46 protein-coding genes, 1 tRNA gene and 2 rRNA genes are annotated in these 46,640 nt (G+C 65.7%); 25 read left to right on the top strand and 24 right to left on the bottom strand.

Features of this window, described 5'->3' with window-relative positions; translation table 11 throughout:
• Window positions 1–153 precede the first annotated feature (153 nt).
• The 3 genes from BLW38_RS12605 (at window position 154) to rrf (ending at window position 3,615) form a co-directional block, all read left to right on the top strand.
• Window positions 154–225, top strand: a tRNA-Ala gene (locus BLW38_RS12605).
• 210 nt (window positions 226–435) lie between these two features.
• Window positions 436–3,351, top strand: a 23S ribosomal RNA gene (locus tag BLW38_RS12600).
• Between the two features lie 142 nt (window positions 3,352–3,493).
• Window positions 3,494–3,615: ribosomal RNA gene (rrf, locus tag BLW38_RS12595) — 5S ribosomal RNA — on the top strand.
• Between the two features lie 215 nt (window positions 3,616–3,830).
• On the opposite strand, the gene BLW38_RS12590 is transcribed toward rrf, so the two are convergent.
• The 3 genes from BLW38_RS12590 to BLW38_RS12580 all read right to left on the bottom strand — a co-directional run bounded on the left by BLW38_RS12590 (window position 3,831) and on the right by BLW38_RS12580 (window position 5,223).
• Window positions 3,831–4,109, bottom strand: coding sequence for a hypothetical protein (locus BLW38_RS12590; RefSeq protein ID WP_092817567.1), 279 nt, complete (start codon window positions 4,107–4,109; stop codon window positions 3,831–3,833).
• An 86-nt stretch (window positions 4,110–4,195) separates the two neighbouring features.
• Window positions 4,196–4,600 carry a VOC family protein gene (locus BLW38_RS12585; protein WP_092817566.1) on the bottom strand — a complete coding sequence of 135 codons (405 nt, stop codon included), beginning with the start codon at window positions 4,598–4,600 and terminating at the stop codon, window positions 4,196–4,198.
• Window positions 4,597–5,223, bottom strand: a complete 627-nt coding sequence (locus tag BLW38_RS12580; RefSeq protein ID WP_245710218.1) for an SRPBCC family protein — start codon at window positions 5,221–5,223, stop codon at window positions 4,597–4,599. Before BLW38_RS12580 ends, BLW38_RS12585 begins: the two co-directional genes overlap by 4 nt.
• A gap of 165 nt (window positions 5,224–5,388) precedes the next feature.
• On the opposite strand from BLW38_RS12580, the gene BLW38_RS12575 reads away from it, so the two are divergent.
• Together BLW38_RS12575 and BLW38_RS12570 are read left to right on the top strand one after the other, a co-directional pair.
• The gene (locus BLW38_RS12575) at window positions 5,389–6,315 is read left to right on the top strand and encodes a DNA-3-methyladenine glycosylase family protein (protein WP_092817572.1); all 927 of its coding nucleotides are present in this window, start codon (window positions 5,389–5,391) and stop codon (window positions 6,313–6,315) included.
• A gap of 80 nt (window positions 6,316–6,395) precedes the next feature.
• The gene (locus BLW38_RS12570) at window positions 6,396–6,851 is read left to right on the top strand and encodes a DUF555 domain-containing protein (protein WP_092817565.1); all 456 of its coding nucleotides are present in this window, start codon (window positions 6,396–6,398) and stop codon (window positions 6,849–6,851) included.
• Window positions 6,852–7,118: 267 nt separating this feature from the next.
• Here BLW38_RS12570 and BLW38_RS12565 read toward each other — a convergent pair whose 3' ends face one another.
• Window positions 7,119–7,352, bottom strand: coding sequence for a UPF0058 family protein (locus tag BLW38_RS12565; protein WP_092817564.1), 234 nt, complete (start codon window positions 7,350–7,352; stop codon window positions 7,119–7,121).
• Window positions 7,353–7,504: 152 nt separating this feature from the next.
• On the opposite strand from BLW38_RS12565, the gene BLW38_RS12560 reads away from it, so the two are divergent.
• A complete protein-coding gene (locus tag BLW38_RS12560; protein WP_092817563.1) occupies window positions 7,505–7,909 on the top strand; it encodes a translation initiation factor IF-2 subunit beta in 405 nt (134 codons plus the stop codon).
• 54 nt (window positions 7,910–7,963) lie between these two features.
• Here BLW38_RS12560 and BLW38_RS12555 read toward each other — a convergent pair whose 3' ends face one another.
• A complete protein-coding gene (locus tag BLW38_RS12555) occupies window positions 7,964–8,143 on the bottom strand; it encodes a DUF7836 family putative zinc-binding protein (RefSeq protein ID WP_092817562.1) in 180 nt (59 codons plus the stop codon).
• 109 nt (window positions 8,144–8,252) lie between these two features.
• Between BLW38_RS12555 and BLW38_RS12550 the strand changes: the two genes are divergently transcribed.
• Window positions 8,253–9,074, top strand: coding sequence for a nucleoside phosphorylase (locus BLW38_RS12550; RefSeq protein ID WP_092817561.1), 822 nt, complete (start codon window positions 8,253–8,255; stop codon window positions 9,072–9,074).
• 93 nt (window positions 9,075–9,167) lie between these two features.
• Window positions 9,168–10,349 carry an NAD(P)/FAD-dependent oxidoreductase gene (locus BLW38_RS12545; protein WP_092817560.1) on the top strand — a complete coding sequence of 394 codons (1,182 nt, stop codon included), beginning with the start codon at window positions 9,168–9,170 and terminating at the stop codon, window positions 10,347–10,349.
• Between the two features lie 17 nt (window positions 10,350–10,366).
• Here the strand turns inward: BLW38_RS12545 and BLW38_RS12540 are convergent, their stop codons facing one another.
• The gene (locus BLW38_RS12540) at window positions 10,367–10,900 is read right to left on the bottom strand and encodes an Rrf2 family transcriptional regulator (RefSeq protein ID WP_092817559.1); all 534 of its coding nucleotides are present in this window, start codon (window positions 10,898–10,900) and stop codon (window positions 10,367–10,369) included.
• Window positions 10,901–11,026: 126 nt separating this feature from the next.
• Here BLW38_RS12540 and rocF point away from each other — a divergent pair, with 126 nt between their 5' ends.
• Window positions 11,027–11,929: an arginase gene (rocF, locus tag BLW38_RS12535; protein WP_092817558.1), complete on the top strand. Its 903-nt coding sequence runs from the start codon at window positions 11,027–11,029 to the stop codon at window positions 11,927–11,929.
• A 7-nt stretch (window positions 11,930–11,936) separates the two neighbouring features.
• On the opposite strand, the gene gyrA is transcribed toward rocF, so the two are convergent.
• A complete protein-coding gene (gene gyrA / locus BLW38_RS12530) occupies window positions 11,937–14,525 on the bottom strand; it encodes a DNA gyrase subunit A (protein WP_092817557.1) in 2,589 nt (862 codons plus the stop codon).
• Window positions 14,525–16,447 carry a DNA topoisomerase (ATP-hydrolyzing) subunit B gene (gene gyrB / locus BLW38_RS12525; RefSeq protein WP_092817556.1) on the bottom strand — a complete coding sequence of 641 codons (1,923 nt, stop codon included), beginning with the start codon at window positions 16,445–16,447 and terminating at the stop codon, window positions 14,525–14,527. Before gyrB ends, gyrA begins: the two co-directional genes overlap by 1 nt.
• Before the next feature lie 132 nt (window positions 16,448–16,579).
• Between gyrB and BLW38_RS12520 the strand changes: the two genes are divergently transcribed.
• From BLW38_RS12520 to BLW38_RS12510, 3 genes are all read left to right on the top strand, one after another.
• Window positions 16,580–17,419, top strand: coding sequence for a ZIP family metal transporter (locus BLW38_RS12520; RefSeq protein WP_092817555.1), 840 nt, complete (start codon window positions 16,580–16,582; stop codon window positions 17,417–17,419).
• A 144-nt stretch (window positions 17,420–17,563) separates the two neighbouring features.
• Window positions 17,564–20,008, top strand: a complete 2,445-nt coding sequence (locus BLW38_RS12515; protein WP_092817554.1) for a DNA topoisomerase VI subunit B — start codon at window positions 17,564–17,566, stop codon at window positions 20,006–20,008.
• Window positions 20,008–21,096 (top strand): DNA topoisomerase IV subunit A, encoded by a 1,089-nt coding sequence (locus BLW38_RS12510; RefSeq protein WP_092817553.1) that lies wholly within the window; start codon window positions 20,008–20,010, stop codon window positions 21,094–21,096. The genes BLW38_RS12515 and BLW38_RS12510 overlap by 1 nt, the downstream gene beginning before the upstream one ends.
• A gap of 65 nt (window positions 21,097–21,161) precedes the next feature.
• On the opposite strand, the gene BLW38_RS12505 is transcribed toward BLW38_RS12510, so the two are convergent.
• The 8 genes from BLW38_RS12505 to BLW38_RS12470 form a co-directional block, all read right to left on the bottom strand.
• Window positions 21,162–22,322, bottom strand: coding sequence for an acyl-CoA dehydrogenase family protein (locus BLW38_RS12505; protein ID WP_092817552.1), 1,161 nt, complete (start codon window positions 22,320–22,322; stop codon window positions 21,162–21,164).
• 142 nt (window positions 22,323–22,464) lie between these two features.
• Window positions 22,465–23,616: a pyridoxal phosphate-dependent aminotransferase gene (locus BLW38_RS12500; protein WP_092817551.1), complete on the bottom strand. Its 1,152-nt coding sequence runs from the start codon at window positions 23,614–23,616 to the stop codon at window positions 22,465–22,467.
• A complete protein-coding gene (locus BLW38_RS12495) occupies window positions 23,613–24,101 on the bottom strand; it encodes an Lrp/AsnC family transcriptional regulator (RefSeq protein ID WP_092817550.1) in 489 nt (162 codons plus the stop codon). Before BLW38_RS12495 ends, BLW38_RS12500 begins: the two co-directional genes overlap by 4 nt.
• A gap of 87 nt (window positions 24,102–24,188) precedes the next feature.
• Entirely contained in the window at window positions 24,189–25,337 is a 1,149-nt protein-coding gene (locus BLW38_RS12490) for a pyridoxal phosphate-dependent aminotransferase (RefSeq protein WP_092817549.1), read from the bottom strand.
• Between the two features lie 169 nt (window positions 25,338–25,506).
• A complete protein-coding gene (ribH, locus tag BLW38_RS12485) occupies window positions 25,507–25,923 on the bottom strand; it encodes a 6,7-dimethyl-8-ribityllumazine synthase (RefSeq protein ID WP_092817548.1) in 417 nt (138 codons plus the stop codon).
• A gap of 105 nt (window positions 25,924–26,028) precedes the next feature.
• Window positions 26,029–26,451 carry a GtrA family protein gene (locus BLW38_RS12480; protein WP_092817547.1) on the bottom strand — a complete coding sequence of 141 codons (423 nt, stop codon included), beginning with the start codon at window positions 26,449–26,451 and terminating at the stop codon, window positions 26,029–26,031.
• On the bottom strand, window positions 26,452–27,912 hold the full coding sequence (locus BLW38_RS12475) for a sulfatase (RefSeq protein ID WP_092817546.1): 1,461 nt from the start codon (window positions 27,910–27,912) through the stop codon (window positions 26,452–26,454).
• Window positions 27,913–28,131: 219 nt separating this feature from the next.
• Window positions 28,132–28,725, bottom strand: a complete 594-nt coding sequence (locus tag BLW38_RS12470; RefSeq protein WP_092817545.1) for a TetR/AcrR family transcriptional regulator — start codon at window positions 28,723–28,725, stop codon at window positions 28,132–28,134.
• Between the two features lie 459 nt (window positions 28,726–29,184).
• Between BLW38_RS12470 and BLW38_RS12465 the strand changes: the two genes are divergently transcribed.
• From BLW38_RS12465 to BLW38_RS12450, 4 genes are all read left to right on the top strand, one after another.
• Window positions 29,185–30,732, top strand: a complete 1,548-nt coding sequence (locus BLW38_RS12465; RefSeq protein WP_092817571.1) for an MATE family efflux transporter — start codon at window positions 29,185–29,187, stop codon at window positions 30,730–30,732.
• A gap of 84 nt (window positions 30,733–30,816) precedes the next feature.
• Window positions 30,817–31,398, top strand: a complete 582-nt coding sequence (locus BLW38_RS12460) for an NAD(P)/FAD-dependent oxidoreductase (RefSeq protein ID WP_092817570.1) — start codon at window positions 30,817–30,819, stop codon at window positions 31,396–31,398.
• 142 nt (window positions 31,399–31,540) lie between these two features.
• Window positions 31,541–31,861, top strand: a complete 321-nt coding sequence (locus tag BLW38_RS15945; RefSeq protein WP_143040879.1) for a hypothetical protein — start codon at window positions 31,541–31,543, stop codon at window positions 31,859–31,861.
• A 194-nt stretch (window positions 31,862–32,055) separates the two neighbouring features.
• The gene (locus BLW38_RS12450; protein ID WP_092817543.1) at window positions 32,056–32,553 is read left to right on the top strand and encodes a type IV pilin; all 498 of its coding nucleotides are present in this window, start codon (window positions 32,056–32,058) and stop codon (window positions 32,551–32,553) included.
• A 110-nt stretch (window positions 32,554–32,663) separates the two neighbouring features.
• Here the strand turns inward: BLW38_RS12450 and BLW38_RS12445 are convergent, their stop codons facing one another.
• Window positions 32,664–32,897 carry a hypothetical protein gene (locus BLW38_RS12445; protein WP_092817542.1) on the bottom strand — a complete coding sequence of 78 codons (234 nt, stop codon included), beginning with the start codon at window positions 32,895–32,897 and terminating at the stop codon, window positions 32,664–32,666.
• Between the two features lie 243 nt (window positions 32,898–33,140).
• Between BLW38_RS12445 and BLW38_RS12440 the strand changes: the two genes are divergently transcribed.
• The 3 genes from BLW38_RS12440 to surE all read left to right on the top strand — a co-directional run bounded on the left by BLW38_RS12440 (window position 33,141) and on the right by surE (window position 35,270).
• The gene (locus BLW38_RS12440; protein WP_092817541.1) at window positions 33,141–33,638 is read left to right on the top strand and encodes a type IV pilin; all 498 of its coding nucleotides are present in this window, start codon (window positions 33,141–33,143) and stop codon (window positions 33,636–33,638) included.
• Between the two features lie 241 nt (window positions 33,639–33,879).
• Window positions 33,880–34,326 carry a type IV pilin gene (locus BLW38_RS12435; protein WP_092817540.1) on the top strand — a complete coding sequence of 149 codons (447 nt, stop codon included), beginning with the start codon at window positions 33,880–33,882 and terminating at the stop codon, window positions 34,324–34,326.
• 86 nt (window positions 34,327–34,412) lie between these two features.
• Window positions 34,413–35,270, top strand: a complete 858-nt coding sequence (gene surE / locus BLW38_RS12430) for a 5'/3'-nucleotidase SurE (RefSeq protein WP_092817539.1) — start codon at window positions 34,413–34,415, stop codon at window positions 35,268–35,270.
• A gap of 63 nt (window positions 35,271–35,333) precedes the next feature.
• Here the strand turns inward: surE and BLW38_RS12425 are convergent, their stop codons facing one another.
• Window positions 35,334–36,011 carry a nucleotide exchange factor GrpE gene (locus BLW38_RS12425; protein ID WP_092817569.1) on the bottom strand — a complete coding sequence of 226 codons (678 nt, stop codon included), beginning with the start codon at window positions 36,009–36,011 and terminating at the stop codon, window positions 35,334–35,336.
• Between the two features lie 130 nt (window positions 36,012–36,141).
• Between BLW38_RS12425 and menD the strand changes: the two genes are divergently transcribed.
• A complete protein-coding gene (gene menD, locus BLW38_RS12420) occupies window positions 36,142–37,995 on the top strand; it encodes a 2-succinyl-5-enolpyruvyl-6-hydroxy-3-cyclohexene-1-carboxylic-acid synthase (protein ID WP_092817538.1) in 1,854 nt (617 codons plus the stop codon).
• Between the two features lie 12 nt (window positions 37,996–38,007).
• Here the strand turns inward: menD and BLW38_RS12415 are convergent, their stop codons facing one another.
• Together BLW38_RS12415 and BLW38_RS12410 are read right to left on the bottom strand one after the other, a co-directional pair.
• Window positions 38,008–39,090: an NAD(P)/FAD-dependent oxidoreductase gene (locus BLW38_RS12415; RefSeq protein ID WP_092817537.1), complete on the bottom strand. Its 1,083-nt coding sequence runs from the start codon at window positions 39,088–39,090 to the stop codon at window positions 38,008–38,010.
• A gap of 91 nt (window positions 39,091–39,181) precedes the next feature.
• Window positions 39,182–40,024 (bottom strand): sulfurtransferase, encoded by an 843-nt coding sequence (locus BLW38_RS12410; protein WP_245710213.1) that lies wholly within the window; start codon window positions 40,022–40,024, stop codon window positions 39,182–39,184.
• Window positions 40,025–40,255: 231 nt separating this feature from the next.
• Between BLW38_RS12410 and BLW38_RS12405 the strand changes: the two genes are divergently transcribed.
• The 5 genes from BLW38_RS12405 (at window position 40,256) to BLW38_RS12385 (ending at window position 44,713) form a co-directional block, all read left to right on the top strand.
• Window positions 40,256–41,122 carry a sulfurtransferase gene (locus BLW38_RS12405; RefSeq protein ID WP_092817536.1) on the top strand — a complete coding sequence of 289 codons (867 nt, stop codon included), beginning with the start codon at window positions 40,256–40,258 and terminating at the stop codon, window positions 41,120–41,122.
• A gap of 78 nt (window positions 41,123–41,200) precedes the next feature.
• Window positions 41,201–41,848 carry a rubrerythrin family protein gene (locus BLW38_RS12400; RefSeq protein WP_092817535.1) on the top strand — a complete coding sequence of 216 codons (648 nt, stop codon included), beginning with the start codon at window positions 41,201–41,203 and terminating at the stop codon, window positions 41,846–41,848.
• Window positions 41,849–41,934: 86 nt separating this feature from the next.
• On the top strand, window positions 41,935–43,566 hold the full coding sequence (locus tag BLW38_RS12395) for a hypothetical protein (protein WP_092817534.1): 1,632 nt from the start codon (window positions 41,935–41,937) through the stop codon (window positions 43,564–43,566).
• Between the two features lie 13 nt (window positions 43,567–43,579).
• The gene (locus BLW38_RS12390) at window positions 43,580–44,338 is read left to right on the top strand and encodes a hypothetical protein (protein WP_092817533.1); all 759 of its coding nucleotides are present in this window, start codon (window positions 43,580–43,582) and stop codon (window positions 44,336–44,338) included.
• Window positions 44,339–44,428: 90 nt separating this feature from the next.
• On the top strand, window positions 44,429–44,713 hold the full coding sequence (locus BLW38_RS12385; RefSeq protein WP_092817532.1) for a DUF357 domain-containing protein: 285 nt from the start codon (window positions 44,429–44,431) through the stop codon (window positions 44,711–44,713).
• 6 nt (window positions 44,714–44,719) lie between these two features.
• On the opposite strand, the gene BLW38_RS12380 is transcribed toward BLW38_RS12385, so the two are convergent.
• From BLW38_RS12380 to BLW38_RS12365, 4 genes are all read right to left on the bottom strand, one after another.
• The gene (locus BLW38_RS12380; protein WP_092817531.1) at window positions 44,720–45,568 is read right to left on the bottom strand and encodes a VOC family protein; all 849 of its coding nucleotides are present in this window, start codon (window positions 45,566–45,568) and stop codon (window positions 44,720–44,722) included.
• Window positions 45,565–46,041, bottom strand: coding sequence for a DoxX family protein (locus BLW38_RS12375; RefSeq protein WP_092817530.1), 477 nt, complete (start codon window positions 46,039–46,041; stop codon window positions 45,565–45,567). The genes BLW38_RS12380 and BLW38_RS12375 overlap by 4 nt, the downstream gene beginning before the upstream one ends.
• Window positions 46,041–46,232 carry a hypothetical protein gene (locus BLW38_RS12370; protein ID WP_092817529.1) on the bottom strand — a complete coding sequence of 64 codons (192 nt, stop codon included), beginning with the start codon at window positions 46,230–46,232 and terminating at the stop codon, window positions 46,041–46,043. Before BLW38_RS12370 ends, BLW38_RS12375 begins: the two co-directional genes overlap by 1 nt.
• 60 nt (window positions 46,233–46,292) lie before the next feature.
• The coding region (locus tag BLW38_RS12365) for a zinc ribbon domain-containing protein (protein ID WP_143040878.1) at window positions 46,293–46,640 on the bottom strand (348 nt) is incomplete at its 5' end.

The following is a 46,640-nucleotide window of genomic DNA, read 5'->3' as shown; positions in this document are numbered from 1 at the left end:
GATCACCTCCTACAGACCGAGACTCGCCCACACGGGCGAGCTCACCACTCATTGCAGCGTATTGCAGATCCCGCGCCCGCCTCGCCGCCAGGCCGGACACCGATGGACCATCGAGCTCACACAGACACACACCACGCCCACCGCACGGTGGGCGGGCCCGTAGCTCAGTGGGAGAGTGCCTCCCTTGCAAGGAGGATGCCCTGGGTTCGAATCCCAGCGGGTCCATGTACCACGCCCGGCTTGAAACCGTCCCCTTAAGTGGGGTCGGTCGCAACCGGGAGTGAAGCAACGACCGATGCACTACCCCGGGAAACCGTGGGTAGGAAGGGTTCGACGAACACGCCCGTTCACACCCGGGGTGATTCGATGACGACCGTGTATACGTGCGATCCAGACGCCCACTGAACTCGGCGAACGAGTTCGTGGACGTATAGTAACAACTGGCTACTGTGCCAGCTGGTGAATGGCTCGGCTCGAGAGCCGACGACGGACGTGCCAAGCTGCGAAAAGCCTGAGGGAGCCGCACGGAGGCAAAGAACTCAGGATCTCCGAATGGGAATCCCTACAACAATTGCTTCGCGCAATGGGGAACCCCCCGAATTGAAACATCTCAGTAGGGGGCGGAAAAGAACGCAATAGCGATGTCGTCAGTAACCGCGAGTGACCGCGACACAGTCCAAACCGAAGCCCGTCAGGGCAATGTGGTGTTTCGGACTGACACTCAGCGTCAGATCCCACTTCAGAAGTCTCCTGGAACGGAGCGTGAGACAGGGTGATAACCCCGTATGAAGTGGCAGTATGACGTGCGTCAGCTCCAGAGTAGCAGGGGTCGGATATCCTCTGTGAAGATCCCAGGCATCCCCTGGGAAGACTAAACACTCCTCGAGACCGATAGCGAACAAGTAGCGTGAGCGAACGCTGAAAAGCACCCCACGAAGGGCGGTGCAATAGGGCCTGAAATCAGTTGGCGAAAGAGCGACAGGGCGTAGAAGGCTCTGTGGGTAACGAGCGACGCGCGAGCGTCCAGTAGAAGCCACAGAGAGCCGACGTCGTGTCGTACGTTTTGAAAAACGACCCAGGGAGTGTATCCGATTTGGCGAGTCTAACTCGAGTATCGAGGGAGGCGCAGGGAAACCGATACGGCCGCAGCATTGCGAGGGCCACCGTGTGCAAGCGCGGGGAGCCAACCGGATACGACCCGAAACCAGGCGATCTATGCGCGAACAGGGTGAAGCGTGGCGAAAGCCACGTGGAGGCCCGTTAGAGTTGGTGTCCTACAATACCCTCTCGTGATTCGCGTATAGGGGTGAAAGGCCCATCGAGCCTGGCAACAGCTGGTTCCGACCGAAACATGTCGAAGCATGACCTTCAGCGAGGTAGTATGCGGGGTAGAGCGACCGATTGGATGACCCGCCTCCGAGAGGAGTCGGCCATCCTGTCGAACTCCGAACCTGCATACGCTGTGGACCTGGAGAGTCCGGTGTGCGGGGTAAGCCTGTGCACCGTGAGGGGAACAACCCAGAGCGGGGTTAAGGTCCCAAAGTGTAGACTAAGTGCGATTGGAAGGTGGTCTCAAGCCCTAAACAGCCGGGAGGTGAGCTTAGAAGCAGCTACCCGCTAAGAAAAGCGTAACAGCTTACCGGCCGAGGTTTGAGGCGCCCAAAATGATCGGGGCTCAAGTCTACCACCGAGACCCTGCCGCACCCGTAAGAGGGTGACCGCGTAGGTCGGCGTCCCGTTCGGATGGAAGCACGGGTGAGAACTCGCGTGGACCGTTCGGGAACGAAAATCCTGGTCACAGTAGCAGCGATAGTCGGGTGAGAACCTCGACGGCCTGATGAGCAAGGGTTCCTCGGCACTGTCAATCAGCCGAGGGTTAGCCGATCCTAAGTCCCCCCGTAAGTCGACGGGGACAACGGGAAACTGGTTAATATTCCAGTGCCATCACGCAGTAAAAGTCGACACCGCGGAAAACATCGAGCCGGGCCTTCGCCCGGTCAAATCGGAGAAGCTCGTGGATGCCGTCACGGCACGAAGCGAGCGAAGCCCGAGATAGGGAAACTCGATGGTATCCGGGGTCCGTGAAAAGACGAGCGTGATGTTCGTACCGAGATCCGACACAGGTGCTCTGGCAGCGAAAGCCACGGCCTGTCGGGAGAACCGACGTTAGGGAATTCGGCAAGTTAGTCCCGTACCTTCGGAAGAAGGGATGCCTGCTTTGGAGAAAGCAGGTCGCAGTGACTCGGGCGCTCCGACTGTCTAGTAACAACACAGGTGACCGCAAATCCGCAAGGACTCGTACGGTCACTGAATCCTGCCCAGTGCGGGTATCTGAACACCTCGTACAAGAGGACGAAGGACCCGTCAACGGCGGGGGTAACTATGACCCTCTTAAGGTAGCGTAGTACCTTGCCGCTTCAGTAGCGGCTTGCATGAATGGATAAACGAGAGCGCCACTGTCCCAACGTTGGACCCGGTGAACTGTACGTTCCAGTGCGGAGTCTGGAGACCCCCAAGGGGAAGCGAAGACCCTATAGAGCTTTACTGCAGGCTGTCGCTGAGACGTGGTCGCTACTGTGCAGCATAGGTAGGAGGCGTTACAGAGGTACCCGCGCTAGCGGGCCACCCAGCCATCATTGAAATACTACCCGGTAGTGACTGCGACTCTCACTCCTGGCGGAGGACACCGGTAGCCGGGCAGTTTGACTGGGGCGGTACGCGCTCGAAAAGATATCGAGCGCGCCCGAAGATCTCCTCACCCGGGTCGGGAATCCGGGGAAGAGCGCAAGAGCACACGGAGGTCTGACAGTGTCATTCCCAACGAGTGACGCTGACGCGAAAGCGTGGTCTAGCGAACCTACGAGGCTCCGGAATGGGGCCCGTAGATGACAGAAAAGCTACCTTAGGGATAACAGAGTCGTCACCCGCAAGAGCACATATCGACCGGGTGGCTTGCTACCTCGATGTCGGTTCCCTCCATCCTGCCCGTGCAGAAGCGGGCAAGGGTGAGGTTGTTCGCCTATTAAAGGAGGTCGTGAGCTGGGTTTAGACCGTCGTGAGACAGGTCGGCTGCTATCTATTGGGGGTGTGAGGTACCTGACGTGAACGGTCGTATAGTACGAGAGGAACTACGACTGGTCGCCACTGGTGTACCGGTTGTTCGAGAGAGCAGATGCCGGGTAGCCACGCGACACGGGGTAAGAGCTGAACGCATCTAAGCTCGAAACCCACATGGAAACGAGGTACCGTAGAGGTCCCTCCTAGAAGAGGAGGTAGATAGACTCGGGGTGTACGCACCAAGGCAACGAGGTGTTAAGCCCACGAGCACTAACAGACCGAGCCACAGTCATACGCGTCCACGGTCGGGCGCTGAGTTCAGGCGGTACTTGGATCGCACGTATATTCGGTCGGCGCGTTCGCGAGAGCGCGGCGGACCACTGACACGGGAGTCGACGCGTCGGCGTCGTTCCGGTTCGAGTCCGGGAGTCAGCATGAAGGCGGCCAGAGCGGCAGTGAAAGACCCGTACCCATTCCGAACACGGAAGTGAAGCCTGCCCGCGTATCACCGAGTACTGGAGTGGGAGACCCTCTGGGAGTGGTGGTTCGCCGCCTGCCCATTCATATTCATATTCAGTCATTCATATTGAGGGCGGTATTCGGATGGAGGGTGCGGGTCGGTTTTTTTTAGCGGTCGGTAAGGGGTGTTGGGAGGAGTCGTGTGGTTGTTGGGGAGTTACGACTGTGTGATCAGTCGGGAGGCGGGAGAATCGGGGAGGGTGTGGTTAGTGAGCCGACGGTCTCGATCCGGCTTCAGTCCCGGCGTCAGCGAGTTAGTCCGACGTGGGATCGCGCAGCGACGCGTCGACGACGGTGCCATCGGGGTCGAGCGTGATCGTGCCCAAGGAGACGGTCTCTCCGACATCGGCGGTTCGATCGATCGTCTCCAGGACGGCGGTCCGGTCGAGTCGGTCCCAGACGTGCCGTTCGACGAGCGACTGGAAGGCATTGGGGTCCGACCAGCCGGAATCGATCGACGACGGGACGCGGACGACGAACTGAAACTCGGCGTCGGTCACGTGGATGCCGACGGCGAAGGTGTCACCGCTCATAACGGGACCACGCCGGATGGTGACAAAGGGATACCGACTGCGGTCGGACACGGGGTGGTGTGAGGCTCCGCCGGCAGTCGGGATCGTTAGTGGAGTTTGAGTTCGACACGACGGCCATCCGGATCACGGACGTATGCGGCCCAGTCGCGCCCGTAGGCGCCGTAGCGTTTCCGCGGTTCGTCGGGTTCGACCGTGTAGCCGGCGTCGGCGATCCGATCGAGCAGCGCCTCGAGTTCGGATCTCGTGTCGACGCCGCTCGAACGCACCAACAGACAGACGTGGTCGCCGCCGACGTCGATCGGCCCCTCGCTCGGAACCAGATGGAGGTGACGGCCGCCGGCCACGAGGGCGACGTATGGCACCTCGCCGGCCGCGTATCGGTCGCGGTCCCGAACGTCAAGCCCGAGTAGATCACGGTAGAACGCCAGGGCGGCATCAAGGTCGCTGACGCGCAGTGCGACGTGGTCGAGGTCGACGACGTCGATGGTCATATCGGTTCTTCACCGGCCGTGGGCTTCAGTCGTTGGGTCGTCGGGAGTGGACCGGGACGGGACCGATATGGTACAGTACGGATTCCCCGCAGACCACCACTGACACGGCAGTCACTCCAGTGCCGCTTGGTTCGCCGGTGGCGATCACGAAACGCCATCTCGAGGCCACACCCACTTATCGGTGCGAACCGCGCAGCCACCGCGCCGCCCGGCAGTCGGTAGTGGACGTCGTCGACGAGGATCGTGTCGTCACCGTCCGCGAAGAACAGGTGTGTATGTACCCATTCGGGAAGCGGTCCGGCGGACATATCGTCCACGAAGTACGCGCGTCCGTCCCCGGCGTGGCGGTCCCGGATCCGCGAGACGAAACGCTGTCGCGGACCGATTCCGAACGGGTTGACCGAGAGCCGAAGCTCGGTACCCGCGACGAGCTCGGTCGCCGTGTCGTCGTCGATCGGTCGTGGTTCGGTGGCGGCTGCGGCGTCATCGGGGCGATCGATGCCCTCGACACGGAGGTGTATCCAGTCGGGAGTGAGCCGTTGCAGACCGTCGGCCCGTGAGTGGAACGCCCACACGTCCGCAAGCGGTGCGGCAACGCGAGTCCGGCGGCGGTAGGTCGGCATACGGTCGGTTCGGACCGGACGACCAAAAGGGCTGGCCGGCACAGACGGGTCGTATCGAAACGCGAATACGGTGCCGCCCCCACCCCGAACGTGATGGGATCGGAACCCCCCGAGTCGGGCGCGCATACTGGATCGACGGCGGCGAGCTCGGTCGGCGAGCGGTCGCTGGAGCGTGGCGCGATCGATCTTGCGGACGTGGCCGGCCCCTTTGACCTTCAGTCGACGCTCGAAAGCGGGCAGAGTTACCTCTGGGACCGGGCGGACGGATCGATGTATGACCAACTCGGGGCACACGGCGGCAACCACTGGTACCGGACGGTCGTCCCGCCCATCGACGGCGTGTCGGATGAGCGGATCGCCGTTCGCGTCCGACAGGTGGGCGGCGTCGACGACGGGGCCCTGGAGTGGGCGGCCACCGCCGATGCGGTCCCGGTTCTGACGCATCTCCTGCGGCTCGATGACGACCTCGACGCGATACTGGCGGCCATTCCCGATCTCTCGATCGTGGACCGATCGGTCGACGCGTATCCGGGGATGCGTCTGGTTCGCGATCCGCCGTTTTCCTGTCTAATCTCGTTCATCTGTTCCGCACAGATGCGCGTCTCGCGAATCCACGGGATGCAGCGCCGGCTTGCGGAGACATACGGTGAGACGGTCACGTTTGGGGAGGAGACGATCGACGCGTTCCCGACGCCGACCCAGCTCGCGGCGGCGTCCGAGGAGGGGCTTCGGGACCTCGCGTTGGGATATCGAGCCCCGTACGTCGAACGGACTGCACGAATGGTTGCCGACGGGGACGCACACCCGTCCGAGGCGGCCGCGCTCGCGTACGAACCCGCGCGCGAGTTCCTGACCCAGTTCGTCGGCGTCGGCGAAAAGGTCGCCGATTGCGTGTGTTTGTTCGCGTTGGACCACCTCGAGGCGGTGCCGCTTGATACGTGGATCCGGTCGGTCATCGCCGATCGGTTTCCCGAGTGTGACCGTGGGTCCTACGCTGAGACCTCGCGGGCGATCCGCGGCCGGTTCGGCGGGGAGTTCGCCGGATACGCTCAAACCTACGTGTTTCATTACCTCCGGTCGGACGGTGAGTGATCTTGCCGGGTGGACTCCGTGAATTCGGTCGGTGACCCGGCCGAACCTTCATACCCCTTGGTGCGTTAGGTGATCTCACGATGGACTGTCGAGTCGTCGTTGAGGCCGCGGTTCCCGTATACGACGTCGAAACGGTCGACGAAGCGGTACGGATCGCCATCTCGAAGACCGGGGAGATGTTGAATCCCGACCTCAACTACGTCGAGATCGAGATGGGGACCTGGACCACACCCGGCGGCGAGGAACTCCCGCCGGCCTTTATCGCGGCCGACGAAGCGCTCGTGGCGCTCGAGCTCGAGATGACCGTGTTCAACGTCGATCGTGAGGAACACGCCTCGCGGATCGCCCGCAAGGAGATCGGACAGCGGTTGCGGAACATTCCGCTGAAGGTGTTAACCGTTGCGGAGATCCCTGATTCGGACACGACGGAAGACTCCGGGACCGCCACCGACGGGAACGATGAGGGATCAGGCACCGTCGAGAACGACTCGGATCTCCTCCCCGAGTTCGAAGAGATGGTTGAGGATCCAGAGTAGCGATTCACCGTCGGCTGCGACTCGCCGATCAACGGACGTCTCTGACTGGGTGGCTGTCGTTCAGCGATCGCGTTGGGTGACCCATCGAGAGGTGGTGATCCCCAACGTCGATCGAGACGGGGCGATCGGTGTTCGGCGATCGAGGCAGGACGATCGATGTTCGACGATCGATAGGGGAGTTCCGCGACGCCGGGACGACACGTGCGGACCCGGACCCGCCGAGCGTTGCCACTGTGTGGCGTTGGGTATGGAGGCGAGAGGTGACGTTCAGTCAGCAGTCGGGGCCAGCGCTTCGGATTCGGATTCGCCCATCGGCGCCGTGATGCCCGTCGCGAGTTTGAAAACAGCCGCTTTGTGATCGGTCTTCGATTTGTGGATCGATGTCGGTTTGACACCCATCGTTTCGTACTCCTCGAGTTCGAGGTCCTCGTCCCAGTGCTCGCACTGTTTTCGTACTTCCGAAAGAAGGCCGTGCAGGTGAATGAGTTCCTGTTTCTTCATAGGCACCCGTTTCTAGCGACCGAGGGCATATAGTATTATCTTGATCACCGTTAACACACGAACCCGAATAGACGGCTCCTACCTGCGGGATTCTCACGAATAGTCGCTTGCGGGCCACGGAATTTAACCCGATCCGATCGTAACGGTTCGATATGGGGTACGACGACCAACTCGACCGAGCCATCGAGGAGACGTCCGACATCCAAGGTGAGGACGGGCGGTTCGAGGTCCCAGATCCGGAGGTGCGGTCGGAGGGGCACGCGACCGTGGTGGAAAACTTCCAGGACATCGCCGACCGAGTTGACCGCGATCCGGACCACGTGCTCCAGTTCCTTCAGGGAGAGCTCGGCACCAGTGCGGGGATCGACGATCGTGGGCGGGCCCGCCTCACCGGCGGTTTCCGAACCGATCGGATCGCGGCGGCGCTCGACGACTATGCCGAGGCGTTCGTCGTCTGTCCGGAGTGTGGACTTCCGGACACGCGACTCGTTACCGAGGAGGGAACGACCTGCATCGCCTGTGACGCCTGCGGTGCGCGGTCGCCGACCGGCGAGTGACGGCAGCCAGGAGGCGATGCGGCATCTCGTTTGGACGGGTCCGTCCGCTGGAAGTCACTGGAACTGCTTGACGGCCTCGAGGTCGCGTTCAGTCCGCATAAATTCCGTGAGCCGTCGCGTCGCGTGACAATCCCCACAGCTGTAGTTCGTGCGCAGGTCGGGGAGATCGCTTGGCGAGGCTTCCCAATCCTTCGCGCACTCGGGACAGTGGAGCCGAACGAATGCTTCGACCATACCTGACGTTTTCGTCCCCGCCTAAAGAAGGTACGGGCGGCGATCGCGATCAGTCACGGCCACGGTGCCGCACGCGAACCACTATGGGGTTGCTCCCCGAATCGCGACTATGACGGGCGATAGCGAGGACCCGAACGACGAGACGCAGTACCACCTCGAGGTCGGCCCCGATGACGTCGCCGACGCGACGTTGTTGCCCGGTGACCCCGACCGCCTCGGGACGATCACGGACCAGTGGGACGCCTCGACCGAGGTCGCGCGACACCGCGAGTACCGGACCGTGACTGGTCGTGTCGACGACGTCCCGATCTCGGCGTGTTCGACTGGGATCGGCTCGCCGTCGGCGGCGATCGCGGTTGAGGAGCTTGCGCGGGTCGGGGTCGGGACGGTCATCCGCGTCGGATCCTGTGGCGGCATCCAGCCCGAGACCGACGTCGGCGATCTCGTGATCACCTCTGGAGCCGTTCGCCAGGAGGGGACCAGCGACGAGTACGTTCGCTCGGATTATCCCGCGACGGCGAGCCACGAGGTCGTCACTGCGCTGATCGCGGCCGCCGAACGGCTCGATTACGAGTATCACGTCGGCGTGACGATGAGTGCCGATTCGTTTTATGCCGGCCAGGGGCGGCCGGGATTCGGTGGGTTCGAGGCTGCGGGCTCCGAAACCCTCCTCGAGGAGTTGCGCGAGGTAAACGTGTTGAACGTCGAGATGGAGGCGAGCGCGATCCTCACGCTCGCGAACGTCTACGGGCTTCGTGCGGGCGCGGTCTGTTCGGTGTACGCCGACCGGACGTCGGGGGAGTTTCGGACGACCGGCGACGATCGCGCCGCCGAGACCGCGACGCTCGCCGTCAAACTGCTGGCGGCGATGGACGATCGCGTCGCGGCATCGGACGCCGACCGCTGGCATCCGGGCCTCTCGATCGAGTGAGACGGATCCGTCCGTGCCTCGACCCTTGCACCACGATTTCACCGACAGGAACGTTCCAAAGCGACTTTATCCGCTGACTGAGGATGCTCCGGTATGAGTACGCAAGTTGTCGTCGTCGGCTCCGGGTACGCCGGCGCCGGCGCGGTGAAGGCGTTCGAGGACGAGATCGATGCCGGTGAGGCCGAACTCACCTGGGTCTCCGAGCACGATTACCATCTCGTGTTACACGAGGTCCACCGCGTGATCCGTGACCCGTCGATCGAATCGAAGGTCACGGTTCCCGTCGAAGAGATCAAATCCCCCGCCACGGAGTTCGTGCAGGGGCGCGTGACCGACGTCGACGTCGACGACCGGACGATCGAAACCGACGACGGGACCAGCCTGGAGTACGACTATCTACTGCTTGCGATCGGCTCGACGACCGCGTTCTTCGGCATCGACGGCCTGAAGGAACACGCCCACCAGCTCAAGGGCCTCGAGGACGCCCACGAGATCCACCGAGAGGTTCGGGAGGCCGCCGCGGAGGCGACCCAGTCCGATCCCGCACAGGTGCTCGTCGGCGGTGCCGGGCTCTCGGGCATCCAGACTGCCGGCGAGATCGCCGAGTATCGTGAGAAACACCGCGCGCCGATCGACGTGTCGCTCATCGAGGGGCTCGACGAGGTCTTCCCCGGAAACGATCCGGAAGTACAGGGTGCCCTCCGAAAGCGGCTCGAGAACGCGGACGTGGAGATCCTCACCGGTGACTTCATCTCGAAGGCCGACGACGAGTCGGTGTATCTGGGCGGCGGCGAGGACGAGGACCCCGAGGAGCTGTCCTACGACGTTCTCATCTGGACCGGCGGCATCACTGGCCAGCCGGAACTGGAGGGCGTCGACGTCGAGACGGACGACCGCTCGAACCGTGTCGTCGCCGAATCCGACTTCACCACGAGCGACGACCGCGTGTTCGCCATCGGCGACACCGCGCTCGTCAGCCAGGGTGGCGACGACGTCGCGCCCCCGACCGCACAGGCGGCCTGGCAGGCCGCGGAGGTCGCCGGTGAGAACCTCGCGCGTGCCGCCCGCGGTGCGCCGCTGAAGACCTGGCGACACGAGGACAAGGGGACCGTCATCTCCGTCGGCGACTCGGCCGTCGCCCACGACGTCACAGGAATTCCGATCAACACCTTCGGCGGGCCGGCAGCGAAGATGCTCAAGAAGGCGATCGCGAGCCGCTGGATCGGGAAGATCTCCTCGCCGGGACGCGCCGTGAGCGCCTTCGGCGACATGTAGACCGGGGAATCGAACCGTTAGTGATCTGGCTCCTCGATCGGCGCGCGCATGTCGTCGATCCGGAGGATGAGTACGTTCGAGGTGTCGTCCTTGCCGTCGACGGTTCCCTCGATCACGAGCTTCGACAGCGGGGTCGGCCCGACGGTGACCGAATCGCCCTCCGAGAACCTGCGTACCGATCCCTGGATGTGGATCTCGGCGCGACACAGCTCTGGATGGTGGACGCTCGAGAGGTCGATCTCGTCGACGTTCGCGTCCTCAACGATCTCTCCCTCGTAGCGAAGCGTGACGTTCGCCGGCTCGTCCATCTGCTGGACGTCGAGTGCCTCGTAGGCGTTGGCGGTCGGCTTGTACCCGCCCTTCGGACCGGGGACGCCCTCGACGAGCTGGAGGGCTTTGAGGCTCTGCATCTGATTGCGGATCGTGCCCGGATTCCGGTCGACTTCCGCCGCGATCGTTTCGCCCTTGACCGCGCCCTCCTCCTCCCGGTAGAGATTGATAAGCGCCGTCAGGATGGTTTTCTGACTGGACGTCAGTTCGATCGATGACATACGGATCCGTACTCACGGAGCCCGCTTAAAGGCGGTGGAAGCCGGGATCCGTCCCGATCGAGAGCGGGCTGGGGTTGTCACATCCGTGATCCCCAGCTTCAAGCCGTCCGCCGTCGATCGCCACGTATGACCACCGTTCGAATCATCGGCGCACCGACCGACTACGGCGCCAACCGTCGTGGCGTCGATATGGGCCCCTCGGCGATCCGGTATGCGGGGCTTTCCGACCAGCTCTCACGCGCCGGCGTCGAACCGGTCGATGGGGGCGATCTCGCCGTTCCCCGTGCTGAGGAACGGGATCCCGATCACGAGACGCTGCCGTCGGGAACGGCCAAGTTCCTTCGGGAAACCGCCGAGGTCTGCACCCGACTCGGCGACGACGTCGCCGACTCGCTTGCCGCCGGGGAAACGCCGCTCGTACTCGGGGGAGACCACTCCGTCGCGATCGGAACGCTGTCGGGTGCGGCCCGCGAGGCCGACCTCGGCGCCATTTGGTTCGACGCCCACGCCGATCTCAACACCCCGGAAACGTCACCGTCGGGGAACGTCCACGGAATGCCGCTTGCGGCCGCGTTGGGATATGGTCCCTTCGCCGAGATGGACTGGGCGCACGCGCCGCGGTTTCGTGCGGAGAACCTCGTCTTGGTCGGGCTTCGCAGCGTCGATCCCGCCGAACGTGAGCTGATCGCTGGCCGGGGAATCAGCGCCTACACGATGTCGGACATCGACGACCGGGGGATCACGACCGTCGTCGAGGAGGCGATCGAAACGGCGACGGACGGCGTCGACGGACTGCACGTCAGCCTCGACCTCGACTGGCTCGACCCGACCGAGGCGCCCGGCGTCGGGACGCCCGTCCGCGGCGGGGTTACGTATCGGGAAGCCCACTCCGCGATGGAACAGGTCGCCGACGCCGGCGTTCGCTCGATGGAGCTCGTCGAGGTGAATCCGACGCTCGACAGCCACAACGAGACCGCCGAACTCGCGACCGAGCTGGCGGCCAGTGCGTTCGGCAAAACGGTGTTGTAACCGCTCGCTACTCGTCTTCGGTGTCGGGACCGGCCACGCCGGCTTCGGTCACGTCGGCCGCCGTCGCGTCCGTCTCGGGCGTCTCCGACTCCGTCTCGTTCGGATCGCTCGTCCCGTTCGTACCGTCATCCGTGGCGATCGCTGCCGGAACGATGTCGAGACACGACACCTCGTCGGTCGTCTCGAGATCCATCACGATCACGCCCATCGTGTTCCGTCCGACCGTCGAGACGTCCTCGACGCGGGTTCGCATTATCTGGCCGTCGGCGCTCATCGCGAGGAGGTGGTCGCCGTGGGTCACGGCCTCGATCGCGACGACGGATCCGTTTCGGCTTCCGGTCTTGATGTCGATGAGTCCCTTGCCGTTTCGCGACTGGACGCGGTATTCGGAGACGTCCGACCGCTTTCCGTATCCGTTCTCGGTGACGGTCAGGACCCAGTTGTGCCGGTCGGGATCGACCGCGGCGAGTCCGGCGACCCGGTCGCCCGCCTCGAGGTCGATCCCACGGACGCCGCGAGCGCTGCGACCCATCGCCCGCACCTCGTCCTCGTCGAACCGGATGGCCATCCCGTCGGCGGTTCCGATCACGAGGTCGGCGTCACCGTCGGTTTCCTCGACGTCGACGAGCTCGTCGCCGTCCTCGAGCCGGATCGCACGGATCCCCGTCGACCGGATGTTCTCGAAGGCCTCGACGGACGTCCGCTTGATGTAGCCGTCACGCGTGACCATCGTCAGGTATCGCTCCTCGTCGACGTCCTCGCCGACGCGGTCGCAGTCGACGACCGCCTGGATCTCCTCGCCGTCGTCGAGATCGAGGAGGTTGACGGCCGACTTCCCGCGGGCCGTCCGGGACATCTCGGGGATCTCGTAGGTCTTCAGCTGGTAGATCTGTCCCCGGTTGGTGATCGCAAGCAGGTAATCGTGGGAGTTCGCGATGAACACCGAGGAGACGCTGTCACCCTCCTTGAGGTCCGTCCCGATGATCCCCTTCCCGCCGCGGTTTTGCGCCCGGAACGCCTCAAGCGACATCCGCTTGATGTAGTCGTCCTCGGACATCACGACCACGCACTCCTCCTCGGGGATGAGGTCCTCGTGGGTGACCGATCCGGAGTCCTCGATGAAGCTGGTTCGGCGCTCGTCGTCGTACTCGTCTTTGATCGCCTCCAGCTCGTCGACGATGACCTGATCCAGCTCGTCGGGGTCACCGAGGATGGTCTCCAGCCGCTCGATCCGGGCGGTGACGTCCGCGTACTCGGATTCGATCTCCTGGGTCTCCATCGAGGTAAGCGACCCGAGCTGCATCCGGACGATGTGTTCTGCCTGCGCCTCCGAGAACTCGTAGTCGGCCTCCAGTGCCGCCTTCGCGGCGTCGCGATCCGCGGAGTCCTGAATGGTCTCGACGACGCTGTCGACGTTTTCGAGCGCCTTCAGCCGGCCTTCGAGAATGTGTGCGCGGTCCTCGCGCTCTTCGAGTTCGTGTTCCGAGCGTCGTCGAACGACGTCGCGCCGGTGTTCGACGTAGTGTTCGAGCGTCTCCTTGAGATCGAGCACCCGCGGCGCGCCGTCGACGAGGGCGAGGTTGATGACGCCGAACGTCCGTTCGAGGTGGCTCTCCAACAGCTGGTTCTTCACGACCTCCGCCATCGCGTCGCGTTTGAGATCGATCACGACGCGGATCCCGTCGCGGTCGGATTCGTCGCGGAGGTCGCGAATCCCCTCGATCGCGCCCTCGGTGACGTCCTCGGCGATCCGCTCGACGAGCCGGGACTTGTTCTGCTGGAAGGGAAGCTCGGTGATAACGATCCGTCCCTCCTCCTCGTCGACCTCGAACTCCGCACGGACGCGGACGCGGCCGCGTCCCGTCTTGTACGCCTTGTGGACCGCGTTTCGCCCGACGATGTTTGCGCCGGTGGGGAAGTCGGGGCCTTTGACGTGGTCCATTAGGTCCTCGACCGTCGCGTCCGGCGTCTCGATCAACTCGACCGTCGCGTCGATCACCTCGCCGAGGTTGTGCGGCGGGATGTTCGTGGACATCCCGACGGCGATCCCCGACGAGCCGTTGACGAGCAGGTTCGGGATCGCCGACGGCAACACCGCGGGCTCCTCGAGGCGGTCGTCGTAGTTGGGCTGGAAGTCGACCGTGTCGCGCTCGATGTCCGCGAGCAGCTCCTCGGCGATGGGGGCCATCCGGGCCTCGGTGTACCGCATCGCGGCCGGCGGATCGCCGTCGATGGATCCGAAGTTCCCCTGCCCGTCGATGAGGGGATATCGCATCGAGAAGTCCTGGGCCATCCGGGCGAGCGTGTCGTAGATGGCGCTGTCGCCGTGTGGGTGGTAGTCACCCATCGTCTCGCCGACCACGGACGATGACTTCCGGTGTGGGGATCTGCTGGTGACGCCGGCCTCGTGCATCGCGTAGAGGATGCGCCGGTGGACGGGCTTGAGCCCGTCCCGAACGTCCGGGAGCGCGCGCCCCGCGATGACCGACATCGCGTAGTCGATGTACGACTGCTCCATCTCGTCCTCGATGCGGGCGTTCGTCACCTGCGCTGCGCGGACGTCCTCGGGGTCGACGTCGGGTACGTCGGAGCTCATCAGATGTCCACCCACTCCGCCTCGGTCGCGTGTTCCTTGATGAACTGCTTGCGCGGTTCGACTGCGTCACCCATCAGGACGTTGAACATCCGATCGGCGGCGGCCGCGTCGTCGATGGTTATCCGTTTCAGTATTCGGTTTTCGGGATCCATAGTCGTGTTCCACAGCTGATCAGGGTTCATCTCACCGAGCCCCTTGAACCGCTGGGTCTGGTCGGGGTCGCCGTCGCACTCCTCCTCGATGATGCGGTCGCGCTCCGCCTCGGTCATCGCGTCGTACGTTTCCGATCCCTTTCGGATCCGGTACAGCGGCGGCTGCGCCGCGTACACGTAGCCGGCCTCGATCAGCGGCTTCATGTGCCGGTACAAAAGCGTCAACAGGAGGGTCCGAATGTGTGCGCCGTCGACGTCGGCGTCGACGAGCAGGATGATCTTGTTGTACCGGACGTCGTCGATATCGAACTCCTCGCCGATCCCCGCGCCGATCGCCGTGATCAGCGCGCGGATCTCGTCGTTCTCAAGGATGCGGTCGAGCCGGTGTTTCTCGACGTTGAGGATCTTTCCCTTCAGGGGGAGGATCGCCTGGTTCTCGCGGTTGCGGCCCTGTTTGGCGCTTCCCCCGGCGCTGTCGCCTTCTACCACGAACAGCTCGGCCTCCGCCGGATCGCGGGTCTGACAGTCGGCGAGCTTGCCGGGGAGGGTCGACGACTCAAGCGCCGACTTCCGGCGCGTCAGCTCCTCGGCCTTCTTCGCCGCCTTTCGCGCTCGGGCGGCCTCGGCGGCCTTGTGGACGACCTTCCGGGCGGTGTCCGGGTGCTCCTCGAAGTAGGTGCCGAGACGCTCGTGGACCGCCGACTCGACGATCCCGCGGACCTCCGAGTTGCCGAGTTTGGTCTTCGTCTGACCCTCGAACTGCGGATCGGGATGTTTCACCGAGATGACCGCGGTGAGGCCCTCACGGACGTCCTCTCCCTTGAGGTTCCCCTCCAGGTCGCCGATCAGGTCGTGTTCGTTGGCGTAGTCGTTGACGGTCCTGGTCAGGGCGGTTTTGAATCCGGTGAGGTGGGTGCCGCCCTCGCGAGTGTTGATGTTGTTCGCGAACGCGTGGACCGATCCCTGTAGCTCCTCGGTGGCCTGCATCGCGATCTCGACGTGGATGTCGTCCGCCTCGTCGGTGAGATAGATGACGTCCGAGTGGATCGGCGATCGGGTCTCGTTGAGGTACTCGACGAACTCGCGGATGCCGCCCTCGTACTGGAACGTCTCCCGTTCCGTCTCCGCGGGTCGATCGTCGGTCAGCGTGATCGCGACCCCGGAGTTGAGGAAGGCGAGCTCGCGCAGTCGGTTCGCGAGCGTGCCGTACTCGAAGTCGGTCGTCTCGAAGATCTCCTCGTCGGGCCAGAACCGAATGGTCGTCCCCGTCTCCTCGTCGGGATCCATCCCGCGAACGCGTTCGAAGGCGCCCTCGACGGGCTCGCCATGATCGAACCGGTGGCGGTAGACGCCGCCGTCGCGTTTGACCTCGACCTCGAGGCGCTCCGAGAGCGCGTTGACGACGCTCACGCCGACGCCGTGGAGCCCGCCCGAGACCTGGTAGGATTTCGAGTCGAACTTCCCGCCCGCGTGGAGGACCGTCATGATGACCTCGAGGGCCGGCCGGTCGTACTGTTCGTGGGTGTCGACCGGAATGCCGCGGCCGTCGTCGTGGACGCCCACCGACCCGTCGTCGTGGATCGTGACCTCGATCTCCGAACAGTGGCCGGCGAGGGCCTCGTCGATCGAGTTGTCGACCACCTCGTAGACGAGGTGGTGTAACCCTCGACCGTCGGTCGACCCGATGTACATCGCCGGACGCTTCCGGACGGCCTGGAGCCCTTCGAGGACCTGGATCTGCCCGGCGCCGTACTCGTTTTCCTCTGACATTGGAGTTGTGGTGGCTAGTGCACCACCACTCATAAAGCCTCTCACGCGCGGGCGCGTGAACGAGCCCGTTGGTGGTCAGTTTTCCGACCATCCCGCCCGGACCTATTTGTCGGTGCTGGCCGATGACGTCGTATGAACGAGTTCGCGACGATGTTCGTCGTGGCGACGATCGCCGGCGCGATCACCGGCGTCGGCGCGATTCCAGTGTTCTTCCGGGCTCGCGTGTCCCATCGGGTTTACGACGCCGCTTTGGGGCTCGCTGCCGGCATTATGATCGCCGCGAGCGTCTTCGGGCTCATCCTGCCCGGGATGGACCAGGGGTCGCTCCTTGCGGTGATGTCCGGCGTCTTCCTCGGCGGTTTTCTCCTGCTTGGCGGCAACAAGGCGGTCCCACACGTCCACGCGCGGTATCTGGGCTGGCGGCGGGAGGGTGGGCTCGACGACGGTGATGGGACCGTGGTCGATGTCGAGGGTGATGACGCCGGTGGGTCCGGGCTCGACGCCATCGACGACGCCGACTCCCGGATCCGGCGGGCGCTTCTCATCGGCACCGCGATCGTCCTCCACAACGCTCCCGAGGGGCTGGCGATGGGCGTCGCGTTCGCCTCCGGGCTCGATGACGTCGCGCTCCTGTTGGCGATCGTCATCGGCCTCCAGAACGTCCCCGACGGGTTCGCCTTCGCGGTCCCGGTCGGTGAAACCGGGATCTCGAACGGCCGCGTGCTCGTCTACACGACGCTTTCGGGACTGCTCCCGCAGGTTTCCGCTGCAGTCGTCGGCTTCTTCCTCGTCTCGTTCGCGACGGGCATCTTCCCGGTTGCAGCCGGGTTCGCGGCCGGCGCGATGATGGCCGTCGTCTTCCGGGAGATGATCCCCTCCTCACACGGTCACGGGTATGCCGATGCGGCCACCGCCGCGTTCCTCGTCGGGTTCGCCCTGCTCGTAGTCGTCGACGAGTTGCTGGCGGTGTGACGCTCTCGGGCGTGTCGTGCGCCGGAGATATCGGCCACCATTGGAACCGCTATTCCGGTCGTGAAGCGTCTCGATCGCCGGATTCCACTTTCACCTCGCCGCCGGAGGGGTTTTAACCCCGACTGGGTAAGACCTTCCCACCGAATGACGTCCATCCAGTCAACGCTCGGCGAGGAGGAGGGGATCGCCGAGGAGTTGGCCGCGGGCCAACGCGAGATCTCCATCGCCGAGTTCTTCGAGAAGAACAAACATATGCTCGGGTTCGACTCGGGTGCTCGCGGGCTTGTGACGGCGGTGAAGGAGGCCGTCGACAACGCCCTCGACGCGACCGAGGAGGCCGGGGTGCTCCCGGACATCTACGTCGAGATCACCGAGGTCGGCGACTACTATCGCCTGGTGATCGAGGACAACGGGCCCGGGATCACGAAAGAACAGCTTCCGAAGGTCTTCGGGAAGCTATTGTATGGGAGTCGTTTTCACACCCGTGAGCAGAATCGCGGTCAACAGGGGATCGGGATCTCAGCGGCTGTACTGTACTCTCAGCTCACTTCCGGACAACCGGCGAGGATCACCTCCCGGCCGAAGGGGCAGCCGGAGGCCCAGTACTTCGAGCTGATAATCGACACCGACACGAACGAGCCGGAGATCAAAGCCGACGAGGAGACGAGCTGGGACCGCCCACACGGGACGCGCATCGAACTCGAGATGGAGGCGAACATGCGCGCCCGGTCGCAGCTCCACGACTACATCAAACACACGGCGGTCGTCAACCCTCACGCCCGGATCGAGCTCCGCGAGCCCGGCCTCGACGAGCCGCTGAAGTTCGAGCGTGCGACCGACCAGCTGCCGGCCGAAACCTCGGAGATCCGGCCACATCCCCACGGCGTCGAGCTGGGGACGCTCATCAAGATGCTTGAGGCGACCGATTCCTACTCGATCTCCGGGTTCCTCCAGGGGGAGTTCACCCGCGTCGGGAAGAAGACGGCCGACTCCCTGGTCTCGAACTTTCGCGACCGGCATTTCGGCCGGGAGATCGCCTGGCGCCCGCCGGCCGCCCACGAGGACGCCGACCTCGAGGCGGCGGTCGCGGACGCCGTTTCCAACAAGGGGGCCGCCGCTACCGATACCTTCGCCAGCCGGGTCGCGGAGACGGTCGGCAACCATACCCGGATCACCCACGCCGAGCTGGTCGGGATCGTCGAGACGATCGCCGAGGAGGTCGCCACCGACACCGGCAAGACGTTCGGAGAGACGGTCCGCGCGAACGCGATCGCGGCCGCCTGGACCGAGATCACCGCCTACGGCGACGCCGAGGACGCGGCTGACGACGAGACGCGAGACCACCTCACCGACGACCTTCACGCGGTCATCGAGGACGCGACAAGCACGCGTAAGGACGACGCGACCGTTCGCGCGGTCGCGGAGGCGCTCGCGCGTCGCCTCGCGAACGGGGGAGACGATCGGTTCCGGTTCACACGCGCGGACCTGGAGCGCGAGATCGCCGACGCCGCGAGCTTCGTCATCGACCAACGGGACGTCAGCTTCGGCGAGACGGCTCGGGAGAACGTCGCCGACGCGCTCTGGTCGTTGATGGAGACCGTCCCCGACGACCCGCCGAACGTGGACGCGGTGGCCGGAAACCGCGACGCCGCCGCGGAGCTGTTGGAGGCGATGCGCGAGACGGACATCCTGGCGCCCCCGACCGACTGCCTGGCGCCGATCACCGACGAGCTCGTCGAGGCGGGGCTTCGCAAGGAGTTCGACGCGGACTTCTACGCGGCCGCGACGCGGGACGCGGAGGTCCACGGCGGCGACCCCTTCATCGTCGAGGCGGGGATCGCCTACGGCGGCGAGATCCCCGCCGACGGCAGCGTCGAGGTGATGCGCTTCGCGAACCGGGTTCCGCTCGTCTACCAGCGCGGCGCCTGCGCGACGACGGACGTCGTCAAGTCGATCGGCTGGCGCAACTACGGGCTCGACCAACCCGGCGGCAGCGGACTGCCCAGCGGGCCCGCGGTGATCATGGTCCACGTCGCCTCGACGAACGTTCCGTTCACGAGCGAGTCGAAGGACGCGCTCGCGAACATCCCGGAGATCGAAGACGAGATCGAACTCGCCATCCGCGAGGCGGCCCGCGAGCTGAAGTCGTTCCTCAACAAGCGGCGCTCGATGCAGAAGCGCCGCGAGAAGCAGGACGTCCTCGGGCGCATCCTCCCGGAGATGGCCGACAAGGTCGCGGAGGTGACCGGCCGCCAGCGTCCCGACATCGACGGCGCGCTCGCACGCATTATGAACAACGTTAGCGTCGAACGCGAGATCGACGGTGACGAGGAGGTCTCGGTTACGCTCCGGGTGGAGAACCACTCGGACACGAACGAGTCCCTCGAGATCACGGACATCGTCTCGGCCGAACCGACCGATCCCTCCGACGGGACGGTCGTGGATATGGACGGCGAGTGGTTCCTGCAGTGGCGCCCCGACGTCCCGGCCGGCAAGGAGGCAACGGTGACGTATACGGTGGCTGACGATGCCGACTTCGACGTGAGCGTCGACGGCGTCGAAGCGGAGAAACTCACGGTGAACGCCTAATGGCAGCAAACGACGCGGACGCACGAGCACAGCTCATCGACCTGGCGGCGGAGTTCTACGACCAGTTCGCGGGCGGGCAGATCCCGGAGATGACCCTGCCGACGCGAACGAAAAGCAACATCGAGTACGATCCCGAAAGCGGCGTCTGGACCTACGGCGACCGGACGTCGACGCGGAGCGCGAACTCCGTGCGTGGCGCCCGGAAGCTGCTGAAGGCAGTCTACACGATCGAGTTCCTCGCGGACCAGCTCGAGGAGGGGCGCTCCTCGACCCTGCGTGAGCTGTACTACCTCTCGGAGTCGTGGGACAACGACGAGGCGCAGTTCACGAGCCAGGACGAGTCGAACGACCTCGTTGAGGACCTGGAGATCGTCTCCGGGGTCACCCGCGAGGACTTCCACATGCGCCCGGAGGAGTCGGGTGCGACCCTGATGGGGCCGCTCCGGCTCCGCGAGCAGACCCGCCGCGGCGAACGCGAGATCCACTGTCAGGAGGACGTCGGCGAGGGGGGCTACCAGATCCCCAACAACCCGGACATGATCGAGTTCCTCGACCACGACATCGACTTCGTCCTCTGTGTCGAGACCGGCGGGATGCGCGACCGGCTCGTCGAGAACGGCTTCGACGACGACTACAACTGTCTCGTGGTCCACCTCAAGGGCCAGCCCGCGCGAGCGACCCGGCGGATCACCCGGCGGCTCAACGACGAGCTCGACCTCCCGGTGGTCGTCTTCACCGACGGCGACCCGTGGTCCTACCGCATCTTCGGGTCGGTGGCGTACGGCTCGATCAAGTCCGCACACCTCTCGGAGTACCTCGCCACGCCGGACGCACGGTTCGTCGGCATTCGGCCGACGGACATCGTCGAGTACGACCTGCCAAGTGATCCTCTCTCGGACTCGGACGTGAACGCCCTCGAGTCGGAGCTCGAGGACCCCCGTTTCCAGACCGACTACTGGGAGGAGCAGATCGAACTGCAGCTCGACATCGGCAAGAAGTCCGAACAGCAGGCGCTGGCGAGCCGCGGGCTGGACTTCGTCACCGACACCTATCTCCCCGAACGGCTCACCGAGATGGGCGTCCAATAAGTCGTCAGGGAGTTGCGGCGTCTACGGGCGGTGCAGGTGGAGCAAACGGAGCAGGCCGAGCCGGTTCACGGCTCGATCCCGTCGCCGAGCAGCTCCCGGGCGATGATGTTCTTCTGGATCTCCGTGGTCCCCTCGTAGATCTGGGTGATCTTCGCGTCGCGGTAGAGTCGCTCGACGTCGTGGTCGTCGACGTAGCCGGCGCCGCCGTGGATCTGGACGGCCTCGTCGGCGGCGTCGACCGCGATCCGGGAGGCGAACTCCTTGGCCATCGAGGCGAGCGCGGTGGCCCCATCGGGGTCCGCATCGACCGCCCACGCGGACCGATAGGTGAGCCAGCGCGCCGCCTCGGCGTTGGTGCGCATCTCGGCGAGCTTGTGTTGGATCGCCTGGAAGTCACTGATCGGGCGATCGTACTGCTCGCGCTCCTGTGCGTACTCGAGTGCGCGCTCTGTCGCGCCCTTCGCGATCCCGACGCCCTGGGCGGCGACGGCGGTCCGGGTTTCATCGAAGAACTGCATCAGCTGGAGAAAGCCCATCCCGCGCTGGCCGATCAGGTTCTCCTCGGGGACTCGGACGTCATCGAGATAGACTTCCGCCGTATCGCTCGCGCGGACCCCCATCTTGCCGGTGATCTTCTCGGCCTCGAAGCCGTCGCGGTCGGCCTCGACGAGGATCTGTGAATAGCCCGAATAGCGGTCCTCGATCTCCGGGTCGGTCTCACACAGGACGACGAAGTAGTCGCCGACCGTCCCGTTGGTGATCCACATCTTCGACCCGTTTATCACCCACTCGTCGCCGTCCTTCTCGGCCCGCGTCGCGATCGACGTGACGTCGGAGCCGGCTTGCGGTTCGCTGATCGCCGACCCCATCAGCGACTCCCCGCTGGCGACCGCCGGCAGGACCTCCTCCCGTTGCTCCTCGGTTCCGAACTCCATAATCGCCTCTGCCCCGAATCCCGCCCCGGAGATGCACAGCCCGATCCCCGGGTCGACGGCGAACAGTTCCTCGGTGATGATCGCGTTCTCGAGCGCCGAGTAGCCGACGCCGCCGTACTCGACCGGGATGTGGGGCGCGATCAGCCCCATCTCGGCCGCCTTCTCGATCACCTCGTACGGATATGACTCCTCCCGATCGTGTTCGCTCGCGATCGGCCGGATCTCGTTGTCGGCGAAGCGTCGAACCTCCTCGCGCAGCTGTTTCTGCTCGTCGGTGAGTTCGAAGTCCATACCCTCTCGTGGTGGTTCGTTCGTGATAACTCTTCGCAATGAATTCGGTATTTCCGATGGGTTGGAAAATATATCCCGATCGATCGTATCGAGTGTTATGTTTGTGTGGGTGTAGAAAACGAATCGGAACGGGCGACTGTCGCTAGGGCGTCTGCCGGCGCTCGGCGAGGAACGTCTCGATCCGGTCGGTCGCCCGCTTCAGCTCGCGCATGCTCGTCGCGTAGGAGACGCGGAGGTGTCCCTCGCCGCCGGCTCCGAAGACCGAGCCGGGAACGACCGCCACGCCCTGCGACTCCAGCAACTCCTCGGCGAACCGCTCGTCGTCGCCGCCGCAGTCGGGGAACGCGTAGAAGGCCCCCCGGGGCTCGAAGCAGTCAAGCCCCATCTCCCGGAACCGCGAATGGACGAACCGCCGGCGGCGATCGTACTCGCTCACCATGTCCGCGACCTCCTCGTCACACGATCGCAACCCTTCGAGCGCCGCGTACTGGGCCGTCGTCGGCGCGGACAACATCGTGTACTGGTGGATCCGGTTCATCGCGTCGATCGCCTCGGCGGGACCGAGCGCGTAGCCGAGCCGCAGACCGGTCATCGCGTACGCCTTCGAGAAGCCGTTGACCACGACCGTCCGCTCGCGCATTCCCGGCTGGGTCGCGATCGACGCGTGGTCCCGGCCGTAGGTGAGCGCCGCGTAGATCTCGTCGGCGATCACCTGGACGTCGTGCTCGCGACAGAACGCCGCGACCTCGGCGAGCTGATCCGCGGTCATCACCGCGCCGGTCGGGTTGTTCGGGTAACACAACACCAGCGTGTCGGCGCTCCCCGCGTCGGCAGCCTCGAGCCGTTCCCGGGTCAACGCGAAGTCGTCCGCGGCGCGCGTGGGCACCGACAGCGGCTCGCCGCCGGCGAGCTCCACGCCGGGGCCGTAGGAGATGTAGGTCGGCTCGTGGATCGCGACGACGTCACCGGGATCGACGAGCGCGCGCAGCGCCAGATCGACCGCCTCGCTCGCGCCGGTGGTAACCAGGATCTCCTCACCGGGGTCGTAGGACTGATCGTAGCGGTGATGGTGGTCGGCGATCGCCTCCCGAAGCTCGCGGATCCCCCGGTTCGAGGTGTAGGAGGTCTGCCCGCGCTCCAGGGAGTCGATCGCCGCGGTACGGGCCGCCCAGGGGGCCGAGAAGTCCGGCTCCCCGACGCCAAGCGAGATGACGTCGTCGCGGGCCTCCGCCAGTTCGAAGAACTCCCGAATCCCCGATTCGGGGAGATCGGTGACACGCTCGGAGAGCTTCATGGCGAGACGGAAAGCCGGTCGTCCTCGTCCCGATCGCCGAACCGGACGCCGCCGTCCTTGTAGGTCTCCATCACGTAGTGGGTCACCGTCTGGGTGATCTCGGGGATCGGCGCGACCTGCTCGGAGACGAACCCGGAGACGTCCTGCATCGAGGCGCCGGCGACCTCGGCCGCGAAGTCGTAATCGCCCGACACGAGGTGTAACGCCTCGACCGCGGGGAACTTCGCGATCCGGTCGGCGATCTCCTCGTAGCCCGTCTCCCGGTCGAGTTCGACGTTGAGTTCGACGATCGCGCGCACGCGCTCCTCCTCGACGCGGTCCCAGTCGACGACCGCCTGGTAGCCGTGGACGACGCCGCGCCGCTCGAGTGACGCGATCGCCTCCTCGACGGCGGCCTCATCCAGGCCGGTCTGGGCTGCGATGTCGGCGGTGCTCTCGCGGGCGTTCGTGGTCAGTACGTCGAGTACTTCCCGCTCATCGCTCATACGTTCCGCATACGACCCCGCCCTCAAAGGGATAGCGGTCGGTGCGTCGACGGACGGCGGCGGTCGCCGACGCACACGCAGTAGCCGCTACAGCAAGTCGTTCTCGGCCAGCCGGTCGACCGCCTCGCGGAGCCGCTCCTCGCTCGCGGCGTAGGAGATCCGCGCGTAGCCGGGCGCGTTAAACGCCGATCCCGGAACGCAGGCGACGTGCGCCTGCTCGATGGCGTCTTCACACCACGCCTGGTCGTCCTCGGCGACGGGAAGCATCATATAGAAGGCGCCGTCGGGGACGGCGACGTCGACGCCGTGATCGGCGAACAGGTCGACGAGCAGGTCGCGCCGGGAGCAGAACGCGTCCCGCATCTCCACGACCGCCTCGTCGGTGTTCGCGAACGCCTCGATCCCGGCCCGCTGGACGAAGTTCGTCGCACACGACACCGAATGGGAGTGGAGTTTGCCCGCCTGTGAGACGAACTCCTCGGTCGCGTGGAGGTAGCCGAGCCGCCAGCCGGTCATCGAGAACGCCTTCGAGAAGCCGTTGATCGTGACCGTCCGGTCGGCCATTCCCTCGAGGGTCGCAAGCGAGGTCGGCTCGACGCCGTAGGTGATGCGCTCGTAGATCTCATCGGAAACGACGGTCACGTCGTGTTCGACGGCGAGGTCGCGGACGCCCTCGAGGGCGGCGTCGGCGTAGACCGCGCCGGTCGGGTTCGAGGGGGAGTTGACGATCAGGAGCTCGGTGTCGTCCGAGATCGCCGCCGCCAGGTCCTCGAGTGCGGGCTCAAGCTGGAAGTCGTGTGGCGCCAGGTCGATCCGCTCGAGGTCGCCGCCGGCGAGTTTGACCATCGCCTCGTAGGAGACCCAGGCCGGATCGAGGAGCACGACCTCGTCGCCGTCCTCGACCAGCGTCTGGACGGTCTCGTAGAGGGCCTGCTTCGCGCCCGGCGTGACGATCACCTCGTCGGCGGACGCCTCGATGCCGTCGCCGCGAAGCTTCTCGGCGATCGCGTCCTTCAGTTCGGGAACCCCGTTCGAGGAGGTGTAGCCGGTGTGGCCCGCCTCGAGGGCCTCGGTACCGGCGGCGACGATGTTCTCCGGCGTGTCGAAGTCGGGCTCGCCCACGGAGAGGTCGACGATGTCGGCACCCTCCGCCTCCTTCTCGGCGGCGAGGTTGGAGATGGCCAGGGTCGCGCTCGGTTCTACTCGCTGGATACGGTCGGTGAAGTCGTCGGTCATCTGTTGTCTCGGTCTGTGTCGGTGTGGTGTCGGCGTCGTCTCGGTATCGATCTCGGTGCTGGCGCGGTTGATTGGCGGCCGGCGGTCGATCGGTGGTCGGCAGTCGGCCGGCGGTTGGTTGGCGGTCGACGGTCACACGGACGCCGACCGTGTTGGCTGGCGATCGGCGTTACGGCTCGGGGTCGGGCAGATCCTCGACCAGGTCGATCGCCGCGTGGGTCGCGTCGGCGCCCTTTTCGACCCGTTCGCGGGCTTCCGCGCCCGACATTCCGGGCCCGCTGACGCCGAAGGTCACCGGGGTGTCCCGGTCGAGACTCACCGCCGTCAGCTGCTCGGCGGCCGCCGAGCCGATCACGCGGTCGTGGTCGGTGTCGCCGGTGACGATCGCCCCCACGACGACGACCGCGTCGACGTCGTCGCGTCGCGCGAGACGGTCGGACGCGAGCGGCGCGTCGTAGGCGCCCGGAACGGGAACCTCGTGTTCGATCGTGGCGTCCCGTTCCGCGGCGACGGCTCGTGCCGCCTCCGCCATCGGTTCCGTGACGGACCCGTTGAACTGCGCGACGACCAGTCCCAGCGTGACCATGTCCGACCGTTCGCGCCGTCGCTCAAAGAAGTACCGTTCTGGCCGGACCGTCGCCACCCGCCGTCAGGACGTCGAGCCGTCGCCGTCGATGGTGTCCACTTCGCGTCACTGCCCCCAGGTCCACTTCGCGTCGAGGACGAATCGATAGCCGCCGCTGATTCCGATCGCGAGCGCGTTCGCGATGAGATACGGGACTCCGGCGAGCTCGACGAACCCGAACAGGATGCCGAGCTGGATCGGGATCGCCGACCCGCGGACGATGTTCGTCTTCACGAGCCCCGACAGGAACTCGGTTCCGGTGTTGCTGGCCGCTTCGAACGTCCAGGCGTTGTTGATCCCGTACTGGAGGATGATCGTGATCTCGATCGCGATCGTCGCGCCAAGCAGGTAGTGAACCCCCACGACGTCGACGAACGCCCATAACAACGCCATCTGGACGCCGGCGGCGATCATACCGACGATGACGAACCGACGCAGTTGGAGTGCGACGGGGCCGCTGTGGAGGTTTCTGATGAACGACCGGATCATCTACCGGTAGCCGAGCGCCGAGAGGCGTGCCTCGAGGTCCTCATCGACGTCGCCGTCGTCTCCGTCCCCGTCTCCCCCGGCTGCGTCCGCACGAGCTGCGTCGCGTTCGCGCAACACCGCGGCGTGGTCGTCCACGATCGTCGCGAACCGGTCCATGGCTGCCCGGTCGTCCGGTCGCGGGTCGGCCGCGAGGGTCGTCTGTTGGGTCGGATCGTCCGGTCGGCGGTAGAACTCGACGTCGCCGGTGTCGACGTTCTCGATGTATATCCGATCCCGGTCGCGGACGCTGACGAGCAGGTCGCCGTCGGAGAGCGACCGCGGGATGGGCTGGGCGGTCACCTCCTCACCGCGAACGGTCACCGAAACGACCGGCTCATCGTCGGGGGTATCGCCCGCGACGACCGAATCGACGAGCGACTGGCCGGTCCACGCGGCCGGCGCATCGACTTCCAGGAGGTCCGCCACCGTCGGCGGGATCGCATCGAGGCCGACCTGTCCCTCGATGCGCTGGCCGTCGGCACCCGGCACGTCGACGATGAGGGGGACGTGAATGAGCTCGTCGTAGAGTTTCGGATAGTGGGCGAGGTGGCCGTGCTCCTGGAACTCCTCGCCGTGATCGCCGGCGACGACGACCGCGGTCTCATCGTCGACGCCGGTCGTCGAGAGCGTCTCGAGCAGACGGCCGATGCTCGCGTCGACCTGCCGAACCGCGGCCTGATAGAGGGTTCGAAGCTCCGACAGCGTTCGATCGCCGACCTCCCAGCCGAGCCCGGTTCGGGTGTGTGCGTGGATCATTCGGTGGGTGCCGACGAGCCCGTCGGACACCTCCCGAATGTACCGCGGCGCCGGAACGTAGGGCGTGTGCGCGTCCATATAGTGGATCCAGAGGAAGAACGGTTCGTCGGTGGTCTCGACGAACTCGGTTGCGGCGTGTTCGACGTCGAACATCCGCGAGGTGTCGAGAAACGGCCGGTCGTCCGTGTCGCCGCGGACCCACGACCCTAGCCGACGAACCGGCGCCGTCGCGAGCTGGATCCAGGCCTCGACGGTCGGATGTGTCGCCAGGTACCGGCTGTAAATGCTCGATCCGACGCTGGCGACGAAGGGCTCGAACTCGTCGAACCCGTCGTCGTAGTCCCAGTGGGAGGTGAGAAAGCCGTTCGCGGCGTTGAATCCGCCGGTCGCGACGTCGGCGTCGGATACCACCCCGGCCAGCGTCGGGACGTCGGAGACACCGATGCGGCCGGTATCGGCGAACACCGGCCGTGAGGCGAGGATCGAGGGGAACGAAAACGGCGTCCAGTTGCCGGTCGCGAAGGCACGATCGAAGACGGCGCCGTCGTCGGCAAGCGAGTCCATCACCGGCGTATGGCGGTCCCCGTCGTAGGGGCCGATCGCGTCCGCACGCAGCGAGTCGACCGTGATGAGCACGACGTTGGATGGCGATGTGTTCGGTCCCATACTCGGCTCGCGATCGTGTGGTCCCCGATCCGTGCCGTCGAGGTGCGGCGTCCTCCCCGGATTCGGTCGACCGACCCGGATAGAGCTTCGGGGGCGGCCCACCGTCCTCCGTTCGATGGTAACTGAACGGTTAGTTACGGTCTTTATACTTTCGATAGTATCGACGTCGGCCGGTCGGTCCTCGATCGATGCCGACGGCGGTCATCGGACGCGTCCGTCTCACGCCAACACGACCGCGTCGACGTACTCCTCGACGGCTCGCCGTGCGGTCTCGAGGGCGGTTCGCTCCTCGAGGACCACCGCGCGCGTTCGTGCGCCGTCAACGACCGTCAACAGGGTTCGTGCGGTGTGTTCGGGGTCGACGCCGGCGAACACGCCCGCCTCGTTTCCGTGGTCGATCACCGTCTCCAGGAGATATCGAATGTACTCGTCGTTCTGCCGGAATCGCTCGCGAAACGTCTCGTTGTAGGGTGCCTGGCTCCGCATCTCCAGCATCGCGATGAGAAGCCCGTGGTGGTCGCCCGGATCGACGATCAGCTGGTCGAGAAGGAGCTGCAGCCGCTGTTCCGGGTCGGTCGTCTCGACCTCGTGAACCGCCTCCCGGAACCGCTCGAGCAGGTAGTCGAGAAACGCCGCGAGCAGGTCCTCCTTCGTGTCGTAGTGGTAGTGGATCGCGGCCGTCGATTTGCCGTACTCGTCGGCGATCCGTTGCATCGTGAGTCCCGCGTAGCCGTGTTCGTGGAGCGCACGGTAGGTAGCCTGCATGATCGCCTCGTCGATGTCCGAGGATCGTCGATCCGGCGACTCCGCCATACGTCCGTTCGCTCGTTCCGGGTGTATAACTGTTGTGACCAATGCCGAAAACGTGACCGAGCCGTCAGTCGAACCGGCCCGTCGATCGTCGATCGTCGATCGGCGTGTTTCAGCGTTACACACCGGTATATCCGACTGACTCGTGAACAGTACACAGGGATCGGGGTGAATGCCCCTGGGTCCACAACCCTTTTGACTGACTAGTCAGTAAATACGGTAAGACTCGCGAGAGCCCTCCCTCTCACCGGTACCCGACCGGGACGCCGGAGGCGGACCGGAACGGGATCGTGGAGTTTGGGAGGCCGAGGTGACGATGGTTACAGGACTGATACGAGACACACCTACCGATCGATCGACGAACCGCGCGACGAGTACGAGCCGCACGACGAACACGGCTCGACGCCGACGCCGTCGTCAGTCGTCACGGGGAGACACGGTCCGGACGATGGGGTGGCCCTGATGGGGCTTGGCTCGGCGATCGACTCGCTGTTCAAGGGTCCCGACGACCTCGATCTCACCGAGGGCGGCATCGGCTGGCCGTTGTTCTACCTCTCGTTGCCGATCGTGGTGATGAACCTCTTCCAGACCGCCTACAACCTGGCGGACACCTTCTGGCTCGGACAGTTCGACACCACCGCGCTCGCCGCGATCAGCTTCGCGTTTCCGATGGTGTTCCTGCTCATCTCGCTGGCGCTCGGGCTCTCGGTGGCTGGGAGCGTGCTCGTGGCCCAACACGTCGGCGCCGGCCGAACGGATCGGGCCGAGTACGCGGCCTCCCAGACGATGAGCTACGCCGTGATCGCTTCGGTGCTTCTCGGAGGGCTTGGCCTCCTGTTCGTCGACGAATTCCTCGTGTTGCTGGGCGCGAGTGACGCGATCGCCCCACTCGTGGAGTCGTATATGCGCGTCTTTTCGGCCGGGCTCGTCTTCGTGTTCGGGTTCGCGGTCTTCATCGCGCTGATGCGCGGCTACGGCGACACGGTGACGCCGATGTACGTGATGGCCGGATCCGTGGTGCTCAACGTCGTGCTCGATCCGATCCTCATCTTCGGGTTCACCGAGAATCCCCTCTTCGAGGCGCTCGGCGCCGGGGGGATCCAGTCCTGGCTGTTCACCGCGACCGGCTACACCGGCTCCGGGATCGAGGGCGCCGCGATCGCGACGGTGTTCTCGCGTGCGCTCGCGTTGATCGTCGGGCTGGTCATTATGTTCCGTGGGACCCGGGGCGTGCGGATCCGCCTCGGACAGATGGCGCCCGACCGCGCGTTCGCGCGCAAGGTGTTCGACATCGGCCTCCCGGCCTCCGTCGAGGGGACCGCGCGGTCGCTGTCGATCAACCTGCTGCTGTTCGTCATCGCCGCCTTCCCCGAGACGGTCGTGGCGGCCTACGGCATCGGCACGCGGATCTACTCGGTCGTCTTCCTGCCGGCGCTGGCGGTCTCACAGGGCATCGAGACGATGACCGGACAGAACATCGGCGCGGGGAAGCCGGACCGAGCCGCGGCGACGAACCACTTCGGCGCGCGGGCGATGCTGTACATCCTAACCGGCGTCGGCGTGATCACCCTGATCGCGGCCCGACCGATCGCCGCGATCTTCACGAACGACCCCGCCGTCATCGCCGAGAGCGCGACGTTCCTCCGGTACGCCGCGCTCACCTTCGGGTTCATCGGCGTGATGCGGGCCTACACGGGCGGGTTCCGCGGCGCCGGCAAGACGCTCATCGCGGCGGTGTTGTCCGTGGTAACTCTCGGCTTCGTCCGGCTGCCGATCGCGTGGATCGGCGCGACCGTGATCGGCTCCGCCGGGGTCTGGGCCTCCTTCGCCGTCTCGAACATCGTCGGCGGGGTCATCGCCTACCTCTGGTTCGCCCGCGGGACCTGGCGGGATGGATCGCTGACGAACCCGACCCCAGCCGGTGGCGGCGATGGCGTGGAGCCGGCACAGGAGTCGGAGCCATCGCGAGACGTCGACGCGGCCACAGACGTCGAGCCGACGACCGACTGAGACGGGCGATCCGGCACGCCCGGGTCAGCCGACCGGCCTTCCGGTTCGCGTGGCTTTATGGCCCATCGTGCCCAACGGTCGACGATGGCAGACGTACTCGTAATCGGCGGCGGACCGGCTGGACTGAGCGCGGCGCTTTTCACCGCGAAAAACGGCCTCGAGACCGCCGTCTTCGACACCGACGGCACCTGGATGCACAAGGCTCACCTGTTCAACTACCCCGGGATCGGCTCGATCGACGGGAGCGTCTACATGGAGACGCTCCGCGATCAGGTCGACGACTTCGGCGTCGAGCGCCACCAGGGGACCGAGGTGACGGACGTCTCGGCGGACGGCGACGGCTTCGTCGTCGCGGCCGACGGCGAGGAGCACGCCGCCGACTACGTGATCCTCGCGACCGGCGCCAACCGCGACCTGGCCGAGTCGCTGGGGTGTGACTTCGACGGCGACGTCGTCGACGTGGACGTGACGATGGAGACCTCCGTCGAGAGCGCCTACGCAACCGGCGCGATGGTTCGCGCCGAGGAGTGGCAGGCGGTCATCTCCGCCGGCGACGGCGCCGCCGCCGCGCTCAACATCCTGAGCGAGGAGAAGGGCGAACACTACCACGACTTCGACGTGCCCGCCGACGCCGACGAGCTCTTCGGCTCGCTCGTCGAGGAGTAGCGCCGCCGGCTCCGAGATCGGTCGCGACCCGGGGTTCCGGAACCGGCCGATCTGGACGTGGTCCGACCCCGGAACCGGCCGATTCCGCCACGGTTCGACCTCGACACGGTTTCAGCGCCGGCGACGCGACGGCCGGCGAGGAGTGGGACGCCGTCGCGGTCAGCTACCCCCGCGATCGGTTCACGGTCGGAACCGTCGCCCACGACAACGTCTCGCTCGGGTCGACACCGACGCCGACGGCGAGATCGATCGCCGGTTCAACGAGACCCACGTGAGCGGCGTCAACACGAACGACTACTCCTACACGATCGCGCTCGACACCGGGTACGCCCTCGAAACCGACGACGTGATCGTCGTCGAGTATCCCGCGGTCGACACGCCCGAGGAGTCCGGCACCTACACCGTCGCGGTCGCGATCAACGATGCCGACCCGGTCGAGACGGACGTCGAGATCGACGGGTAGCGGCGGTCCACTCCCGATCGAGCGCGTGTTTTTGGGGGAACGGGGTCGGCGATCGTATTCGTCATTTAATTATCAAGTCCGATACTTTCAAGCGATGTTTTATATAGGTGTACCCGTTTTCTCCGATCGTCAGTCGCTGGGCGGGAATCGATCGAACCGATCGGGATACGACCCAGTTGGGGACACACGCACATATGAAGCTACACGACCTCAAGAACCTGTTCACGGAGGATAGAGCGGTTTCACCGGTGATCGGCGTGATCCTGATGGTGGCGATCACGGTCATTCTGGCGGCCGTCATCGGCACGTTCGTGCTCGGGCTGGGCGACGACCTGCAGAACACCCAGCCGACCGCAAGTTTCAACTTCGACTTCGAGACTAACGACAGCGGAAACGACAGCGTTACAATCTCCCACGGCGGCGGCGACAGCATCAGCAGTGAAGACACGGTGACGGTCGCCGTTACTGGTGGTGCAGATATTGGAAATTCATCGGATGGCGGTAATGAAAGTTCCCCGTTCACGTGGACGTACAGCGACAGTCTGAGTGCCGGGAGCAGCCAGACGTTCTACCTGCACAACGAGAGTGATTCTGGGAGCACCTGGAACGGCGAGACCGTCTCGGTGAACTGGGAATCTGCCGACGGGAGCTCCTCCGCCCAGCTCGGCTCCCAGGACGCACCGACGGTATAACCGAGTTCAACGGCTTTTTTCAGGCGAGCCGTCGTCGTTTCGCGACTACCGTACACCCAACCGGAAACGGTTCCGGTGTCACACACGCTGGATCACGCGTCGTCGATCAATTATCGCTCCCGTCGCTCTCGGCGTGCGGCGAGTCGCTGTTGGGCGTCGGCGATCGACTCGACGGCGACGACGAACCGCCAGAGAAGATACAACAGGACGAGCAGGAGTACCGGAATGACGCCGAGCAGGATCTGCCCGGCGATGATCACCGAATAGCCGAGGATCAGGGTGCCGAGGATGATCACGGCGGCGGTCCAGCTTCGCGGGAGGGACGGCGGGGACTGGGACGTCATCGATCGACTCGTCTCCGACGATCGGCTTAATGGTTGGGTGGAGGGGCGTCGACCACGATCGCCATCCTTACCGTTGGATGCCAACCACCCGCAAACAGCATAGAGAGGGCCTCACACACACGATCGCGGTTGTTTTGAAGCTGTTGTTTATATACGTTGAGCACGTAGGTTTTGTTGTCAGATGTTGGGCGGAATCCACCGATCGAATCGATCGGTGGATCGTCCCAGGACTGATTCTTCACAATGCAACTTCACGACATCAAAACCCTGTTTACGGACGATCGAGCGGTCTCGCCAGTGATCGGCGTGATCCTGATGGTGGCGATCACGGTCATTCTGGCGGCCGTCATCGGCACGTTCGTGCTCGGGCTGGGCGACGACCTACAGAACAACCAACCGACCGCAAGCTTCAATATGAACTTCAACGCGAACGGATCAGCGCCGGAGTCGGTCACGATCAGTCACGGTGGCGGTGACGTTATCTCCAGTAGCGATCAGGTAACCGTGGCGGTAACTGGTGACAAGGTACTGAACGACTCGAGCGATGAAGCGCCGTCCGAGGCTCCGTTCGACTGGAATGAGGAGATCGGTGCCGGAGACAGTGAAACGCTGTACGTTTATAATGGAACTACTAACGATAACGATGCAGAAGGATACTGGAACGGCGAAACGGTCACCGTGAACTGGCAGTCCGCCAACGGCGATTCGTCGGCGACGCTCGCCTCGCAGACGGCGCCCTAACGCGATCGTCGATCCCGCGTCCGACCGTCGTTTTTATATCGCTCCCGACGCGAATCCCGGTCGAGTCGAACAACGCTAACTGTCGGCATACCCGGGATAGCGGCCTTCTCGCTACCAATTTTGATATTTTGAAGCGTGTTTTTATATACTTCTAGAATTAATCTATGATCGTCAGCCGCTGGGAGGAGGGACCCGATCGACGATCGGTCGGCGTACGAGTCCCAGGACTGCGCATACACCAATGAACCTACACGACCTCAAGACCCTGTTTACGGAGGATAGAGCGGTCTCGCCGGTGATCGGCGTGATCCTGATGGTGGCGATTACGGTCATCCTGGCCGCCGTCATCGGGACGTTCGTCCTCGGCCTCGGCGACGACCTGCAGAACACCCAGCCGACCGCGAGTTTCAACTTCGACTTCAACGACGAAAACAACGTGACGATCAGTCACGCCGGCGGCGATACGATCGACGCCAGCAGTGACACGGTTACCGTCAACGCGACCGGCGGAATCACACTTAACGGAGATACGAGTTGGGACGGAGATGTGTCAGCGGGAAGTAGCTATGATGTTTGGAAAGGTAGTGATAGTAGCACCTGGGACGGCGAAACCGTCTCCGTAAACTGGCGATCCGCCAACGGTGATTCATCCGCGACGCTCGGTTCACAGACCGCCCCAACCAACTAGATCACCTTCCCCTCTTGACGGCCCTCCCAGCGTTCGGTCCGCCGCGGTGGCGGAGCGTTTTTTAAGTGTCCGACCCTGGAGTCGGTATGAGCGTCGATCGGATCCTTCTCACGAACGACGACGGGATCGAGACCGTCGGGTTTCGCGCGCTGTACGACGCCCTCACCCCGGCCTACGACGTGGTTGCGGTCGCCCCCGCCGCCGACCAGAGCGCGGTCGGGCGGTCGATCTCCCAGGACGTCGTCGTCCACGACCACGACCTGGGCTACGCCGTCGAGGGCACGCCGGCCGACTGCGTCGTCGCCGGCCTGGGCGAGCTCGTTCCGAACGCCGACGCCGTCGTCTCCGGCTGTAACAAGGGCGCGAACCTCGGCGAGTACGTCCTGGGCCGGTCAGGCACCGTCTCGGCCGCCGTCGAGGCCGCCTTCTTCGAGGTCCCCGCGATCGCCACCTCGATGTACGTGCCGGGCGGCGACGACTGGTGGGAACTCGAGCCCGACCCGGAGCACTTCGCGCACGCGGCCGCCGTGACGCGCTACCTCGTCGATCACGCGATCGACGCCGGCGTCTTCGACCACGCCGACTACCTCAACGTGAACGCCCCGATGGCCGACGGCGAGTCGGGGCCGCTGCCGGGCGAGCGCGCCGCGATCGCGGTCACGGAGCCCTCGACCCTCTACGAGATGGACGCCGAGTGGGACGCCGACACCGGCGACATCACGCTTCACGACCGGATCTGGGACCGGATGCGCACCGGCGACGTGCCCGACCCCGAGGGGACCGACCGCCGGGCAATCGTCGAGGGCCGCGTGTCGGTCTCCCCGCTGTCCGTCCCGCACGCCTCGGAGCACCACGAGGCGCTCGACGGGCTCGCGGAGGCGTACAGCGCCGAGACCGACCCGGAACCGGTGGCCGACGCTGGGTCCGGTGCCGGCGGCGACTGAGGCGACTGAAGGAAACTGGGGTCGGGATCGGACCGACGCCGGCGGCCACGACCGCGTCCCGCGCTACTCCTCGCTGACGGTGACCTGCGCCTCGCGGATCACGGACTCGCCGAGCTCGTAGCCGGGCTGGAACACCTCGGCGATCGTGCCCGCGGGCTGGTCGCTGTCGACGCGGAGCATCACCTGGTGGCGGGTGGGATCGACGTCCGTGCCCGGCTCCGGCTCGATCGGCTCGACGTCCTCGTCCGCGAGCACCCGGTCGAACTCCTCGAGGGTGGACTCGACGCCCGGTCGGATGTCGGCGCCCTCCTCCTGTTCGAGCGCGCGCTGGAGGTTGTCCCGAACGGGGAGGATCCGCTCGATCAGGTCCTCGGCGGCACGCTCCTTGATCGACTCCTGTTTGCGCTTCGCACGCTGTTTGTAGTTCTGGAAGTCCGCCTGCTTGCGCTTGAGCCGGTCGGTGAGGTCCTTGATCTCCGCGGCCTGCTCGTCGGTCTCGGCCTCGAGTTCCTCGACGCGCGCTTCGAGGTCCGCGACCGCCTCGGCGATCGCCGCCGCGTCCTCGTCGTCGAGGTCGGCGACGCGGTCGGCGAGGGTCGGCTCGCCGCCGTCGTCCACATCCCCGGTTGTGGTGTCCGAACCGTCCGCGTCCACGTCGTCAGCGTCCGCATCCGTGGACGCCTTGGTCTCGACATCCGGATGGTCCTCGAACTCGATCGCTTCGGCGTCGTCCTCGCTCATACGCGATCCGAGGCCGTCGGCGGGCATAAGGCTTGCAGAAACGGACGAACGCGGCTCGGCGGCGACGGACCGCCGATCCGGAGCGACCGCTTTCGCCGGCTTATAAGCGGTCGGGGACGAACCGACCCGTATGACCGCGCCGAACCGGAACACGCTGTGGGCGACGGCGATCGTCGACGAACTGGCGAGCGCCGGCGTCTCGGCGGCCGTCGTCTCCCCCGGCAGTCGTTCGACGCCGCTGACGATGGCGTTCGCCCGCCACGAGGACGTCCACGTCTTCTCCCAGCTCGATGAACGGTCGGCGGCCTTTTTCGCGCTGGGCCGCGCGCGCCGCACCGGCGAGGTGACGCCGCTCGTGTGTACCTCCGGAACCGCGGCCGCGAACTACCACCCGGCGGTGATGGAGGCCGACCAGGGTCGCGTCCCGCTGCTTGCGCTCACCGCCGACCGCCCGCCGGAGCTGCGTGACTCCGGAGCCAACCAGACCGCCGACCAGGAGAAGCTCTACGGCGACGCCGTCCGGTATTATAAGGACCTTCCGGAGCCCGCCGCGTCCGACCGGGCGCTCGCCTCGGTCCGGACCACCGTCGCTCGGGCGCTCGCCGCCGCTGAGGGGACCGACCCCGGTCCCGTCCATCTCAACGTCCCGTTTGCGAAGCCTCTCGAGCCGGCGCCGGTTCCCGGCGACGTGCCGACGGACCTCGATCCGGCCGCGGAGTCGGGACGCGACGGACCCTACGTCGGCCGGACGACCGGCGCGGCCAGACTGGACGACCGCGACCTGCGCGCGCTCGCGTCGGCTCTGGAGGCCGACCGCGGTCTGATCGTCGCCGGGCCGGCCGATCCGCCCGGGCTCGACGCCGAGGCGATCACGGCTCTCTCGCACGCAACCGGGTACCCGATCCTCGCCGATCCACTCTCCGGGCTCCGGTTCGGCGGCCACGCCCGGGTTGCACCCGTGATCGGCGGCTACGACGCCTATCTCTCCGCGGACGTGGCGGGTGCGTCGACGCCCACCTGGCGCGATCCCGAGGTCGTCCTCCGACTCGGCGCGTCCCCGACCTCGAAGTCGCTGCGGAAATACCTCGCCGCCACGGACGCCGACCAGTACGTCGTCGACCCCGCCGGCCGCTGGCGGGAGGCCGAGTTCGCGGCGACCGACCTCGTGATCGCGGAGCCGAACCGGCTCTGTGGCGACCTGTCCCGGCTCGTCGGCGCGTCGGGTCGTGGTGGACGAACGAGCGTCGGGAGTGGGGATACGGGCGGCGCGTTCGCGAACCAGTGGGAACGCGCCGACGATGCGGCGTTCTCGGCTCTGGAGTCCGCCGACGCGTTCCACGAGGGACGCGTCGCGGAGACGCTGCTCGCGGAGCTGCCCGACCCCGCGACGCTGTTCGTCTCCAACTCGATGCCGGTCCGGGACCTCGACCGGTTCGGGCGCCCGGGAACCACGAGCCTCACCGTCTGCGGCAACCGCGGCGTCTCCGGGATCGACGGGATCGTCTCGTCCGCGCTCGGAGCCGGGTCGGCGACGACGGACGACCTCACGCTGCTCACCGGGGATCTGGCGCTGTATCACGACTCCAACGGGCTGCTGGCGCTCGACCGGTGTGACGTCGATGCGACGATCGTCGCGGTCAACAACGACGGCGGCGGGATCTTCCACAAACTGCCGATAGAGGAGTACGATCCCGAGTTCACGGAGTGGTTCAAGACGCCACACGGGATCGAGTTCTCGACGCTGGCCGACCAGTACGGGCTCCGGTACGTGACCGTCGATGCCCGTGACGGGGATGGAGATGGAGGTGAGGACGGAGACGGTACGAGCGAGGACCTCGCGTCGGCGTATCGGGAATCGCTGGCCCGGGACGGGAGCACCCTGATCGAGGTGCACGTCGACGCCGAAGCGAGCCACCGCGTTCGCAAGCGACTCAGCGAGGAGGCGACGACTGCGGCGCTGGCGGCGACCGACGGCGAAGAATAGGCGGCAGGGTCGTCAGTCGTCGGCGGTCGCGGCCTCCGCGTCCGCGTCGGCGATGTCCGTGTCGGCGAGTTCGCCGGCGCGTTCCAGCTCCGTCAGGTACTCGTCGGCGTCGATCGCGGCCTTGCTGCCCATTCCGGCGGCGGTGACCGCCTGCTGGTAGTGGAAGTCCACCACGTCGCCGGCGCCGAACAGTCCCTCGACGCCGGTTTTCGTCTGACCGCCGCCGTCGCCGCCGGCGGTTTTGAGGTAGCCGGCCTCGTCGAGTTCGACGCCGGTGTCCGCGAGGTAGTCGGTGTTCGGGGTGTGACCGATGGCGAAGAACACGGCGCCGACGTCGAAGTCGTACTCCTCGACCTCGTCGGCCGTATCGGGGTCCTCGAGCTTCTCCGTGGGGTGCCCGTCGGGGTGCTCGACGAGGGTCACCTGGTCGATCCCCTCCTCGGGCGTGCCGTGGAGCTCGGTGACCTCGGTGTTCCGGAGGATCTCGATCTCGCCGTCCTCGACCTTCTCCATCACGCGGTCGATCCAGACGTCCTCGGCGCGGAACTCCTCGCGCCGGTGGGCGATGTAGACCGTATCGGCGAACTTGGTGAGGAAGTTCGCCTCCTCCATCGCCGCGTCGCCGCCGCCGACCACGAGCATGTCCTCGCCGCGGAAGAAGGCGCCGTCGCAGGTCGCACACGTCGAGAGGCCGTAGCCCATCAGCTCGTCCTCGCCGGGGATGCCGAGGGTCCGCGCGGAGGCTCCGGACGCGGCGATGAACGCGTCGCAGGTGTAGACGTCGCCGTTCGTCAGCTTGACGCGGAACGGGCGATCCGAGTCGTCGACCGACTCGACGACGCCGTTCTTCGTCTCGGCGCCGAACTTCGTGGCCTGCGCCTTCATCTCGGTGATCAGTTCGGGGCCGCCGATCCCCTCCGAAAAGCCCGGATAGTTCTCGACGTCGGTCGTCAGCGTGAGCTGTCCGCCCGGCTCGTCGCCCTCGAGAATGAGGGGATCGTTGTTCGCCCGCGCGGCGTAGATACCGGCTGTGAGGCCGGCGATCCCGGTCCCGGCGACGATGAGGCGTCGGTGTTCGATCGGGTCGTCACTCATACCGGATCGTTGGCGATCGTGGCGTATGTAGGTTGCGCTGTCGGGTGCGGCGGCCGGGCCAGTCCCGGTGCAGATGGCATCCGTTCCGGGATCACTCCTCGGCGACGAGATCGCGACCGTGATCACGCCATTCGGTCAGGCTGCCCTCGTAGATGTGGACGTCGTCGACGCCGATCCACCGGAGCGCGACGTAGGTGTGTGAGAGCCGCCGGGCGGTGTTACAGTAGAGCACGACGGGCCGGTCCGGCGTGATCCCACGCTCGGCGAACCGCTTCCGGAGGACGTCCGGCGAACGGAACCCCCGGGTGTCGGGATCGACCGCCTCCGTCCAGTCGAACCGGACGGCGCCCGGGAGATGCCCAGCCGCGTACTCCTCGGCGTCTCGAGTGTCGAGGAAGACGACGTCCGCCGCCGGAGACTCGAGCAGCTCGACCACCGCGTCGTGTTCGAGGATCGGTGACTCGGGGCCGTCGACACGACGCGGTTCGACCGTGACGGGATCGCGTTCGACGGGGTCACCGTCGACCGGATGGTCGTGCTTCCACGCACTGAAGTCACCGTTCAGCAGATGCACGTCCTCGAAACCGTAGACGAGGGCGGTCACGAGAAACCGCGCCGCGAAGACGCCGTTCGTGTCGTCGTAGGCGACGATCGTGTCAGAGCGAGCGATCCCGGCGTCGCCGAGGAGGTCCGTGAACGCCGCTGCACCGGGGAGCGTGCCGAGGTCCGGCCCCTCGCGGTCGCGGAACGCATCGAACGGCACGTTGACGGCACCGGGTACGTGGCCCATCGCGTCGTACTCCCAGGCGTCGCGGACGTCGACGACGCGGACGGTCGGCTCCTTGAGGCGATCGGCGAGCCACGCGGCCGAAACGACGATCTCGGCGCCGTCAGTACCGCCATCGGATCCAGACATCTCCGACTTCTCGGTCATTGGCCGTCTTTCTCCCTCCGGATAGTTGACTCCGTGGGCTCGTCGCGATCCCGCCGATCCTTCGGATCACCGGCAATTATTGCGGGAGACACCGTGGTATGAGTCATCATTTCACCGCCGATCCGTCTGTGCCATCCACGAGTCGGCTAATATTGCCTCTGAATCGAACGAGAGGCGGGTATGTCCGTGGTGTTGGGTGCCTTATACGAAGAGCCCGTAGGATCGGGCGCTATGGGAGACTCAGATTACGCGAACGACGTGCTCGTCTCCGCCGACTGGGTGGAGGCTCGGCTGGACGAGTTCGAGAGCGATGACGCGGATCTTCGGCTCGTCGAGGTCGACGTCGACACCGAGGCTTACGACGAGGCGCACGCCCCCGGAGCGATCGGCTTCAACTGGGAGAGCCAGCTCCAGGATCAGACGCAGCGCGACATCCTCGAGAAGGAGGACTTCGAGGCGCTGCTTTCCGCCCACGGGATCGGCGACGACTCCACGGTCGTCCTCTACGGCGACAACTCGAACTGGTTCGCCGCCTACGCCTACTGGCAGTTCAAGTACTGGGGCCACGACGACGTCAAGCTACTCGACGGCGGCCGCGAGTACTGGGTCGAGAACGACTATCCGACGACGGACGAGGTTCCCTCCTTCCCCGAGGCGGACTACGAGGCCGGCGGTCCCTACGAGACGATCCGGGCGTACCGCGACGACGTCGAGAAGGCGATCGACCGCGGGATCCCGCTCGTCGACGTCCGCTCGCCCGAGGAGTACAGCGGCGAGATCCTCGCGCCCCCGGGACTCCAGGAGACAGCCCAGCGTGGCGGCCACGTCCCCGGCGCGAAGAACATCTCGTGGGCGGCAGTGACGAACGACGACGGCACGTTCAAGACCCGCGATGAGCTCGAGGATCTGTACGCCGCCGAGGACATCGACGGTGGCGAGACGACCATCGCCTACTGCCGCATCGGCGAGCGCTCCTCGGTCGCGTGGTTCGCGCTCCACGAGCTGCTCGGCTACGAGGACACCGTCAACTACGACGGTTCCTGGACCGAGTGGGGCAACCTCGTCGACGCGCCGATCGAGACCGGCGACGGCGCGTGAGAGGTCGACGCGTGAGAGCGACGGCGAGCAAGGACACTAACGATACACGTTAAGTCGCTCCCGGCCCGTGTTTTTCGTATGGCTCCCGATGACGTGCTCGAGACCGTCCAGTCCGACCTCGCGACCGAACTCTCCAGGCTCGGCTCCTCGAAGGCACTGTACGCCGCCACCGAGGGCGAACTCGAGGCCGATCGCGTCCTCGAGGCGGCCGCGGTCGCGGAGCTGGCTGCAGCCGAAACGTTCGCGGCGTGGGCCGCGGACGAGCCCGATGAGGACGCCCGTGAGGTCTTCGAGTCGATCGCCGCGGACGAGCGGGTGCACGCCGAGCGCGTCCGCGAGGAGCTCGACGGGGACGCCGAGGAGAGGTGGAACGAGGAGGACACCGACGATCTCGCGATCCCGACCCATCTCCGGTCGATCGACGGAACGGTCGAGCGGGCGGGCGCGCTGCTCGGCCGGATCCTGGTCGCCGACGAGTCGAAGTCCCAGTACGTCGGGTACTTCGTTGGGGACGCGGACCCGCAGACTGCGGGCGTCTTCCGAGAGCTTCGCGGCGATCTCGAGGGGCAACGCAAGCGCGCGCTCGATCTCCTTGCGGCCATCTGCACGGACCAGGCCGACTGGGAGGTCGCGACCGAGGCGGCCGCCGACGTCGTCGCCGTCGCCTACGAGGAACACGTGGAGACGTTGGAGTCGCTCGGCGTCGACCCGAAGCCCGTCTGTTGAACCCGCCGATCGGGCGTGGTTCGCGTGGTCGTCCACCGCTCCGGCGACCACGAAGCGTTAAGTGCTCCGATCCGTCATATCGTCGTATGACACGACGTTCGGTTCGTGGGGCGATCTGGGGGATCGTCATCGCGATAGCCATCGCGGGGATGGCTGGAGTGGTGGTTGGTGACGTACAGAACACCTCCGTCAGCGTCGACGGGACGGAACTGGCGGCGGGCGATACGGTTCGGGTCGACGGACACCCGACCCTCGACGTCTCGATCGAGGCCGACACGGCGATCGACCTCGTCGAGGTCCGCGTCAACGGGGACATCCGGGAAAGCTTCGAGCCGGGATCGGAGTCGTTCTCACGGACGCTCGACGTCGAGATGGACGACGGGGAGAACACGCTCGAAATAATCACGAACGCCGGCGGCACCTCGACGTACGAGGCGACCGTACACAAGGACAGCACCAGCCCGTATCTCCGATATACGTCGCCGTTCTCGACGCCCGATCTGTCGTCGCCGCCGGAAAGCACGACGGTCGGTGACGCGCAAGTGACGCTCGCCGCGGACATCGTGGACGAGTTCGGCGTCGAGTCGATCGTGATCGAACGCCGCCACGACTACATCTTTGCAAGCCAACGTGAGACGACTCGGGAGTCGTACGAGATATCGAACCCCGGTGGATCCTTCTCACAGGAGCTGTTCCTCGGAGACGGCGAGAACCAGATCACGGCGACCTACACCGACGAGACGGGGAACACCCGCGTCCACGAGTTCGTCCTCTACGTCGACGACACCGAACAACCGACGATGGACCTCACGGTTCCGGAACGAACCGGAACCGACGAGGTTCGCGTCCAGGGAACCGTCACCGACAACGTGAAGCTCGACCGCGTCGAGCTCGAGGGACCGACCGGATCGACGACGCAAGTGCTCCAGTCGACGCACGCCGAGCCGAACCGCGATCGGCTCTCCACGGAGGTTAACACGGTCGTCTCGCTCAACGAGGGTGAAAACGACATCACCATCACGGCGGTCGATGCGGCAGGAAACACGATCGAACGTGACTACACCATCGTGTACGACCGCGACATCGATCCGGCCGTCACCTTCGACCAGGAGCGGACGACCGTCGAGAACGGGGACGTGTCCGTGGTCGGACGCGTCGATCGCGGAGAGATCGACAGCGTGACGATCGAGTCGGTGAACCCCGAGACGGACGAGATAATCGACATCGTGCGCGCCTACGGCGGCGACGAGACGACGAGCCGCGTCGATCTCGACCACCAGCTTGCGGCCGCGGACGGCGAGACGCTCGTTCGCGTCATCGTCACCGACTCACAGGGTGATCAGCACGAGGAGACGATCACCGTAAGCGGCGGCGGGGCGTCGACGAGCGGCGCCGACGATGGCTCGACGGACGATACCGACGGGTCGTCGACGCAGGTGACCGCGGAGACGCCGGGCTCGTTCGACGCCGATTCGGACGACGGCGGGAGCGATGATGGCGACGGAAGTTCGAACGCCGGTGACGATACCGGCGACACCGATGGGTCGAGCGGCGGCGAGACCACCGAGGACGCGAGCGGGTCGGGATCGAACGACGCGGACGACTCCGGCTCGAACGGCGGCGGGAACGAGACGTCCGGGTCCATTCCCGGCTTCTCGGTCGTGACCGCACTGTTGGCGTTCCTCCTGATCGGCGCCCGCCTCCGCGGAGCCGAGTGATCGGGGGTCACGAATGAGTAACCCCGATCGGCCCACACGACGACGACTGCTCCTCGCGGGCGCCACGGCCGCGTCCGCGGGACTAGCCGGCTGTACGTCGTTCGAGGAGGTCCGCGAAGAGGTCGGCGTCGGGGTCGAGGAGGGATCGTCCGAGGCGACTGCCGGCGGAAGCGACACGCCGGCAGCCGCGGTCGACACTCCCTCGGTCCCCACACGCGAGTTCGCCGCGGACTTCGACGACGGACCGGGCGACTGGAGCGGCGACGTCGATGCCTTGGAGTCGATCGATGATGCGGCACGAGGGGCTGGCGCGGTCTTTCTGCCCGCCGAGGCCCGCCGCATCGAACTCGCGATCCCGGAGACGACGGTCGACACCTACTCGCTGTGGTGGCGGGTCCCGTCCGAGGTGACGAGCGTCCGGTTCGAGTTTCGGGATCCCGCCGGCGCCCTCGGCTTCGGCGCGGAGGTGCAAACGGGGAACAACGGGCTGGAGGTCGTGGTGAACCCCGAGACCGACTCCGAGTCCGGGGGCGCAAGCGACCTGTTGTCGGGAACCGTGCAGCCGGGGCGGTGGTACAAGCTGTCCTTCGAGAGCGTCGATTTCGCCGCCGGGCAGTTCGACGCCGCCCTCGCCGACGTGGGGGACAGCGAGCTCATCCGGATGACGCAGTCGTTCGGGTCCCCGATCGACACGATCGCCGCCCTCAGGGTTCGATCCCGGCGGGGCGACGCGGTCGCCGTCGACGACGTCGTCGTCTCCGACGGCGGCTGACGCGGCTGGCCGATGGCTCCGTCCGGGTCGACGGTCGCTCGTCCAGAGCCGGACGGCAGCCCTTTGTGGGGCGGTCGTCGATCGGTGGATATGACGGCCGACCTCGTGGAGAAGACGGATCGCTACGAGCGGATGCTCGCGGACGCGCTCGCGGAGGCCGAGACGGTCGCCCCCGCCGACACCCCGCTTGGACAGGCGGCAGCTGAGTGCCGGGAGATGGCCGAGTCGTATCTCCGCGACGGCCGCCACTTTCGGGCCGACGACGATCCGGTCAACGCGCTGGCGTCGTACTCCTACGGCTACGGCTGGCTGGACGCCGGCGTCAGGTTTGGGCTCTTCGAGGCCCCGTCCGAGACGGATCTGTTCACGACGTGATCGTTCCTAGCGCGTCGACGGATCGGCCCGGATTCGGACCTCGATCGCGTCGGGATCGGCGACGACGAGCCCGTCGTCCGTCTCGGTGACCTGGCTCCCGCGGTCCTCGATCCGCGAGCGGACGGCGGCGAGTGCGTCCCCGTCCGGAACGACGATCTCGAACCACGAGAGCCCGCGTCCGGCGATCGGGTCCGTTCGGCGGTGCCAGGTGTTGGCACCGATATGGTGGTGATACCCGCTGGCGGACACGAACGACGCCGCGGGCGCGGCCGTTTGGACCTCGAACCCAAGGGTGTCGATGTAGAAGTCCCTGAACGCGTCCAGCGAGGAGACTTCGAGGTGGATGTGTCCGATGTCCGTTTCGGGAGGTGCCCGCGTGGCTCCCGTGGCCGCCGCATCGACGGCGTCGAGATCGAGCGGTTCGGTCCCGATCCGAACGCTCCCGTCGTCGTTGTGCGGCCACTCCTCCCGCGGGAAGTCGCGATAGATCTCGACCCCGTTTCCGTTCGGATCCGTAAGGTACAGCGCCTCGCTGACCCAGTGGTCCGAGGCGCCGCCGAGTTGCCAGTTGTCCCGGATCCGGGACAGCGCGTCACCGAGCGCCGCCCGCGAGGGCACTCTGAACGCCGTGTGGTAGAGGCCAGCGCTCGACTGGTGTCGGTCGGGTGCGGTCGGATCGCCGTCCAGGACGAGCAGCGGAGTATCCGCGACCCCGAGAACCGACCGGGTGTCGGATCCCTCGAGCACGGTCAGGCCGACGACGTCCCGGTAGAAGTCGGTTACTTCGCCGAGGTTCGTGACGCGGAGTGCAGTGCGGCCGATGTGTGTTCCCTGGGGGAAAACGTCCTGATTCATTGTGGGTCCGAGTCCGTGAGACGATCGGCTCCACTCAGCCGTGCCCGTTCGATCGAGAGCACGCCGGGGCCGCTCACGACGAGCGCCAGCGCGATCAGGCTCAGCGTAAGCGTCAACTCGACGCCGTTGCTTGCGGCGGGATACCCGTTGGGAAGATGGACGAGAGCGGTGGCAACGAGCATATCGACGGCGACGAGTGCGGCCGTGACTCGAACGAACAGGCCGACCAGCAACAGGGCCCCGCCGACGAGTTCGAGGAGGCCGACGCCCCACGCGCCGATCGGAGCGAACGGAACGCCGAGGCTCGCGAGAAACCCGGCGAATCCCGAGAGGCCCATCGGCTTGGGACCGATCGCCAGGACCTTTCCGGCGCCGGCGATGAGCAGCGGGATCCCGAGTGCGAGGCGCACGAACACCGGGCCCCACCCCGAATCGATCCCTGCTGACGACTGTGGCGACGTGATCGGCCCCATTATGCGCCGATCTCCGTCCGGCCATCACTCATCCCCGCGGTCCGCCCCGTCACGCCCGTGGTCGGCGACGGCTGCCGGACGGCGACGACCTGATCGCCGCGGTCGTCGATGCTGGGGGATCGTTCCGGGTCCGATCCCGGGTGGTCGGGCGAATCGGTTCCGAGGACTGCTGTGTTCTGTAGTTTTATCACATATCTAGTTTGGTTGCAAACCCATATATAGTTCAGGCAACACGAGTGTAACCACGTGAACTACCCCTGCCTAGTCGCTGCCTTCGTCGGCTCCTTGAGGCAGGGGCTTCCTGTTTCGATGACGCGCTTTGCAGACACCGAATGAGTGTCCGTAGGGAGCGCAGTCTCCACAGGCGTGTCTTCGGGCCATTCCAGCCCTAATTCAGAAAAACCGCGTTGAAGCACATTCATTGCTGCGTTCGCGTCACGGTCACACTCGAATCCACAACTTGGACAGGAGTGTTCTCGAACCCAAATGGGCTTGGCTGTCTCCACACCGCACGACGCACACTCTCTGGTCGTTCCTGCCGCTTCAACCTGCACAACGTGACAGCCGTACAACTCGGCCTTGTACTCTAAGAGCGTGAT

Source organism: Halopenitus malekzadehii, assembly GCF_900108505.1.
Lineage (GTDB): Archaea > Halobacteriota > Halobacteria > Halobacteriales > Haloferacaceae > Halopenitus > Halopenitus malekzadehii.
Note: the sequence above shows the minus strand (reverse complement) of the source record. Positions and strands in the feature narration are given on the sequence as shown.

What these genes read in the sequence shown, in the direction of transcription:
- BLW38_RS12590 (WP_092817567.1), bottom strand. Translation starts at nt 4,109, where the DNA reads ATGAGCGGTGACACCTTCGCCGTCGGCATCCACGTGACCGACGCCGAG.
- BLW38_RS12585 (WP_092817566.1), bottom strand. Translation starts at nt 4,600, where the DNA reads ATGACCATCGACGTCGTCGACCTCGACCACGTCGCACTGCGCGTCAGC.
- BLW38_RS12580 (WP_245710218.1), bottom strand. Translation starts at nt 5,223, where the DNA reads ATGCCGACCTACCGCCGCCGGACTCGCGTTGCCGCACCGCTTGCGGAC.
- BLW38_RS12570 (WP_092817565.1), top strand. Translation starts at nt 6,396, where the DNA reads ATGGACTGTCGAGTCGTCGTTGAGGCCGCGGTTCCCGTATACGACGTC.
- BLW38_RS12565 (WP_092817564.1), bottom strand. Translation starts at nt 7,352, where the DNA reads ATGAAGAAACAGGAACTCATTCACCTGCACGGCCTTCTTTCGGAAGTA.
- BLW38_RS12560 (WP_092817563.1), top strand. Translation starts at nt 7,505, where the DNA reads ATGGGGTACGACGACCAACTCGACCGAGCCATCGAGGAGACGTCCGAC.
- BLW38_RS12555 (WP_092817562.1), bottom strand. Translation starts at nt 8,143, where the DNA reads ATGGTCGAAGCATTCGTTCGGCTCCACTGTCCCGAGTGCGCGAAGGAT.
- BLW38_RS12550 (WP_092817561.1), top strand. Translation starts at nt 8,253, where the DNA reads ATGACGGGCGATAGCGAGGACCCGAACGACGAGACGCAGTACCACCTC.
- BLW38_RS12545 (WP_092817560.1), top strand. Translation starts at nt 9,168, where the DNA reads ATGAGTACGCAAGTTGTCGTCGTCGGCTCCGGGTACGCCGGCGCCGGC.
- BLW38_RS12540 (WP_092817559.1), bottom strand. Translation starts at nt 10,900, where the DNA reads ATGTCATCGATCGAACTGACGTCCAGTCAGAAAACCATCCTGACGGCG.
- rocF (WP_092817558.1), top strand. Translation starts at nt 11,027, where the DNA reads ATGACCACCGTTCGAATCATCGGCGCACCGACCGACTACGGCGCCAAC.
- gyrA (WP_092817557.1), bottom strand. Translation starts at nt 14,525, where the DNA reads ATGAGCTCCGACGTACCCGACGTCGACCCCGAGGACGTCCGCGCAGCG.
- gyrB (WP_092817556.1), bottom strand. Translation starts at nt 16,447, where the DNA reads ATGTCAGAGGAAAACGAGTACGGCGCCGGGCAGATCCAGGTCCTCGAA.
- BLW38_RS12520 (WP_092817555.1), top strand. Translation starts at nt 16,580, where the DNA reads ATGAACGAGTTCGCGACGATGTTCGTCGTGGCGACGATCGCCGGCGCG.
- BLW38_RS12515 (WP_092817554.1), top strand. Translation starts at nt 17,564, where the DNA reads ATGACGTCCATCCAGTCAACGCTCGGCGAGGAGGAGGGGATCGCCGAG.
- BLW38_RS12510 (WP_092817553.1), top strand. Translation starts at nt 20,008, where the DNA reads ATGGCAGCAAACGACGCGGACGCACGAGCACAGCTCATCGACCTGGCG.
- BLW38_RS12505 (WP_092817552.1), bottom strand. Translation starts at nt 22,322, where the DNA reads ATGGACTTCGAACTCACCGACGAGCAGAAACAGCTGCGCGAGGAGGTT.
- BLW38_RS12500 (WP_092817551.1), bottom strand. Translation starts at nt 23,616, where the DNA reads ATGAAGCTCTCCGAGCGTGTCACCGATCTCCCCGAATCGGGGATTCGG.
- BLW38_RS12495 (WP_092817550.1), bottom strand. Translation starts at nt 24,101, where the DNA reads ATGAGCGATGAGCGGGAAGTACTCGACGTACTGACCACGAACGCCCGC.
- BLW38_RS12490 (WP_092817549.1), bottom strand. Translation starts at nt 25,337, where the DNA reads ATGACCGACGACTTCACCGACCGTATCCAGCGAGTAGAACCGAGCGCG.
- ribH (WP_092817548.1), bottom strand. Translation starts at nt 25,923, where the DNA reads ATGGTCACGCTGGGACTGGTCGTCGCGCAGTTCAACGGGTCCGTCACG.
- BLW38_RS12480 (WP_092817547.1), bottom strand. Translation starts at nt 26,451, where the DNA reads ATGATCCGGTCGTTCATCAGAAACCTCCACAGCGGCCCCGTCGCACTC.
- BLW38_RS12475 (WP_092817546.1), bottom strand. Translation starts at nt 27,912, where the DNA reads ATGGGACCGAACACATCGCCATCCAACGTCGTGCTCATCACGGTCGAC.
- BLW38_RS12470 (WP_092817545.1), bottom strand. Translation starts at nt 28,725, where the DNA reads ATGGCGGAGTCGCCGGATCGACGATCCTCGGACATCGACGAGGCGATC.
- BLW38_RS12465 (WP_092817571.1), top strand. Translation starts at nt 29,185, where the DNA reads ATGGGGCTTGGCTCGGCGATCGACTCGCTGTTCAAGGGTCCCGACGAC.
- BLW38_RS12460 (WP_092817570.1), top strand. Translation starts at nt 30,817, where the DNA reads ATGGCAGACGTACTCGTAATCGGCGGCGGACCGGCTGGACTGAGCGCG.
- BLW38_RS12450 (WP_092817543.1), top strand. Translation starts at nt 32,056, where the DNA reads ATGAAGCTACACGACCTCAAGAACCTGTTCACGGAGGATAGAGCGGTT.
- BLW38_RS12445 (WP_092817542.1), bottom strand. Translation starts at nt 32,897, where the DNA reads ATGACGTCCCAGTCCCCGCCGTCCCTCCCGCGAAGCTGGACCGCCGCC.
- BLW38_RS12440 (WP_092817541.1), top strand. Translation starts at nt 33,141, where the DNA reads ATGCAACTTCACGACATCAAAACCCTGTTTACGGACGATCGAGCGGTC.
- BLW38_RS12435 (WP_092817540.1), top strand. Translation starts at nt 33,880, where the DNA reads ATGAACCTACACGACCTCAAGACCCTGTTTACGGAGGATAGAGCGGTC.
- surE (WP_092817539.1), top strand. Translation starts at nt 34,413, where the DNA reads ATGAGCGTCGATCGGATCCTTCTCACGAACGACGACGGGATCGAGACC.
- BLW38_RS12425 (WP_092817569.1), bottom strand. Translation starts at nt 36,011, where the DNA reads ATGAGCGAGGACGACGCCGAAGCGATCGAGTTCGAGGACCATCCGGAT.
- menD (WP_092817538.1), top strand. Translation starts at nt 36,142, where the DNA reads ATGACCGCGCCGAACCGGAACACGCTGTGGGCGACGGCGATCGTCGAC.
- BLW38_RS12415 (WP_092817537.1), bottom strand. Translation starts at nt 39,090, where the DNA reads ATGAGTGACGACCCGATCGAACACCGACGCCTCATCGTCGCCGGGACC.
- BLW38_RS12410 (WP_245710213.1), bottom strand. Translation starts at nt 40,024, where the DNA reads ATGACCGAGAAGTCGGAGATGTCTGGATCCGATGGCGGTACTGACGGC.
- BLW38_RS12405 (WP_092817536.1), top strand. Translation starts at nt 40,256, where the DNA reads ATGGGAGACTCAGATTACGCGAACGACGTGCTCGTCTCCGCCGACTGG.
- BLW38_RS12400 (WP_092817535.1), top strand. Translation starts at nt 41,201, where the DNA reads ATGGCTCCCGATGACGTGCTCGAGACCGTCCAGTCCGACCTCGCGACC.
- BLW38_RS12395 (WP_092817534.1), top strand. Translation starts at nt 41,935, where the DNA reads ATGACACGACGTTCGGTTCGTGGGGCGATCTGGGGGATCGTCATCGCG.
- BLW38_RS12390 (WP_092817533.1), top strand. Translation starts at nt 43,580, where the DNA reads ATGAGTAACCCCGATCGGCCCACACGACGACGACTGCTCCTCGCGGGC.
- BLW38_RS12385 (WP_092817532.1), top strand. Translation starts at nt 44,429, where the DNA reads ATGACGGCCGACCTCGTGGAGAAGACGGATCGCTACGAGCGGATGCTC.
- BLW38_RS12380 (WP_092817531.1), bottom strand. Translation starts at nt 45,568, where the DNA reads ATGAATCAGGACGTTTTCCCCCAGGGAACACACATCGGCCGCACTGCA.
- BLW38_RS12375 (WP_092817530.1), bottom strand. Translation starts at nt 46,041, where the DNA reads ATGGGGCCGATCACGTCGCCACAGTCGTCAGCAGGGATCGATTCGGGG.